Source organism: Corynebacterium sp. (genome assembly GCF_030532195.1).
In the GTDB taxonomy this organism is placed as follows: Bacteria; Actinomycetota; Actinomycetes; order Mycobacteriales; family Mycobacteriaceae; genus Corynebacterium.
This window is the reverse complement of the sequence record NZ_JAUNLP010000004.1, coordinates 1-57,292: the sequence shown is the minus strand read 5'-3', so window position 1 is coordinate 57,292 and position 57,292 is coordinate 1. Positions and strand designations below refer to the sequence as shown.

Below are 57,292 nucleotides of genomic sequence, written 5' to 3'. Positions count from 1 at the left end.
GTTGACCTTCAGCGGAAGGTAGGTAGAGGAACCGCCGTACTGACGACGGCCAATCATGCGCTTGGCGTACTGCACCGGAATACGACGCTGACCCTGCTCGATGAAAATAACGCCGATGACCAGAATCAGAACCGCAACAAGCACAGTTGCAAAGACCACGCCACTGGTGGAGCGCAGGATGTTGGCCCCCTGCGCCGGCATGCCTGCGGCAATACCAGCGAAAATCAGCAGGGACATACCGTTACCGACACCGCGGTCAGTAATCAGCTCGCCCATCCACATGACCAGCACCGCACCAGCGGTCATGACAACCACCATCACGACCAGGTCAAAGACACCTGTACCTTCGACGAGCAGCGACTGCGAACCACCGAGCAGAGCGCCTCGGTCAGCCATTGCCACAATGCCGGCCGACTGCAGCAGCGCCAACGCCACTGTCAGATAACGCGTGTACTGTGTCATCTTTGTCTGGCCCGACTGGCCTTCCTTCTTCAACTGCTCGAAGTGTGGAATCACCACAGTCAGCAGCTGAACGATAATTGAGGCCGTAATGTACGGCATGATACCGATGCCGAAAATCGCCATCTGCAGCAGAGCGCCACCAGAAAACAGGTTAATCAGCGAATAAACGTTCGACTGATCCTTCGAAATCTGCTCGAGCTGCGCATTGACCAGCTGGTAGTCGATACCAGGGGTCGGAATCTGCGAACCGATTCGGTACAGAATAATCATCATCAAGGTGAAGAAGATCTTCTTACGCAAATCGGGATCGCGCAACGCCGCAATGAGACCGGAAGCCACGTGCATCCTCCCGCGGCCTAAGAATCCTGCAGTTTTCCCATTTTCGGGCATGTGAAAATTCTTAGACCAAATATTGACAGTATTTGACGTAGTGAGTCTACCAGCGTTGCACTCCCCTGGCGCAATACCGTCGCTTCTTACGTCGCAGCTCACACAAATCACCGCCGTCAATTTTCGCTTTACGACGTACCCAAGGTCACAAAACTTGAACAGTGTTAAAGTTTTTCGCTGTGACTACCTACAGCATTCGCATGCGTTCAAGCGCTGACGGCTCCCATATCTCCGGCGCGGAGCGCCTGGCCTCAGCTCCCGAGCTGCCGCAGTTGGCCGCTGCGATGACGAATCGCGCTTTGCGCCACGACAAGGGCTCAGCCGATACCATTCACATCACCGCGGACTGCATTGATGAGGACTCTGTAACCACAGTGCCCGCACTGACACCGCGGCTGCACACCAGTGAAACGCCCGAACAAGCTCGCGCAGTGATCACCAATCTGCTCAGAAGCGCCGGAATCACCGCAGCCGAGAAAGCGGTAAAACTTGCCTATTCGCTCACCGGCTTGCGCGGGGCCGCTCTCATAGATGCCGATACCGGTAGTCGCCTCGACCTCAACGAGGCCCGTGGCGTTCGCGTCTCCACCTTCGATGCCGTTTCCCATCCAGCTCAAAACTGCGCGAAGAATCACTTTCACGAAGCTCGTATTCTCGCCTCTAAAGTCCACAGTGCACCCGGCATTATCGCCGAAATCTGCCTTTCCGATGACCCCTTTTACACCCGTGGCTACGTCGCACTTAACGGGGTCTTCCACCGAATTCCCAATATCAAGGACTACGGCAGCACTCTCGGCACGCGTATTTTCGTCGTCAAGCCTGGGACGGATATCCCCGCGCTCATTGACTATCTGGAAAACGCGCCCGTGTATGTGGACCTCGCTGCTGCTGCCAATGCACCAGATACCCAGCTTGAACCCAAGCCCGAGCCAATAAGCCTCGCCAGCGTGGCGACTCACCGAAACGAAGCCTGGGCGAACCAGGGCTTGGCGCGCACACTGCGCACGTTCGAGACTGCGCAGTTGCCACATAGCCGCATCGACGGGACGGACTACCTCCTCTTTTCGTCCTCCGATTACCTCGGCCTTTCCACGCACCCTGCGCTTAGGAAAGCCGCCACCCAGGCAATCGACACGTTCGGCACGGGCTCGGGTGGCTCGCGACTGACCACCGGCACCAGCATCCATCAGGCGCTCGAAACCGAGCTGGCAGAATTCTTCGGCTACGATGACGCGGTCCTATTCTCAACCGGCTACCAGGCAAATCACTCGACTATCGCCGCCATCGCAACGGCGGATGTCGAAATCTTCTCCGACTCCGCCAACCACGCCTCCATCATCGACGGCTGCCGCGCCGCACGAGGTGCGGTCACCGTGTTCCCGCACGCGGATTACGACGAACTGAACCGTCTCCTCGCCGCTTCGGCCGCGCGCCACAAACTTGTCATTTCCGATGCCGTCTTCTCCATGTCCGGCGAGGTCATCGACGCACACGCCCTAGATCGCGTGTGTCGCCGCAATGGCGCATGGCTGATGCTTGACGACGCTCACGGCGTCGGCGTTATCGGTGAAAATGGTCGCGGTACAGCGCACTACTTCGGCATTCGCCCCGATATCTTGATTGGCACGGCAAGTAAGGCACTCGGAGTCGAAGGCGGATTTGTGCTGTGCGCACAGCCGGTCGCTACCCTGCTACGCAATCAAGCACGCAGTTTTGTCTATTCGACATCTATGAATCCGGGGTCGGTGGCCGCTATCCGTGCTGCGGTGACGCAGCTGGAGGCTTCGGACGTCGTAAAGCAATTGCAGCGAAACATCCGGCGGGTACGCGATCTTGTCGGCGCAAAAAGTGAGCCCGCGTCGGCGATTATCCCCTTGCAGGTAGGAGACGAGTCCGCGGCATTGGCTGCGTCAGCGCAGTTGGCGGACGCGGGCATTTTCATTCCCGCGATGCGCTACCCGACGGTGCCACGGGGCGAGGCGATGCTGCGACTGACTGTGACGGCGCGGCATACCGATGATGACATTGCGCGTTTGGCGCAGGCGCTGCACGCTATCAAACTGCAGTAGGATTCGCGTGAAGAAGATACAAAAAATCCCCAAAACCATTGGTTTCGGGGATTTTTCTAGCAGCTATGAACAGCTATGAAAGCTTAGGCCTCGGTAACCGAGCCGCCTGCAGCCTCGATCTTGGACTTTGCGGAGCCCGAGAACTTGGTTGCGGTGACGTTGACGGAGACATTGATGTCACCGTCGCCCAGAACCTTCACCGGCTGGTTAGCGCGGACAGCGCCCTTTGCAACCAGGTCGGCGATGGTGACGTCGCCACCGTTCGGGAACAGACGCTCCAAATCCGACACGTTGACCACCTGGAAGGTGACCTTTGCCGGGTTCTTGAAGCCCTTCAACTTCGGCAGGCGCATGTGGATTGGCATCTGGCCACCCTCGAATGCTGCCGAAACCTGCTTGCGGGCCTTGGTGCCCTTGGTGCCGCGACCAGCGGTCTTACCCTTGGAAGCCTCACCACGGCCGACGCGAGTCTTGTCCTTCTTAGCGCCCGGAGCCGGGGCCAAGTCATGGAGCTTAATTGGTTCGCTCATGGTTTACCTACTCCCCCGCTACTTCTTCAACCTCGACCATGTGGCGCACGACGTTGACGAGACCGCGAACTTCCGGGGTATCCGGACGAACGACGGACTGGTGACGGCGCTTCAGGCCAAGAGTACGCAGCGAATCCTTCTGATTCTGCTTGGTACCAGCGGTACCACGGACCTGGGTAATCTTCAGTGCCATGAAAATCACGCTCCCTGACCTGCGCGGGCGCGCAGCATACGTGCCGGGGTGACCTCTTCGAGGGACTTGCCACGGCGTGCGGCAACCTCTTCAGGGCGAACCAGCTGCTTGAGAGCATCAACGGTTGCGTGGACAACGTTGATGGAGTTGTTCGTACCCAGCGACTTGGACAGGACGTCCTGAACACCGGCGCACTCAAGAACCGGGCGGACAGCGCCGCCGGCGATGAGACCGGTACCAGGTGCGGCCGGACGCAGCAGCACAATGCCAGCAGCGGTCTCACCCTGGACCGGGTGAGTAATGGTGCCAGCAATCATCGGGACGCGGAAGAAGTTCTTACGAGCCTCTTCTGCACCCTTCTGAATAGCTGCCGGAACTTCCTTAGCCTTGCCGTAGCCGACGCCGACCATACCCTGGCCGTCACCGACGATGACAAGTGCGGTGAAGCTGAAGCGACGACCGCCCTTGACGACCTTGGAAACTCGGTTGATGGTAACTACGCGCTCGATGTACTGCGAACGCTCGTCCTGCTGGCGACGGTCGTTACCGCGGCCACCACGACGGTTGTTGTTCTTGTTGTCAGCGGAGTCACGTCCGCCTTCGCGCTTATCGCGTTCCGACATCACGCATTCCTTCCGTTGGACTTGTAAGTGCGCATTAGAACTTCAGACCACCTTCACGGGCAGCCTCGGCCAGAGCAGCAACGCGGCCATGGTACTGGTAACCACCGCGGTCGAAGACGACCTTCTCGATGCCAGCTTCCTTGGCGCGAGCAGCAATCAGCTCGCCGACCTTGGCGCTCTTAGCCTTCTTGTCGCCTTCAAAGCCACGAAGGTCTGCGTCCAGAGTGGAAGCAGCAGCCAGGGTGCGACCGACGGTGTCGTCGATGACCTGAGCAGTGATGTGGCGAGAAGAGCGGTGCACGACGAGGCGCGGTGCCTCGGAGGTGCCGCGGACGTTCTTGCGCAGACGTGCGTGACGGCGGGCGCGGGCGACGCGACGACGAGTCGAGATGTCCTTGCCTACCGGGAGGCGCTTTTCGTTGGTGTTGCTCATTACTTACCCGTCTTTCCGATCTTGCGACGGATCTGCTCGCCCTCGTAACGAATACCCTTGCCCTTGTAAGGATCATCCTTACGCAGACGACGGATATTTGCAGCGAGCTGTCCGACCTGCTGCTTATCAATACCAGTGATCGAAAGCTTGTTGTTGCCGTCGACGTCGAAGGTGACGCCTTCCGGAGCCTCGACCAGGATTGGGTGCGAGTAGCCCAGGGAGAACTCGAGATTCTTGCCCTTCTTGGCGACGCGGTAGCCAACACCGAAGATTTCCATCTTGATGGTGTAGCCCTCGGTAACACCGACAACCATGTTGTTAATCAGCGAACGGGACAGGCCGTGCAGGGAGCGGTTCTTGCGGTTGTCATCCGGACGGTTGACAACAATCTCATTGTCCTTCAGCTCAACGGTGATTGGAGCCGGGATGGACACGGACAGCTCACCCTTCGGGCCCTTGACGGAAACGTCCTGGCCGTTGACAGCAGCGGTAACGTTTGCTGGCACAACGACAGGGTTCTTACCAATACGAGACATTGTGTAGTTCCCCCTTTACCAGACGTAAGCGAGGACTTCCCCGCCAACCTTCTTCTCGTAAGCCTGACGGTCAGTCAGCAGACCCTGAGACGTGGAGATGATAGCCACGCCCAGGCCACCGAGGACCTTCGGCAGGTTAGTGGACTTAGCGTAGACGCGCAGACCCGGCTTGGAGACACGGCGGACGCCAGCGATAGAACGCTCGCGAGACGGGCCGTACTTCAGGTTCAGGGTCAGAGTCTTGCCGACCTTGGCATCCTCGACAGCGTAGTCCGAAATGTAACCCTCAGACTTGAGGATCTCGGCAATATTAGCCTTCAGCTTGGACGACGGCATCGAGACAGTGTCGTGGTACGCGTTGTTTGCGTTACGCACGCGCGACAGCATGTCGGCGATTGGGTCAGTCATGGTCATGGTTAGTGACCGTATCCTTTCTCGCCGCGGTTCCTTCCCACCTCGTGGCAAACCATCCGCTCAACCACAGCAAACAACAACAGTCGCTCACTGCGTGAGATCAAAAAAGCTTTGTGCCAATATCGTGATTCCAGCGATTTAAGGGCTACTGTTCGCCAATTCGGTTCAGTAGCCGAATCAGCTCGCCACCCAGGTGACACCAGAGACGATGCGAGGCGAGGGGCCTACAGCAAAGTTCTTACAATTACACCTGACCTCCCTCGGAGGGCAGACCACGCGATACTACCAAATGCCCACGTTAAAGACAAAATCCTTTTATTTATGCGATTGCTTTTCCGACTGCTTCACTTGCGGGGACCCCATAGCCAACGTACCGGGAACGCACCGCGACGGGCTCCAATTTTGATATCGGCATCCTCATGGGTTCACTTAAATGTGGCAGCATCAATACAACATCCGTGCGAAAGGGTTTGGCATGTTAACGGTTGAGGTCAGCGTGCTGGCCGCTCGGCTCGCATTAGCATTAGTACTGGGCACTCTCATCGGAGCTGAGCGCCAATTGCGCGCCAGCACAGCCGGACTTCGCACAACCACACTCATTACTGTCGGCGCGGCCCTCTTTACTCTCTTTGGTGCGACCGCTTTCCCGGGCTCCGACCCCTTACGAGTTTCCGCACAAATTGTCACCGGCATAGGCTTTATCGGCGCCGGCGTGATCATTAAGCATGGAAGCACCATTTCAGGATTGAACACGGCCGCAACCATCTGGGTCTCTGGCGCGATTGGAGCGTTTGCCGGTGCCGGTATCTGGCAGGCCGCGCTCCTTGGCTCGGCCGCAGTTATTCTCATCAACTCTGCGCTACGCCCATTGTCGCGGCTGCTCGCTAGCACTTCCCGCGCCGGGGCTCATGCCGAAGACACCAATTACACCATCTCAGTTACATGCCGTACCGACAATGAGGTGGAAATTCGCAACGCCCTTTTCGACACCATCAATAAGTCGCCCCTCACTATGATGAGCTTTTCCGCCCGTGATTCAGAAGATGGCGCCTACGCCACCATGCGAATTTTGGTTCACGCCCTCCAGCGCAACGATGCCTCCTTGGAGGACACTCTCCGAGCCGTCGTCAAGCACCCAGCCGTAACGGACATTAGCTGGAGCGCCTCCGAGACGTAGTGCCGCTGTCCGCCCTACCCAACACACGCAAAAATCGCTCTGGAGAAGTCTCCCCAGAGCGATTCATGCAAATCTCGCTTTACGACGCGGCGAACCCGCTAGCTTTTTAGAGCTGGTCGGCGATGATGTTGCCCATTGCCTTTTCACCAGCGATGGTCGGGTGGTTGGTCATCGGACCCATCACCGGATCCATGAAGCCAGCGACGTAGCGCTCGTCCTCATTCGGCTGGCAGGTGCCGTGGCCGATGGTTGCCTGGTAGACGTCAATGAAGTCGGCGCCGACGAACTCAGCAGCGTGCTTCAGGGAGTCGCGCAGACCGGCCTGAACCTGTGTTGCACCCGGAGCAGGAATTGGGTTGACGCGGCCCGGGGTGTTGACCAGGCAGAGCTTGTCGTCGGTAGCGTACTCCGGGTAGGAAGCCAGAACGATCTTGGCCTTCGGGGCAACCTGGTGGACACGGTCCGAGAACAGCTTAATCTGCTGCTTGAAGATGGTCGGAGCGTTTGGCGCCGGCTTTGCGACGAGTTCACCTGCAACGTCGACCCACTGGATGAAGTCCATACCGCCGTACATCAGGACAACGTTCTCGGTGCCCTCTCCAATGTCGCCGTACTGGATAGCCATCTCGAGGTATGCCAGCAGCTGCCCCGGTGCACCGCCGAGGCCGTTGCAGGACCAATCGCCCAGAGACTTGTTCAGCTTGTGAGCGGCAACCTTTGGCCAGTTCTCCATGTCGGTTGCGCAGTTTGCAACCAGCGGAGTCTGACCCGGCTCCAGGCCACGCGGGCCACCCTTGCCAGCGTTTGCAGTGAAGGAGTCACCGAAAGTGACAAGCTGCTTAACGCCCTTGGCCGGGTTGGTACCGATGCCCGGAATCGGGATGTTCGGCAGCTGCGGCTGAGCGGTGGCAGCGCCCGCGCCCATGCTGAGCCCCAGTGCGGCGACCATTGCAACGGCAGCCGAACGAGCTGCTACTGAGAATTTCTTCATAGATAAGTCCCTTGCGTTTCTGAACTTGCGTGTCTGGACATGAGATTGATATTGCGGGAAACTGATACGCGCGTTACTACTACTCATGTTTCGATTGCGTTCATTTCGCCAACAGATTTCGTCAGCCGAAACAATAACAGATGAGAGTCTATAACGGCCGGGTCACGAATGCCTAACTAATTTTCAAAATGAACTGTGATTTTCTTGGTCTTTTTCCGCAATAACGCCCCCTACCAGTCGCGACGGGGTTAAAAAATTTTATAAGACAAAGCGCTTTGCCAGCCCTGGTCGCCCCAGTTCGAGCTACGTCTCCCCGCGCACCCCGTTTAGGCCAAGTTATAAAGGTAAGCCACAGGGACAAGACAAAACAGACCCTAGATACGAAAAACCCCGAGAAACCAAGTTTCTCGGGGTCTATTCGAGTTCTTATGCGTCGTCGCTATTGCGACTACTGACTACTTCTTGAACGGGAAGCCCAGCTCGCGCAGCAGCACGCGGCCTTCCTCGTTGTTGGTAGCAGTGGTGACGACGGTGATGTCCATACCGCGCGGGCGGTCAATCTTATCAACGTCGATCTCGTAGAACATGGTCTGCTCGGACAGGCCGAAGGTGTAGTTACCGTGACCATCGAACTGCTGATCAGACAGGCCGCGGAAGTCACGGATTCGTGGCAGAGCCACGGTCAGCAGACGGTCCAGGAACTCCCACATGCGGTCGCCACGCAGGGTGACGCGAGCGCCGATGGCGTCGCCTTCACGCAGCTTGAAGTTAGCGATCGACTTGCGGGCACGACGGGTCTCCGGCTTCTGACCAGTGATCAGAGTCAGGTCGTTGATTGCGCCGTTAATCTGCTTCTTGTCCTGAGCAGCGGCACCAACGCCCATGTTGACGACGACCTTGGTGATACCCGGAACCTGCATGACGTTCTCGTAGGAGAACTGATCCTGCAGCTTGCCGCGAATTTCCTCGCGGTAACGAGTCTTCAGACGAGGGGTGTAATTTTCGCTCATGCTTAGATGTCCTTCCCGGTACGGCGGGAGATGCGAACCTTCTTGCCGTCCTCATCGAAGCGGTAGCCGACGCGAGTCGGGGTACCGTCTTCGTCGACCAGCATGACGTTCGACACGTGAATCGGAGCTTCCTGGGTGACAATGCCGCCCGAGGATGCGCCGCGCTCCGCAGCGGAGTTTGCAACGTGCTTCTTGATACGGTTAACGCCCTCGACCAGAACCTTGTCGCGCTTCGGGTAGGCCTCGATGACCTTGCCCTGAGCACCCTTGTCCGGACCGGAGATAACCAGCACGGTATCGCCCTTACGGATCTTCACTTAAATCACCTCCGGTGCGAGCGAGACAATCTTCATGAACTTCTTGTCACGCAGCTCACGCGCGACCGGGCCGAAGATACGAGTACCCTTCGGCTCACCATCAGCCTTGATGATCACAGCAGCGTTCTCATCGAAGGAGATGTAGGAACCGTCCGGACGACGGGTCTCCTTCTTTGCACGAACGATGACTGCCTTAACGATTTCGCCTGCCTTGACGTTGCCGCCCGGAGCAGCTTCCTTGACAGAAGCGACGATGGTGTCGCCAATGCCAGCGAAGCGTCGGGTCGAGCCGCCGAGAACGCGGATGCACAGAAGTTCACGTGCACCGGTGTTGTCGGCAACGCGCAGACGGGATTCCTGCTGAATCACTGCGGTTCTCCTGACCTGGTTGCATTGTGCGTCAGATTTCCGTCCTAAACGCACGCGGTCTTTATGTCTTGCGTTTGCGCTTTACGACGAAAACACCGATAAGCGGTATCTTTCATATCGTTTGGCCTCCCACTCCCAACAGTCGAAACCGTCGGGGCAGTTTGAGGCCACTTCGCGCAACCTGTGTATTATGGCACGTTCCAGCGGGACAACAAAATCCCTCTGTTTTGCGCTCTCATTGCACTGATCTCCGTATTGATCTCCGTATTGACACTGCCCCGCAAGAATCTCAGCCACGCGCCTAGCGTTACGGCATAGACAACTAAACCCAGAACCAACTCCGAAGGTCGGTTGGGAGGGGGTAACGACTTACGAATTCAACGTACCCATCAGTACATAGACAGGGGGTAGTGCAATGTAGCCCCTGTTGAAGAGAAACTACGCAGAATTCTCATACCCGACCAGTTTCCACCCCATTTGTACTGGTCTTATTAGGCAAAGCACAGTGATTTATCGCAGCAGATGCTCTTATATATAAGAGGGGGAAACCGCAGTTACTGCGGTTGAGGAATGCCCGTAAGGAACATTAAATCGATGGTGCTGGCTTGTTGCTATTTCGTCGCTTTTTCTTCGGCAATTTCGCAATGAGCACTCATAATCAAACAGCCGCACCTGTCACGGTCTGAGGTAGATGGCCACCAGGTGCGGTGCTCAAAGATGGGGAAGGTCCTGTCATGTCATCACATGCACATCCACATGAACCGCACAAGGCCTCCGAGACTTCGAAACTGAATTGGCTCCGCGCAGGCGTTCTCGGCGCTAACGACGGCATTGTTTCCACGGCCTTGATTCTGCTGAGCGTTATTGCAGCAGGTTCCTCACGCGAGGCAATTCTCACCGCCGGTGCAGCAGCAGTGATTGCCGGTGCAATCTCAATGGCTCTGGGTGAGTACGTTTCGGTGTCGACTCAGCGCGATACTGAACGCGCTCTGATCGCCAAGGAAAAGGCAGAGCTGAAGGAGTTCCCCGAGGAGGAGCACAAGGAGCTGGTCGGTATTCTCGCCGGCTATGGCATCCCGGCACACATCGCTGAAGACGCCGCCTCCGGCATCGAACAGAACGATCCGCTCGCGGCACACCTCAAGCTGGAGTTGGGTATTGATGGCGAAGAGCTGACCAATCCATGGGCAGCCGCGGGTTCCTCGGCCCTATCGTTCCTGCTCGGCGCAATTCTGCCGATGATTGCGGCCATGATCTTTACTGGCCCAACCGCCGGTGCAATTGCAGTCACCGTTGTCACGATTGTGACACTGGCACTGACCGGTTTCATCAGCGCCAAGCTCAGTGCTACGCACTCCGGCAAGGCTGCACTCCGACTGGTTATCGGTGGTGCACTCGGTTTGGTCGTGTCCTACCTGGTCGGTCTACTCTTCGGTCAGGCCGTCGGCTAAACCGTCTACTGCGCAGGGATCACAAAAAATTAATCAACGTAGCTGGTCCTCGTCTTATTCAACCAGGCGTAGACCGCACCGATTCCCAGTCCGCCGCCGACGAAGTTGCCCACCCACACGGCAACCCAGTTTCCGGTGACGTGCAGACTATCGAAGCTGGCGGGCTGTGGGTCTGCGAAAAAGGCCAAGGAAAACAGCGAGAAGTTCGCAATCACGTGCTCGAGCCCGAGCCCGACAAACACTGCAATAATCGGCAGAATCACCACGAACTTCGAGACAATTTCCTTGGCCTTTAGTGCACCTACCACAGCCATGTTGACCACGAAGTTCGCGCCCATCGCCTCAATGAATGCGCCGAAGAATGGCTTGGCCAGCTTACCTTCCGTCAACGTCGAGATCAGATGTGTGTCATCAACGCCGCCGAGCTTTGCACTTTGGCTCAATACCAGCGCCACAATCGCCGCGCCAATGAAGTTATAGAACGTCGCAACAACGACCATTCTGAGTGCCAGTCCCCACGGCATACGACCGCGAGTTGCCGACCAGGACACAAACATCATGCTGCCAGTCGCCAGCTCCGCGCCGAGCACTACGATGGCAAACAGTCCCAGCCCAAACAGGCAGGCGAAGACAAGACCACCAGTCCCCGGCACCACGCTCTCCGCAACCTGGCCGGCCACCGCGGCAAATGCCGTGCCGAGCGTCAGGTACATGCCCGCCAGGACCGCGCGCACCGCAAATCGCGCATAGTCCTTCGTCAGCAATTCCTGCTTCTTATCCCCCGCCGTATCCAGCGTTTCCTGTAGCGCCACCGCCGCTGCCTTCCCACATGCCGATTAATGCAGTTATTCGTGTAGAATAATAATGACTACGCGGCGCTTAAGCACATACGCTTTACGACGGTACGACGTGCCCTACCCCCGCTCAAGCACTGCGACCAAGAATTGTGATTCACCGTCGAAGGGACGCAAATCCCAAGTCGAGTAGCGCTGGGTGACCTTCAGTCCCGCCTCCTGCGCGGTGGTTTCAAAGTCAGCGAAGTCCCAGCCTCGGCCGGCACCGAAACCGACAACGGCGCGGCCGCCCTCCGGATTCAGTACCTCTGCAAAGCCTTTCAGCACCTTCACACGGTCTTCAGTTGCCACAAAGGTCAGCACGTTACCGGGACAAATGATGACATCGAAGCCGGTTGCGGTGTCACCTTCGGGTGTGTTCTCCAGGCCGTCGTCAAGCCCCTGCAGCACCTGCGGCAGCTGTGCTAAGTCCCCTACCAACCACGTTGCGTCGGCGAACTGGCGCTTGGCCTCGTCGATGAGGTAGGCGTCGACGTCGACACCGACGACGCGGTGGCCTGCCTTGGCTAGATAGCCGCCCACGCGCCCCTGACCGCAGCCGGCGTCGAGAATCCGCGCGTGACGAGGTGCCATCGCGTCCGCCAACCGCGCCTCGCCGTCGATGTCGCGGCCTTCGCGCACGAAACCCCGCCAGCGGTTGGCGTAGCGACGCGAGTGCTGCGGGTCGGCGGCGATGATTTCTTTCCAGGTGCGATGACTATTGCTCATGGTCACCATTATGGCGCAGTCTCGCTATTCGCTAGTTCGAGGGCTTGTAGCCTTGCTGTGCCATGAAGTCGCGTAAGGGGTTATCCCCCTGGCATTCCGGAACTTTGCCACTTCGGACTCGCTTCATCACCGCCCTGCGACCGCGGGTTATGCCGATTGCTCGAATCCACGAATTTACTATTCTGCGCCATGGCAGGTCCGTAGTCTCCCGTACGAGTGTCCCGGAGGGTGATGAATCGGCCTAAATACCCAAGACTGCCTTGGCAATCAGGAAGTAGATAATCAGACCCGATGCATCGACCAGCGTGGTGATGAACGGGTTTGCAAACACAGCTGGGTCAATACCGAGCTTCTTACCAATCAGTGGCATGATGCCACCAACTGTTGCTGCAAGCGTGCAGATGCCCAGGAGCGTCAGACCGATAACCGCGCCGATATTCCAGCCATAGAAGACGCCAGCCAAAAGGAAACCAAGCAGGCCAAGCAACAATCCCAAGAACGCGCCGACGCGAATCTCCCGGAAGATTACCTTGAGGATGTCACGGGGCTGAACATCGCCAAGTGCCACCGCACGGGTAATTGTGGTTGCCGCCTGGTTGCCGGTATTACCACCGGTACCAATCAGCAGTGGCACAAAGATCGAGAGCACAACCATCTGCGATAGTGTTTCCTCGAACCGCTCCAGCACCTGCACAGTCAACGTCGCACCGATGGCCAGCACCAACAGCCACACCACGCGGGAGCGGACGATTTCGAAAATTGGAGTTGCCAAGTACGGCAGACGCAGTGGCTCAGAACCGGAGATACGAGCTTGATCCTCAGAGTCCGCCTCTTCAAGAATTTGTAGCGCATCGTCCACTGTCAGCAGACCGATGACGCGCTGTTCGCTATCCACGATGGGCAGCGCAAGTCGCTTTCGGTCCGCGCACATGCGAGCGACGAGCTCTTCATTCTCAGTGGCTTCAGCGTAGTCGGCCTTCTTTACCAGCGTAGACACCAACGCCTCTGAGTCCGCCCGCATCAGATCTCGCAGGCTCACAACACCCACCAGGCGTCGGCCCTTAGTCGACACCGGCAGGGTGTAGATGGACTCGGCATCATCCAAGTGCTGATGCACAGTCTCCAGGGCCTTGCCCACCGTCATATCGTCGTGAAGCGAGACCAGCTCCGGGCTCATGCGACGACCAATAGAACCGTCAGGGTAGCCGAGAACGATGTTGGTGAGCTCGCGTTCATCCTCAGGAAGACCAGCCAGCAGCTTGGCAGCAACCGAAGCCGGCAGTTCATCGAGCAGCTCAGCTCGGTCATCCGGTTCCATTTCCGCAAAGACAGCGGTAACTTCCGGGTCACGAAGGCTCTCAATCAGGTGTGCCTGCAGCGCTGGGTCGAGCTCGTCAAACGTCTCAACGGCTGTGTCCTTTGGCAGCGTGCGGTAGAACAGCGCACGCTCTTCATGCCCCAAGCGGCGCATCAGCTTCGCAGCGGCCCGGGGCTCAATATCACTCAACAGCCGTGAAAGCTCAGGCAAGTCATGAGAACGAAGTGCCGAATTAAGTTCTCTGTCATCAATTTTGGTTACGGACTTCGTCATCGTAATTCTCCCCTCACCTGGCTCAAATCCTCCGCTATGCTATCAGAGCCAAACCCGCTGGGAGAGCCACTTCATTTAGCAAACGTTAAGAATTCACCCAATGACAATGTTGCGGATAATCGGGTGCCGATACCGCGACTGAGGTGCCGATGACTCACTAGAAAGAACAAAACCCCGCCACAGAAAACACTCTTGGTGTTTCCCGCGGCGGGGTTTCGTCGTAAAGCATAAGCTGCGAGGGCAGCTAGCGGGCTTTACTTAGCCTTCTCGACGATTTCGAGCAGACGGAAGTGCTTGTCCTTGGAAAGCGGACGGCACTCTTCGATCAGGACGCGGTCGCCCACGCCTGCCTCTTCGTTCTCGTCATGCGCCTTGACCTTGGAGTTGGTGCGCATGATCTTGCCGTACAGGGCGTGCTGCTTGCGGTCCTCGAGCTCGACAACGATGGTCTTCTGCATCTTGTCGGACACGACGTAACCGGTGCGCACCTTACGTGCGCCAGCCTCGGTGGTGTTCATGTTTTCCTCACTCATGCTGCATCACCATCATTATCGGCTGGTGCAGCGGAAAGGCCGAGCTCGCGCTCACGCATAATGGTGTAAATGCGAGCAATATCCTTACGGACAGTGCGGAGACGGCGGTTGTTGGTCAGCTGACCGGTAGCGCTCTGGAAACGGAGGTTGAACAGCTCCTCCTTAGACTCCTTGAGCTTGGCAACCAGGTCATCGTTATCCAGCGAGCGAAGCTCGTGGGCGGGAATGCCGTTCGACATCAGTACTGATCCTCCTTCCGAACGATTCGGGTCTTAATCGGCAGCTTAGCGCCTGCGCGCTTGAGAGCCTCAATGGCAACTGCCTCGTCCGGGTAGGACATCTCGAACAGGATGCGACCCGGCTTGACGTTTGCAACCCACTTCTCGACCGGGCCCTTACCGGAACCCATACGAACACCCAGTGGCTTCTGGGTCAGCGGGCGGTCCGGGAAAATCTGAATCCAGACCTTGCCACCACGCTTGACGTGGCGGTTAATAGCAATACGAGCTGCCTCAATCTGACGGTTGGTGATGTAGGACGGCTCGAGAGCCTGAAGACCGAAGTCACCGAAGGTCACCTTGTTGCCACCCTTGGACATGCCAGAGCGGGTCGGGCGGTGCTGACGACGGAACTTAACGCGCTTCGGGATGAGCATGAATTAGCCCTCCTTCTTCTCAGACGCACGCTGACGACGCTTGCCGCCACGACGCGGGCGATCATTGCGACGCGGGCGATCGTTACGAGCGTTGATCTCGGACTCGCGACGGCCACCGATGACGTCACCCTTGTAGATCCACACCTTCACGCCGATGCGGCCGAAGGTGGTGTGAGCCTCGTGGGTGCCGTAGTCGATTTCCGCACGCAGGGTGTGCAGCGGAACGCGACCCTCGTGGTAACGCTCGGTGCGGCCCATTTCGGCACCGCCCAGACGACCGGAGCAGACAACCTTGATGCCCTTGACGTGCGGCTGACGCATTGCAGACTGGATAGCCTTGCGCATTGCACGACGGAAGGCGACACGGTTGGCCAGCTGTTCAGCGATGGACTGAGCAACGAGCTTCGCATCAGCGTCGATGTTCTTAACTTCAAGGATGTTCAGCTGAACCTGCTTGCCCGTCAGCTTCTCCAGCTCACCGCGGATGCGGTCAGCCTCGGAGCCACGACGGCCAATGACGATACCCGGGCGAGCGGTGTGGATGTCCACACGCACGCGGTCACGGGTGCGCTCGATGACGACATCGGAGATGCCGGCGCGCTCGAGGCCGGTGGACAGCAGATCGCGGATCTTGATGTCCTCGGCCAGGTAGTCAGCGTACTGCTTGTCGGCGTACCAGCGGGACTTCCAGTCGCTGGAAATACCGAGGCGAAGACCGTGTGGATGGATCTTCTGTCCCACTATCGGTCACCTTCCTTCTGGCTCTCGACGACCACGGTGATGTGGCTGGTGCGCTTGCGGACGTGGAAAGCACGGCCCTGCGCACGCGGGCGGAAGCGCTTCATGGTCGGTCCCTCGTTGGCGAAAGCCTCGGAGATGACCAGAGTACGACGGTCCAGGCCGAAGTTGTTCTCAGCGTTTGCAGCTGCAGAAGCAACAACCTTTGCGACCGGCTCAGCAGCACCCTGCGGAGCGTACTCCAGGATGTTCAGCGCCTCGTCGACGGACTTACCGCGAACGGTGTCCAGGACGCGACGTGCCTTCATCGGGGTGACGCGGACGAAGCGCGCAGTTGCGCGTGCAGAAGTAATGTCGTTGCTCATGGCTTATCGACGTCCCTTCTTGTCATCCTTGACGTGACCCTTAAAGGTCTTGGTCGGGGCGAATTCGCCCAGCTTGTGGCCGACCATAGAGTCATCCACGAAAACCGGCACGTGCTTGCGACCGTCGTGAACGGCGAAGGTGTGGCCGATGAAATCGGGGAGAATCGTGGAGCGGCGAGACCAGGTCTTGATGACCTGCTTGGTGCCCTTCTCGTTCTGTGCATCGACCTTCGCGAGGAGGTGCTCATCGACGAACGGGCCCTTCTTAAGGCTGCGTGGCATTCTCAGTTCCCTCCTTAGCGCTTCTTATTCTTGTTGGTACGACGGCGGCGAACGATCAACGGATCGGACGGACGGTTCGGCTTACGGGTGCGGCCTTCCTTCTGGCCCCACGGGGAAACCGGGTGGCGACCACCGGAGGTCTTACCCTCACCACCACCGTGCGGGTGGTCAACCGGGTTCATGACAACACCGCGGACGGTCGGGCGCCAGCCCTTCCAACGCATACGACCAGCCTTACCCCAACGGATGTTGATCTGGTCCTGGTTGCCGACCTCACCGATGGATGCACGGCAACGTGCGTCGACACGGCGGATCTCAGAAGACGGCATACGCAAAACTGCGTACTTGCCTTCCTTACCCAGCAGCTGGATCGAAGCACCAGCAGAACGAGCCATCTTGGCACCAGCGCCCGGCTTCAGTTCCACGCAGTGAATGGTGGTACCGGTCGGGATGTTGCGCAGCGGCAAGTTGTTACCAACCTTGATGTCGGCGTTCGGGCCGGACTCAACGATGGCACCCTGCTTCAGGTTCTTCGGGGCGATGATGTAGCGCTTCTCACCGTCTGCGTAGTGCAGCAGAGCGATGTTAGCGGTGCGGTTCGGGTCGTACTCGATGTGAGCGACCTTTGCCGGAATGCCGTCCTTGTCATTACGACGGAAGTCGATGACACGGTACTGGCGCTTGTGCCCGCCACCCTTGTGGCGAGTGGTGATGTGACCGTGAACGTTACGGCCACCAGTCTTCGACAGCGGGCGCAGCAGAGACTTCTCAGGAGTCGAGCGAGTAACCTCGCTGAACTCGGAGACGGAGCTCTGGCGGCGACCCGGCGTAGTCGGCTTGTACTTACGAATAGCCATACTTTTGCTCTTCCTTAACTTCCTCGTCGGCTAGCGGCTACGCTGCCGAACCGCCGAAGATGTCGATGGGATCGCTGCCGGCCGCGAGAGTCACGTAGGCGCGCTTGGTGTTCTTGCGCTTGCCGTAGCCGGTGCGGGAACGCTTGCGCTTGCCCTCACGGTTGAGGGTGTTGACGGAAGCGACCTTGACACCGAAAATCTCCTGGACCGCGATCTTGATCTGGGTCTTGTTAGCGTCAGGGTGAACCAGGAACGTGTAAACGCCCTGCTCCATGAGTCCGTAGGACTTCTCAGACACAACCGGTGCAACGATTACGTCGCGGGGATCTGCGATGGTAGCCATTACTTCTCCTCCTTACCGGCAGTACGAGCGATGAAGTCATTCAGAGCCTGGACGGCGAAGATGACGTCATCGGCCTTCAGAACGTCGTAGGTGTTCAGCTGGTCCTGTGGAAGGATGTGCACGCCCGGCAGGTTGCGGACGGACTTCCACGAGTTAACATCCTCGCGCGGCAGAACGACGAGAACGCTGCGGCGCTCGGTCAGACGCTCAACGAAGGAGCGTGCAGCCTTGGTGGACGGGGTCTGGCCCGGGACCAGTTCCTCGACAACGTGGATACGGTCGTGGCGAGCACGGTCAGACAGTGCGCCGCGCAGAGCAGCTGCAACCATCTTCTTCGGGGTGCGCTGAGAGTAGTCACGCGGCACCGGACCGTGGACAATGCCACCGCCGGTCCAGTGAGGAGCGCGAATCGAGCCCTGACGAGCGCGACCGGTGCCCTTCTGGCGCCATGGCTTACGGCCACCACCGCGAACCTCGCCGCGAGTCTTGACCTTGTGAGTACCCTGGCGAGCTGCTGCACGCTGTGCGACAACAACCTGGTGCATCAGGGCGATGGACACCTCCGCGTCGAACACGGAAGCAGGAAGCTCAACCGAACCGTTCACGCCGCCGTCAGCGGTGTGTACGTCTAGCTTGAGGTTGGTCATGCGTGAGCACCACCCTTCGTGGCAGTCTTAACAACCAGCAGGCCGCCGCGTGCACCCGGAACTGCGCCCTTTATGAGCAGCAGGTTCGCGTCAGCGTCAACCTTCTGGATCTTCAGGTTCTGGGTTGTGACCCGGTCGTTACCCATACGGCCTGCCATGCGCTTGCCCTTGAAAATACGTCCAGGGGTGGCGCAGGCGCCAATGCCACCGACGCGGCGGTGAGCGGCCTGGTTACCGTGAGCAGCGCCCTGACCAGCAAAGCCGTGGCGCTTCATACCACCGGCGAAGCCGTGGCCCTTGGTGGTGCCAGTGACGTCGACGTACTCGATATCGCCGAAGATGTCGACACCAACGGTCTGGCCAACCTCGTAAGAGGAAGCGTCCGGGGTGCGAATCTCAACGCTGTGACGACGCGGGGTCACGCCGGCCTTCTTGAAGTGGCCGGCCTGCGGCTTGTTGACCTTGCGCGGGTCAATTTCGCCGAATGCGATCTGGACGGCGTCGTAGCCGTCGGTTTCCTTAGTGCGCACCTGAGTCACAACGCACGGCCCAGCCTCAACGACGGTAACCGGAACAACGCGGTTATCCTCGTCGAAGATCTGAGTCATACCGAGCTTCGTGCCCAGGATGCCCTTGATCTCGTTTTCACTCATTTATCTTGTCTCCGCTACCAAAAGTCCAGGATCACTGAATGTTCACATCGACACTTGCCGGAAGGTCAATGCGCATGAGCGCATCAACAGTCTTCGGCGTTGGATCGAGAATGTCGATCAGACGCTTGTGAGTGCGCATCTCGAAGTGCTCGCGCGAGTCCTTGTACTTGTGCGGCGAACGGATGACACAGTAAACGTTCTTTTCGGTTGGCAACGGCACTGGGCCAACGACGCGTGCACCCGTACGGGTAACGGTCTCCACGATCTTTCGCGCAGAAGCGTCGATAGCCTCGTGGTCGTAGGCCTTGAGCCTGATGCGGATCTTCTGTCCGGCCACGCTTGTCCTCTCCTCGGTCGGCGCGCCCCAATCAAAGGGGCGTCGACCCTGTCAATGTTTCTCGACGCCGTCGGTTAACTATGGCCAGCGCCAGAAACTAAAACTGGGTTGTGCATTACTTCAAAGCGATTGCATCTTCGATAGCCATGGCAAACTCACATTGGCCATGACCCGAGCGGACGCATAACGCCTTTACACTCAAATCCCAGTGGAGAACAAGTCCCCCTCGTGGGGCCCTTGAATTCACCTACTGCCGCTGTTTATTTGCCATGCCACCTCCGACCCCCGCGGTCGGGCGTGTCGCCCGATTTTTCCGTGAGGCACGATTGGGAACTTCACTTCCTTACGTGGTCATGCTCGCCTTACCATCGACGCCCAACCAATTTCGTACCGGTTCCCACTGGGCCTCGTACAACAACTGGCTTCAAACGCCTTTGTTAAAGCAACCTCCGTATTTAAACACGTCAACCACATAAATGTAAAGTCGCTCCCCCAAAGTGATAGCCACATCACAAAAGTTGTGTATACCTATGCTTTACGATGTCCAGGAGAACCGCTCCCCCAGGAGTTAGATGTAGTTCATCTAAACGATAACCCCCGTCCCCCACCGCCCACGAATGACTAAAACACAGCGACGGCATTTACCAAGCGCCCACTTGGTGTGTGGCTCCCCCTCTGCGAGCACAATCAGCCCGACAACCCGAGAGGCTAATAATTCGATTGCGCAAAGCGCCGAATTACTACAAAGTTCTGAGAATACAAAAATCCCGACTCCGCATGAGCGGGGTCGGGATTCTTATGACCTATAAGAGGCTATTCCCTACCGTGGGAAAACTCTCTTACTTAACGATCTTGGTGACGCGGCCAGCGCCGACGGTGCGGCCACCCTCGCGGATAGCGAAGCGCAGGCCCTCGTCCATAGCGACCGGCTGGATCAGCTTGACAGCCATGTCAACGTTGTCGCCCGGCATGACCATCTCGGTACCCTCCGGCAGGGTCACAACACCGGTAACGTCGGTGGTGCGGAAGTAGAACTGCGGACGGTAGTTGTTGAAGAACGGGGTGTGACGGCCGCCCTCATCCTTGGACAGGATGTAGACGGAGCCCTCGAACTCGGTGTGCGGGGTGTAAGCGCCCGGCTTAGCAACGATCTGACCGCGCTCGATGTCCTCACGCTTGATACCGCGCAGCAGCAGACCGCAGTTGTCGCCAGCCTCAGCGGAATCCAGCAGCTTACGGAACATCTCGATACCGGTAACGGTGGTCTTCTGGGACTTCTCCTTGATGCCCAGAATCTCGACCTCGTCGTTAACGTTCAGGGTACCGCGCTCAACACGACCGGTAGCAACGGTGCCGCGACCGGTAATGGTGAAGATGTCCTCAATCGGCATCAGGAACGGCTTGTCGGTCTCGCGGACCGGATCCGGGATGTTCTCGTCGCAGGCGTCCATCAGCTCGAGGATGGAGTTGACCCACTTCTCTTCGCCCTCAAGAGCCTTCAGAGCGGAGATGTGAACAATCGGAGCTTCCTCGTCGTAGTCCTGCTCAGCCAGAAGCTCGCGGACCTCCATCTCGACGAGCTCGATGATCTCTTCGTCGTCGACCATGTCGCACTTGTTCAGAGCAACGAGGATGTACGGAACGCCGACCTGGCGAGCCAGCAGAACGTGCTCGCGAGTCTGCGGCATCGGGCCATCAGTAGCAGCAACAACCAGGATTGCGCCGTCCATCTGAGCAGCACCAGTGATCATGTTCTTGATGTAGTCGGCGTGGCCCGGGGCATCGACGTGAGCGTAGTGGCGCTTCTCCGTCTGGTACTCAACGTGGGAAACGTTGATGGTAATGCCACGTTCCTTCTCTTCCGGTGCCTTATCGATGGCATCGTAAGCGAACGACTCGTTCAGTTCCGGGTACTTGTCAGCCAGAACCTTGGTGATAGCGGCGGTGGTGGTGGTCTTACCGTGGTCAACGTGACCAATGGTACCGATGTTGACGTGCGGCTTCGTACGCTCGAACTTCGCCTTTGCCACTTTTAGTCCTCCTGGAGGTCTAGGTGGCCACGACTCTCGCAGCCACAATTTTGTGGGCACTCTATTCGCCTTCGCTCCGCGTTAGCCAATCAGCTGTTTGCCTATGGCCAAAAGCAGCGCGCGCGCAAGAGAGCACTGTTCTTTCACTGTGCCAGTTACTCGATACTAGGGCAGGATACTGGAGTTTTCCAAACCAGACCAACCCCCTAGTCAAGGGTGGGTAACGGCCAGCAACTCATATCGTCTTCTACCTGCGTATATAGCGCTTCGCTGAACAACAATTCAGCAATGGCGGACGATATAAATTGCGAGCAGTTACCCCCGATGGCTTTGCTGTGCTAATGCCGAAGCTCTAGCACAGCTCAAGCTACTGGGGTATTCACTGCGCAATGCAGTATGCATCGGCGGGCGAGGCAGCGCCTAGAGGGCACCTCCTCGCCCGGTTGCCGCGTCGTTAAGCGGTTATTAAGCGCCGGTACGAGCAGCGATAATCTCTTCAGCCACGGAGGACGGAACCTCAGCGTAGGAGTCGAAGATCATGGTGTAGTTTGCACGGCCCTGAGTCTTGGAACGCAGGTCGCCAACGTAACCGAACATCTCGGACAGCGGAACCAGAGCCTTGACAGCCTTGACACCGGTGCGGTCTTCCATGGAGTTGACCTGGCCACGGCGAGAGTTGATGTCACCGATGACCTCACCCATGTACTCTTCCGGAGTAATGACCTCAACGGCCATCATCGGCTCGAGCAGGACCGGCTTTGCCTTCTGGACAGCTTCCTTCAGAGCCTGCTGACCAGCAATCTTGAAGGCCATTTCGGAGGAGTCAACCTCGTGGTAAGCACCATCAAGCAGGGTTGCCTTGATGTTCACCAGCGGGTAGCCAGCGACGGTACCGTACTGCATTGCGTCCTGAATACCAGCGTCGACGGACGGGATGTATTCCTTCGGAACGCGGCCACCGGTGACCTCGTTGACGAACTTGTAAGTGGTGGACTCGCCCTCTTCAACCTCGTCAGCAGACGGGCTGTACGGCTCAAGAGCAATGATGACGCGGGCGAACTGACCCGAACCACCGGTCTGCTTCTTGTGGGTGTACTCGAACTTCTCGACCGGCTTGCGGATGGTCTCGCGGTAGGCAACCTGCGGGTTACCAATATTTGCTTCGACCTTGAACTCGCGCTTCATGCGGTCAACCAGGACGTCGAGGTGGAGCTCGCCCATACCGCCGATGACGGTCTGGCCGGTTTCCTCATCCAGGTGGACGGTGAAGGTCGGGTCCTCTTCAGCCAGACGCTGAATTGCGGTACCCAGCTTCTCCTGGTCAGCCTTGGACTTCGGCTCGATAGCAACGGAGATAACCGGATCCGGGAAGCTCATGGACTCAAGCACAACCGGGGCGTCCTGTGCACACAGGGTGTCACCGGTGGTGGTGTCCTTCAGACCGATGAATGCGTAGATGTTACCAGCCACTGCCTCGTCAACAGGGTTCTCCTTGTTGGCGTGCATCTGGAACAGCTTACCGATGCGCTCCTTCTTGTCCTTGGTGGAGTTCAGGACCTGCTGGCCCGGCTCCACACGACCGGAGTAAACGCGGACGAAGGTCAGCTTACCGAAGAACGGGTGAGCAGCGATCTTGAATGCGAGAGCGGAGAACGGCTCATCCTTGGACGGCTTACGAACCATCTCGACTTCCTCGTCACCCATCTGGTGACCGTGAACCTCGCCGATGTCCAGCGGGGTCGGCAGGAAGTCAATAACAGCATCGAGCAGTGGCTCAATGCCCTTGTTCTTGTAGGCAGAACCACAGTAGACCGGGTAGATCTCGGAGTTGATAACCATCTTGCGGATGGCACCCTTGATCTCGTCCATGGTCAGCTCTTCGCCACCGAAGTACTTGTCCATGAGCGCTTCGTCGGACTCAGCGACGGTCTCAATGAGCTTCTCACGGTACTCAGCTGCCTTGTCAGCCAGCTCAGCCGGAATCTCCTGAACCTGCGGCGGGGTGCCAATCTCGACCTTGCCCGGCCAGACCAGAGCCTTCATTTCCAGCAGGTCGACAACGCCATCAAAGTCATCCTCAGCGCCGATCGGCAGCTGCATAACCAATGGCTTTGCACCCAGGCGGTCAACGATGGTGCCAACGGTGTACTCGAAGTTAGCGCCCAGCTTGTCCATCTTGTTGACGAAGCAAATACGCGGGACATCGTACTTCTGAGCCTGACGCCAAACCTGCTCGGACTGCGGCTCGACACCCTCCTTACCGTCGAAGACTGCGACGGCACCGTCGAGAACACGCAGGGAACGCTCAACCTCAACGGTGAAGTCGACGTGACCCGGGGTATCGATGATGTTGATCTGGTTGTCGTTCCAGAAACAGGTCACAGCAGCGGAGGTAATGGTAATACCGCGCTCCTTCTCCTGCTCCATCCAGTCGGTGGTAGCGCCACCATCGTGAGTCTCGCCAACCTTGCGGTTGATACCCGTGTAGTACAGGATGCGCTCGGTCGTAGTCGTCTTACCAGCATCGATGTGCGCCATGATGCCGATGTTGCGGACCTTGTGGAGGTCCTTCTTAACGGGAAGTGCACCTTCAGCCACTTGATTCCCCACTCGTTTCAAATCGGTTTGGCGGCGAGATTCAATCGCGGGATTGCGATTGACCTTCTATTCCGCCGTCGGTCGGGTTTGCTTTATCTATAATGCCACCGTCTTGGCGTTAAGTCGCGCCATGACGTACACCCTTGGCGTAAATTTTACGCAAGATATCGGGTGTTAGCGCCGGGCTGGCCCTTAATTTACGTGACCCGTAACAGATCTGTGGACCGCGACCGACGCGCGCCGATGACATACCGGCGGTACGTTGACGACGGTGACCATCCGCGGCCCCCGTCGACAAGCGATTACCAGCGGTAGTGAGCGAATGCGCGGTTTGCTTCCGCCATCTTGTGAGTGTCCTCGCGACGCTTCACGGATGCACCCAGGCCGTTGGATGCATCGAGAATCTCGTTTGCGAGACGCTCGGTCATGGTGTTCTCACGACGCTGACGGGAGAACATCAGCAGCCAGCGCAGTGCCAGGGTGGTACCGCGGCCCGGACGAACCTCGACCGGAACCTGGTAGGTGGCGCCACCGACACGGCGGGAACGAACCTCGAGTGCCGGCTTGACGTTCTCGATTGCGCGCTTGAGAGTCAGCACCGGGTCGGTGCCGGTCTTCTCTTCGCACATCTTGAGTGCACCGTAGACGATGCGCTCAGCGGTCGACTTCTTACCGTCGATGAGAACCTTGTTGATCAGCTGCGACACCAGCGGGGAGCCGTAGACCGGGTCATTGACGACAGGACGCTTCTGAACTGGGCCCTTACGTGGCATGGTTTACTTCTCCTTCTTTGCGCCGTAGCGGGAACGAGCCTGCTTGCGGTCCTTGACACCCTGGGTGTCGAGGGAACCACGGACGATCTTGTAGCGGACACCCGGGAGGTCCTTCACACGACCACCGCGCACGAGCACCATGGAGTGCTCCTGCAGGTTGTGGCCCTCACCCGGAATGTATGCGGAAACTTCCATGCCGGAAGTCAGACGCACACGGGCAACCTTACGAAGAGCCGAGTTCGGCTTCTTCGGGGTGGTGGTGTACACGCGGGTGCAAACGCCGCGGCGCTGAGGGGAACCCTTCAGAGCTGCGGTTGCAACCTTTGCCTTCTTGTCATGGCGGCCCTTGCGGACCAGCTGCTGAATAGTGGGCATGAAGCCTCTTTCTTCTATTTCTCGCCGCTAGAGAATCTCGCGCCCGATGCCAACCGCAGCGGAGTAACCACCTTCCATGTGAACGCTCCTATAGAACGCTTCACAGGAAAAGTTATTACTCATCCAGTGGTGAGCCCATCGGTCAAACGCGGGAAAAGCGGAGGGATTTTGAACGTGCGAAACCCAGTCAGCCGCTCTCGCTGGCCTACTGGGTAATGTCTCAAGTTCCCAATTCTTTTCTGGGATCGTTGTATAACAGTACGCGAGCAGGGGCTTTACTCCAAACACCCTGGTAACAGCGTAAAAATTTTGGCCACTTTCGTAACAATCTAGGTTCGCACGCAAATTTTCGTCGAAAAGCACGGCGCGCCTCACCGCGCCGTCTCTCCCACCACTGGCGTCACATACGTTTCACTCGCTGCGAGCGGGACTGCGCGGGCATGACATGCCGGCCTTCACGGTCCATTGTCAGCGCGAGTGAGGAGATATATTGCGTCGAGCCATCCTCAGCCAGCTCCGCCGAGCGGATGACATCCGGGCGCTCAACCGACTCACCAGTAACAACACAGGTGAAGGCCTCAGCCGAGGGATTACCGTGCTCATCAAAGAGCGGCACCTCGATGCCGTCGTCATAGCGGCGCCTGTAGTAACGACCGCGAGTAAGAATAGCCACCTCAGGCGTGACGACGAAAGCAATGACTGCTGCGGCCAACGCCGAATACGGAGCAAGGTTTTCCCCGAATGCACCGAAGTACATTGCAATCGAGATTACCGCCGAGGCCGTCAGCGAGGTAATGCCGACGGGGTTGAAGTCATGAATCATACCGCGGCGGTAGTCCGGGTAAATCGGCGAAATCTTCAGCACCCATTTATTAATGGCAATATCTGTCGCCACTGTGAAAATCCACGCAATTGCAAGGTTTGAGTAGAAGCCCAGAACGGCGTTGAGCATGGAGAACATGTCAAACTCCATAAGCGCAAGCGAAATACCAAGGTTGACGAAGACGAAAATTACGCGCCCCGGATAAGTCTTTGCCACACGCGTATAGGCGTTCGTCCACGCCAGCGAGCCGGAGTAGGCATTGGTGGCGTTGATCTTAATCTGACTCATCACCACCAGTACGACCGCCAGCGCGACTGCCAACCAAGTTGGCACCATTTCGCGATACACCGTCATGAACTGATGAACTGGCTCCACCGCTTCCGTCGCACTTCCGCCCACCGTGGCCAGCATGTAGACAGCTAGGAAGACTCCGAGTATCTGCTTCGTCGCACCGAAAATTACCCAGCCTGGCCCTGCCAAAACAACTGACGCCCACCACGACTTCGCATTTTCACCGGTCTTCGGAGGCATGAAACGAATGTAGTCAATATCCTCTGCAATCTGCGCCGCCAGCGCCAAACACACACCAACTGAAGCCATCATCGCCGCAAAACTAGGGCCATCGGATTGCCCCTGATAGGACAGAAAATTATCAATCGAATCAGGGTGCTTTACGACGAGATAGACCAGCGGTAGCACCATCATCACTAACCAGAGCGGATTGGTAAGCGTTTGCATTTTTTGCAGTGTCTTCATGCCAAACACCACCACTGGGATGATGATGAGCACGCTGACCAAGTACCCCAACCACAGCGGCACACCTAGCCCGAGCCTGAGACCTTGGGCCATGATTGCACCTTCGGTGGCGAAGAAGATGAACGTGAAGCTGGCGAAGATGACGTTGGTAATAACGGAACCGTAGTACCCGAAGCCGGAGCCGCGGGTGATGAGATCCAAATCCAGGTTGAACTTTGCAGCGTAGATCGCCAGTGGCGCGCTGGAGACGAAGATCAACACGGCGGCAATCAGGATGCCACCAATTGCATTTGTTGTTCCGTGTGCGATGCCAATTCCGGCACCGATAGAAAAGTCAGCTAGGTAGGCCATGCCACCTAGGGCAGAGCCCGCGACTGCCGCCGGTGTCCACGTTCGGTAATGCCTCGGTGCAAACCGGAGTGGATAGTCGTCACCCAGCTTTGATGACGACCCATGATTTTCTGCCTGCCGTTTTCCCTGCTGTGTATCGGCCATTGTGGTCGTCATGAAATACCCCTGAGGTCGGTTCGCGGTGATGGCTTCACCACGATTGGTAAGTCAGCACTTGATTGCTGTAAAACCAGATATAGTCCGCCTCATTTTTCAGCACAAGGTATTTATTTACCTATTTCCGTATATAGGGGTAGACGGTGTTATCTATTTACCCATGAAGAAGCATTGTCTTTTCGCTGGTAAACAGCACAAATACTCGGCTGGCTAGCTATACCAATATCACAATCGTGAATTGCCCCCGCCCCGGCTAATTGCCCCCGCCCCGGCTTCAGCCCTAATTCACAACAATGACGCAGTGCCCGGCACGCCCCACTCGGCCATCTGCTTCAACATCGATGTGCGCGGTCGGCTTTTCATGTTCAATTGCGATAACGCTCTCATCGCAGGTGCCATCTGCACCTACTGCACCCAGAATCGGCTCGTCGGGTTTTCTGCCGTTTGTATCCACCGTGTCCGACGTCGATGCCGATGCCGGCACCGACGCTGCAGTATCGCCAGGCTGCGTATGAGCAATGCCACTATCGGCCTGCTGGTTTGCCTGTCCCCGTCCCCCACAGCCACCAAGCGCAACTAACCCAACAGTCGCCGATAGTGCCGATAGTGCAATTACCCTTAGTTTTCGCTCACCCATATCCCATTAGGCCAACTGACAAGCCTAGAGTTCGTACCTAGTCCTGCCACCACTGGCGCTCTGGGACATCGCCGCGGGAGCCGTCGGGAAGCGGCTTGACGCCGAGGACCTGGTGGAGCTGAATTGCGTTGTGGCGGAAGTTGTACTCCGAGCCCGCCATGTACATGCCCCACAGCTTTGCGGTTTGCTCACCAACCAGTTCGACGGCCTTACCCCAGTCGCCCTCCAGGTTTTCACACCAGTCGTAGAGCGTACGAGCGTAGTCAAAGCGCAGGTTCTGCTGGTCAATCATTTCAAAGCCCTGATCCTGCATTGCATGCATGATTGTGCCGACGCCTGTCAGCTCACCATCCGGGAAGATGTAGCGGTCGATGAACGTGCCCTTGCGAGTGCGGTGGTTATCCCAGTAGGTGATGCAGTGGTTCAGCATCAGACCGCCCTCCTTCAGCTTGCCGTAGAGGAATCCGAAGAAGCTCGGGTAATTCTGGACACCAATGTGCTCGAGCAGGCCAATTGCGGAAATGGCGTCGAAGCCCTCCTCGGCGACATCGCGGTAGTCCTGGAAACGAACTTCAGCGAGGCCATCCAGGCCATCTTCTTTAATCTTGGCCTGCGCCCACTGCGCCTGCTGCTCCGACAGCGTGACGCCAATGGCCTTGACACCGCGCTTTGCGGCATAGCGGACCATGCCGCCCCAGCCGCAACCGACGTCGAGAAGCCTGTCACCCTCCTTGAGGCGCAGCTTGTCAAAGATCAAGCGGTACTTGTTCTCCTGCGCCTCTTCCAACGTGGCATCTTCATGCGGGTAGTAAGCGCAGGTGTACGTCATCGAAGGGCCGAGGAGAAACTCGTAGAATTCGTTACTGACGTCGTAATGCGATGAAATCGAATCGGCGTCGCGCTCCTTCGAGTGCCGTGCCAGACCGTTTTGGAGGCGCTTCTTCCACCACGCGGTGCGCTCAATCTCTGGAATCTCCGGGACGTACGGCAGCCCCATTGCGCGCAGGGAACGGACCACCTTGGCCAGGGTGGTTGGGGATGGAATGACAAATTGGTCATGCAACTTCATCAAAGCCTCGAATGCTTCGATGGGGTGCCCCAGGCGGACCCGGGTCAGTTCCATTTCACCGGTAACAAATGCGCGACCGAAGCCGACGTCGTCACGCAAGTGCGTCACGATGTAATTCAGCGCATCGCGCGAGCGAACGTTAATGCCGACCTTCGCATCCTCAGGACCGGCAGCGGAGCCGTCGAAGGCCGTCAGACGCAGTGGCAGTGGATTCTCCGACGTATCGATGAAGGTTTCGAAAATCTCCGCAACGGTCATTGGAGTAAATGCCATGGTGATTCCTTTACGTATTTAAAAGTTGAAGTTGTTATTAGGCACCGATGACAGTCTTGTCATAGAGCCGCGGAAACCGCGAGTTGGGGTCATAAATGGCCTTGAGCTCATCGGGCAAACTTCCGCCATAGAGCTCCGCGAACTGCTCTGGGGAATAGAAGGCCTCGGAGTACAGCGACTTGTGCCCACCCAAGTCACTGACTTTCTCTTCAATGACTCGGTTAAATGCCCCGGGGCGCGTATCACCGGGGACATGGTTAATGGGCACCGCCGACCAGAACCCGACATTGACCCAGGTCGTATCGGGTTCCAGTGGGTAAAGCGGCCAAGGGCTGTCGCTGTCGGCCAGCTTGTCGCCGGTGCCAATCAATTCCTCGGAGCCTTCGCGCAGGCGAATTGGGCACATCCACACCGGCTGAATATCGCTGGCCTGGAAGAACCACTCCAAGAATTCAGCGAGGTGATCGACAGTGACCTCAATATCCTGGACGACACGCTCATTTCGCGGCAGCCCCTTGCGAGCCTTCATCCTGTTTTCAATGTCGTATTTTTTGTCCAGCCCAACGAGCTTCCAATAGAAGGAAGAACGCTTCAGCTCGCGTGGCCACATAGCGCGAACAGTTGGGTTTTGCGTGCCGAATGCGCGGGAGCACCAGAACCAATCGACGTCCCAGCGCCAGATGTAATCGCGAATCTTCAGACGATCGCGAGTAACTCCCGATGGGTGCTGCAGCGATCGGTAGTAAATCCTGTCACGCGTGTAGTCCGAAACGGGCCCCTCTTCGTCCGTCTTTCGCCCCAGCACAAGGTAGATTTCATCGGGCGAAAACGCAACGCCGTCAAGAAAGTGAACAGGTTCGCCTTGGTACTGCTTTTCGACGGCGATACTCGCCAGCGCGTTAGCCGCGTCAGCGGCAGAGTGATACCGAATATGCCGCAACTCCACGTACGGGAGCACTTCTTCAAGTTCAATTTTCAGCCGGACAACATATCCGAGCGAACCGTAGGAGTTGGGAAAGCCACGGAAGAGATCCACGTTTTGGGTGCGCGAGCAGGTAACTACCTCACCAGTGCCGGTGAGAACATCCATCTCGATAACGGACTCATGTGGCAAGCCGTTGCGGAAGGCCGTGGATTCGACGCCCATGCCGGTGACCGCGCCACCAAGCGTAATGGTCTTCAACTCCGGCACGACGAAAGGCATCAGGTCATAAGGCAGGGTGGCATCTACCAGATCTTCATAGGTACACATACCCTGCACATCCGCAGTCTTTGCCACCGGATCGACAGCCACTACCCCACCGAGACCGCTGACGTCGAGGCCGGGGACATCGGTGTGGCTTCGAGTGCGAAACAGGTTAGACGTGCTCTTTGCCAATCGGACTCGCTGGTCAACAGGAATAGCAGGGAAGCTGTCGACTAGTCGCTGCACGCCTTGCTCGTGCACAAACCAACCGACGGGCTCCACTGGCACCGGGTCAATTCCTCGTCCCGGTGCAATTTGCGCCGCCGCGGAAGCTACTTTTCCAACTAGACGTGGAACACTGCCAACCCCAGGAGTCTGTTGATGAGCCATGAGGAATACCGTAACCGCATGTCTCAGGGAATTTCTATGCGAATTGATGGGACTTTTGACTCCCGTTTACAACTAACCGAGCCCCGCGCCGACTTACGACGGCGAAATACACGGACTGATAAGGGGATTTACGTCTAGATATATAACTGGGTATGGGTACCCTTAGCAGCCCACTCAGCCACCCCTTAAAAGGGGCGCGAATATGGTTTTCATTACGGTTTTTCGTTTTTTTCGTCGTAAAGGTCCACTCAAATTTGTTTGGCAGAACGCATTTATGCTAATTCCGCTACACACAGCTGCTGAACAAAAGCAGAGATCAATGCGCGCCCATTGGCATCAATACGACTGTCGACGGCCCTCGTTCTGGCGGCAATTGCAGCTGAATCTGTACCGTTCGTTTTTGACCACTGCTCCACTAGCTCCGGCGTAGCTTCGGGATGAAACTGCACGCCTACAATGCTCCCCAGCCGAAATGCCTGAACAGGACACCGCTCACCAGTGGCTAACAGCTGCGCATCCGGCGGCAGCGAGGTCACGGCATCAAAGTGCGATTCCGCCACGTCAAAGCACCGAGGCAGCACTCCAAGGAGCGGGTCCTGCTCCCCTTCCGAGGTCAGCTGTACAATTGCTGCACCTTCTTGGCCCTGACCGGGGGCGGACACTGTCACAGTTCCGCCAAAGCAATCGGCAATGATTTGATGCCCGAGACAGATACCAATGACAGGGACATGGTTGGCGTGGGCGTCGTGAAGCAAAATGCGAAGAGCCGGAAGCCACGGTGCCGTCACTTCGCTAAGCGCGTCCATTGCACCACCGAGCACGATAATGCCATGCCCACAGTCGGTGAGTGCTGGTACGGATTCTTCGAATAGTCGGCACGTGCGGTACGTTGCACCGAGGTCATCGAGCCAGGTTGCAATGCGGGCGATGGGGACTGTCGGATCGGGTTGAATGACGGTGATATCAGTCATGCGAGGCACCTTCGATGGAGATTTCCGCTCGGATACAGTACGGGCGTACTGGCAACTTTACGCTCCTATTACGCATTTGCATAGCCGTTTATGTAGGTAAATATTTCCGATGTGCCATGCGTACAATTCGCTTCTGGCGAATGCGCTTTCATTGCCGCCTAACAGCTAGCTGGCGTATAGGTGGGGGCATGACTAAGAAAGTTATTGTTATCGGTGGCCACGGCAAGGTGGCCCAAATCGCTACTCCCCTGCTCATTGAGAAGGGCTACGAGGTAACTTCTGTTATTCGCAACCCAGATCAGGTCGCTGACATCGAAGCACTCGGCGCCACGCCGGCGGTGCACGATGTCACTGAGCTATCCACTGAACAGTTCGCTGACCTGCTGCGCGGCAACGACGCCGTTATCTGGTCTGCCGGTGCCGGCGGCGGTGCACCAGAGCGCACCTACGCCATCGACCGGGACGCTGCCATTAACTCCATGGCTGCTGCCAAGCTGGCGGGAGTCAAGCGTTATGTCATGGTTTCCTACTTCGGTGCAGGCCCGGGCCACGGTGTTCCGGAGGATCACAGCTTCTTTGCTTACGCAGAGTCCAAGGCTGCGGCCGATACCAAGTTGCGCGAGTCCGACCTGGACTGGACCATCCTCGGCCCAAGTACTCTGACCTTCGGCGATGCCAAGGACACCATTGATACCAAGGCGGAGAAGGCAACCGAGGTGGCACGCGCTACTGTCGCCAACGTGATTGCGGAGACCGTCTTCAATGACGAGACCATTCGCCGCACCATTGATTTCAACGATGGTGACACTCCCATTGCCGAGGCTTTGAAGGCTTAGAAGTCTTAAAAGACTAAAGCACCAGGCCTCATCGGTTGCCTGATTGGCCTGGCTAGTTAAAGCACAAAAATCCCCGGCTTCCAAAGGAAGTCGGGGATTTTTGCCGCTTAATTCAGCGGACCTTATTCAAAGGTTCCGATGTCATCCAGCGGAACAGCGGATCCAACCGGGTCAACACCGTAGGAATCCTCTGCACCGTAGAAGCCCTCACCGAAGGATGCGAACGGTGCAGCTGCCTGACGTGCAGCCTCCTCGGTCGGCTCAACCGTGATGTTGCGGTAACGGGAAATACCGGTACCGGCCGGGATGAGCTTACCGATGATCACGTTCTCCTTCAGGCCGATGAGCTTATCCGAACGCTTGTTGATAGCAGCGTCGGTAAGCACACGCGTCGTCTCTTGGAAGGATGCGGCGGAGAGCCAGGACTCGGTGGCCAGCGATGCCTTGGTGATACCCATCAGGACACGGCGACCCTCGATGACGTTGCCACCAGCGGCGACAATCTCGCGGTTCTTGGCCATGACCGTGGAGCGCTCAACCAGTGCACCCGGCAGCAAATCAGAGTCACCTGGCTTGGACACAATCACGCGGCGCAGCATCTGGCTGACAATAACCTCGATGTGCTTGTCGTGAATGGCCACACCCTGGTCACGGTAGACCGACTGGACTTCCTCAATGAGGTGGCGCTGTACACCGCGGCGGCCGAGAACCTCGAGAACCTCATGCGGATCGGCAGCACCCTTGAGCAGCTGCTGGCCCTTGACCAAGTGGTCACCATCGCGGATGGCGCGGCGACGGCCATCGACGGTGATCTCTGCCAGACCCTGACGCTTGGAGAGCTTGTCGTAGACAACCTCATCCTCGCTGTTGGCGTCCGGAATGAGGGTGAGCGTGTAGAAGTGCTCGTCCTCTTCCAGGCGAACGCGGCCGTTTTCGCGAACCAGCGGAGCCTTGTTCTTCGGCACACGGGCCTCGAACAGCTCCTGGACTCGCGGCAGACCACCGGTAATGTCGCCACCGACACCACCCTGGTGGAACGTACGCATGGTCAGCTGGGTACCCGGCTCACCAATGGACTGTGCAGCGACAATACCGACTGCCTCGCCGATGTCGACCAGCTTGCCGGTAGCCATCGAGCGGCCGTAGCACTTCGCGCAGACACCGGTAGCGGTGGAACAGGTCAGAACCGAGCGAACCTTGACTTCCTTCACACCGTGGCTGAGAGCCAGGGTGATGTGGGAGTCGTTCAGGTCCGTGTCGGCCTCGATGATGACGTTGCCGTCAGCGTCGGTGACATCGGCAGCGAGCACACGTGCAATCGCAGCGGTCTCGACATACTTGGCACGACGAATCTCACCGGTCGGCTGGCCAGCAGCATCCAGCACATCCTCGCCGATTTCGACAACGACGCCGTCGTGAGTGCCACAGTCCTCTTCGCGGACGATGACGTCCTGTGCGACGTCGACCAGACGACGGGTCAGGTAACCCGAGTCAGCGGTACGCAGTGCGGTATCGGCCAGGCCCTTACGGGAACCGTGGGAGTTGTTGAAGTACTCCAACACCGACAGGCCCTCGCGGAAGGAGGTCTTAATCGGGCGGGTGATGTACTCACCACGCGGGTTGGTGACCATGCCCTTCATGCCGGCCAGCGAGTGAATCTGGCCCATGTTACCGGCAGCACCCGACTTCACGATCATCGGAATCGGGTTGTCATCCGGGTACAGTGCCTCGACCTTTTCACCGACCTCAGCCGTTGCGGCCTTCCACAGGTTCACCAGCGACTCGTGACGCTCAGCAGCCGAGAGCTTACCGCGGCGGAACTTCTTCTCCACCGTTGCGGCCTTCTCTTCGTAGCCGTTGAGGATCTCGTGCTTGTTTGGCAGAACCAGCACGTCGGACATAGCAATGGTGACACCAGAACGAGTAGCCCAGTAGAAGCCAGCGTCCTTGAGCTTGTCGACGGTCTGAGCGACCGTGATCATCGGGTACTTGGCAGCCAAGTCGTTAATGATCGCAGCCTGCGGCTTCTTTGCCATGACACCCTCGACGTACGGGTAGTTCCACGGCAGCAGCTCGTTGAACATCACGCGACCAAGGGTGGTGGAAGCCAACCAGGTGTCGCCCTTGTTCCAGCCATCCGGGAACTGCTCGGACTCGATCTCGGCCGGCGGACGCAGGTGGTTGATGCGAACCTTAATCGGGCTCTGCAGGCCAATAGCGCCGCGGTCGTAGGCCATGATTGCCTCGGCCGGCGAGGTGTAAATACCCTGCTCCGGCGAGTCCTCCGACGGATCCTGGTGAGCACCCGGCAGCTCCGGCTTCTCCAGGGTCAGGAAGTACAGGCCGGTGACCATATCCAGACGCGGCATAGCCAGTGGCTTACCGGAAGCTGGCGACAGGATGTTGTTCGAGGACAGCATCAGGATGCGAGCCTCAGCCTGTGCCTCGGCGGACAGCGGCAGGTGGACTGCCATCTGGTCGCCGTCGAAGTCGGCGTTGAAGGCCTCACAGGCCAGCGGGTGCAGCTGAATAGCCTTACCCTCAACCAGGACCGGCTCGAATGCCTGAATACCCAGGCGGTGCAGCGTCGGTGCACGGTTCAGCAGAACTGGATGGCCGGTAATGACGTCTTCCAGAACGTCCCAGACCTCGGAGCGCTGACGCTCAACCATGCGCTTAGCGCTCTTGATGTTCTGCGCGTAGCTCTTGGCGACGAGCTCCTTCATCACGAACGGCTTGAACAGCTCGAGAGCCATCAGCTTCGGCAGACCACACTGGTGCAGCTTCAGCTGCGGACCGACGATAATCACCGAACGGCCAGAGTAGTCAACACGCTTACCCAGCAGGTTCTGACGGAAACGGCCCTGCTTACCCTTGAGCAGATCACTCAGGGACTTCAGCGGACGGTTACCCGGACCAGTAACTGGGCGACCACGACGACCGTTGTCGAACAGTGCGTCAACCGACTCCTGCAGCATGCGCTTCTCGTTGTTAACGATGATCTCCGGCGCGCCGAGATCGATCATGCGCTTCAGGCGGTTGTTGCGGTTGATGACACGACGGTAGAGGTCGTTCAGGTCGGAGGTTGCAAAGCGGCCACCGTCGAGCTGAACCATCGGGCGCAGCTCCGGCGGGATGACCGGAATGCAGTCGAGCACCATAGCGGCCGGGTCGTTGCCGGACTGCAGGAATGCAGTGACAACCTTCAGTCGCTTGAGTGCACGCATCTTCTTCTGACCCTTGCCGTCGCGAATGATCTCGCGCAGCTCCTCGGCCTCCTTCTCGAGGTCGAAGTTGCGGATCAGAGTCTGGATAGCCTCAGCACCCATACCGCCGGTGAAGTAATCCTCGTAGCGGTCGACGAGTTCGGTGTAAATACCCTCGTCGATAATCATCTGCTTCGGCTCGAGCTTGATGAAGGTATTCCAAATCTCGTCGAGACGGTCCAGCTCACGCTGGGCGCGCTCGCGGATGTGGCGCATCTCGCGCTCTGCTGCGGACTGAACCTTCTTGCGGGCATCAGCCTTGGCACCAGCGGCCTCCAGCTCAGCCAAATCCTCTTCCAGGGTCTGAGCACGCTCAGCCAGCTCCTGGTCGCGGTCGTCCTCAACCAGCTTCTTGTCCACGAGCATGTCAGCTTCGAGGGTTTCCTGGTCGTTGTGGCGAGCCTCTTCATCAACGGAGGTGATGATGTTGGCAGCGAAGTAGATGATCTTTTCCAGATCCTTCGGAGCCAAGTCCAGCAGGTAGCCGAGGCGGGACGGCACACCCTTGAAGTACCAGATGTGAGTGACCGGAGCAGCCAGCTCAATGTGGCCCATGCGCTCACGGCGAACCTTCGACTTGGTCACCTCAACGCCACAGCGTTCACAGATGATGCCCTTGAAGCGGACGCGCTTGTACTTACCACAAGCACACTCCCAGTCACGGGTCGGGCCGAAGATACGCTCACAGAAAAGGCCGTCCTTTTCCGGCTTCAGCGTACGGTAATTAATCGTCTCGGGCTTCTTGACCTCACCGCGAGACCAGCGGCGAATGTCGTCGGCGGTAGCGAGCCCAATCCGGAGCTCGTCAAAGTTGTTGACGTCGAGCACCTGTTTTCCCTTTCCCTCCGCATTGAACTAATGCGGAAACCATATTCTCTGCGGAGGTTTTTGTACGTTTTCGTCTTGTTGGGTTAATCGCGAGTTGAGGCTGTTCCGACCTCGGTTACTCACGCAATGTTTCGTCGTAAAGCGTCGAAACTATGCGGAGTCAGCGTCGGAACGCTCATCGCGGGACAGGTTAATGCCGAGGGAAGCCGTCGCGTGGTCGAGTTCCTCGTCATCAGTGGAGCCCAGCTCCACCGGAACGCCGTCGGCCGAGAGGACCTCGACGTTCAAGCACAGCGACTGCAATTCCTTCAGAAGCACCTTGAACGACTCCGGAATACCCGGATCCGGAATGTTGTCGCCCTTCACGATTGCCTCGTAGACCTTGACGCGGCCAACCACGTCATCGGACTTGATGGTGAGCAGCTCCTGCAGGGTGTAGGCAGCGCCGTAAGCCTGCATTGCCCACACCTCCATCTCACCGAAGCGCTGACCACCGAACTGAGCCTTACCACCCAGCGGCTGCTGGGTAATCATGGAGTATGGACCGGTGGAACGAGCGTGAATCTTCTCGTCGACCAGGTGGTGCAGCTTCAGCATGTACATGTAGCCAACCGACACTGGGAACGGGAACTTCTCGCCGGAGCGGCCGTCGAACAGCGTGGCCTTACCGTCAGCGTTGACCAGGACCTCACCGTCGCGGTTCGGGCGGGAAGAAGCCAACAGACCTGCGAGCTCCTCGTTTTCAGCACCGTCGAACACCGGGGTGGCAACCAGGGAGTCGGACGGAACGTCGTGCAGCTCAGCCGGCAGACGCTTCGCCCAATCCGGATCACCCTCGATGGTCCAACCGGCCTTGGCCAGCCAGCCGAGGTGAACCTCCAGGACCTGGCCGATGTTCATACGACGCGGCACACCGTGGGTGTTCAGGATGATGTCGACCGGAGTGCCGTCCGGCAGGAACGGCATGTCCTCCTGCGGCAGAATCTTGCCGATAACACCCTTGTTACCGTGGCGACCTGCCATCTTGTCGCCGTCCTGAATCTTGCGCTTCTGGGCAACATAGACACGGACCATCTCGTTGACGCCTGGGGCCAGGTCATCATCGTCGTCACGCGAGAAGACGCGCACACCGATGACCTTGCCGGACTCACCGTGCGGAACGCGCATGGAGGTGTCACGGACCTCGCGGGACTTCTCACCGAAGATGGCGCGCAGCAGGCGCTCTTCCGGAGTCAGCTCGGTCTCGCCCTTCGGGGTGGTCTTAGCGACCAGGATGTCGCCGTCGCGGACGTCGGCACCGATGCGAACGATGCCGCGCTCATCCAGATCCTTCAGCATCTCCTCGGATGCGTTCGGGATGTCACGGGTGATCTCCTCCGGCCCCAGCTTGGTGTCGCGGGCGTCGATCTCGTGCTCCTCGATGTGGATCGAGGTCAGGATGTCCTCTTCAACCATGCGCTGGTTGAGGATGATGGCGTCCTCGTAGTTGTGGCCTTCCCACGGCATGAATGCCACGAGCAGGTTCTTACCGAGAGCCATTTCACCGTTGTCGGTACCCGGACCGTCGGCGATGACCTGACCGGCCTCCACACGCTGGCCCTCATCAACCAGCGGCTTCTGGTTGTAGCAGGTGCCCTGGTTGGTGCGCTCGAACTTGCGCAGCAGGAAGGTGTGACGCTGGCCCTCATCGTCCATGATGGTGATGAAGTCTGCGGACACGGTTTCGACGACACCGGACGCCGGGGCGACGATGACATCGCCGGCGTCGTACGCAGCACGCTGCTCCATACCGGTGCCGACAAACGGAGCCTCCGAGCGCAGCAGCGGCACAGCCTGGCGCTGCATGTTCGCGCCCATCAGTGCACGGTTCGCGTCATCGTGCTCGAGGAACGGAATCATGGCAGTAGCCACGGAGACCATCTGACGCGGGGAAACCTCGAGGTAGTCGACCTCATCGGCGCGGACGGACTCGACGTCACCACCCTTCTTACGAACAGACAGGGTCTCCTGGACGAAGTGCCCATTCTCGTCGATCGGGGTGTTTGCCTGCGCGACGACGTAACGGTCTTCTTCATCAGCGGTGAGGTAGTCGACCTCGTCGGTGATGACACCATCGCGGACGCGACGGTACGGAGTCTCAATGAAGCCGAATGGGTTGACTCGTGCGTAGCAGGACAACGAGCCAATCAGACCAATGTTCGGCCCCTCAGGAGTCTCAATCGGGCACATGCGGCCGTAGTGCGACGGGTGAACGTCTCGGACCTCAAGGCCTGCGCGGTCACGGGTCAGACCACCCGGGCCCAGTGCGGACAGGCGGCGCTTGTGAGTCAGACCAGACAGCGAGTTGTTCTGGTCCATGAACTGCGACAGCTGCGAGGTACCGAAGAACTCGCGGATAGCTGCGGAGACCGGGCGCACGTTAATCAGGGTGGTCGGCTGGATCGACTCGACATCCTGAGTGGTCATGCGCTCACGAACAACGCGCTCCATGCGGGACAGACCGACACGGACCTGGTTCTGAATCAGCTCACCGACGGTGCGCAGACGACGGTTGCCAAAGTGGTCAATATCGTCGGTCTCAACCGGAATCTCCACACCCTCCGGAGAGGTCATGGTCTTCTCACCGTCGTGCAGGCGCACGAGGTATTCGATGGTGGTGGCGATGTCCTGCTCGGTCAGAACCATCTCGCCGGAGGCGTCAGTGCCCAGACCCAGCTTGCGATTGACCTTGTAACGACCGACCTTTGCCAGGTCGTAGCGCTTCGGCTTGAAGAAGTTGTTCTCCAGCAGAGCCAGCGCGGACTCGCGCGTCGGCGGCTCACCCGGGCGCTGCTTACGGTAAATCTCCAGCAGTGCCTCGTCGGTGTTAGCGACACCGTCCTTTTCCAAGGTCGCCATCATGATCTCGGAGAAGCCGAAGCGCTCCTTGATCTCCTCAGTGGTCCAGCCGAACGCCTTCAGCAGGACGGTCACCGGCTGGCGACGCTTACGGTCAATACGAACGCCGACGGTGTCCCGCTTGTCGACGTCGAACTCCAGCCACGCACCGCGCGACGGGATAATCTTCACAGAGTGCAGCGGACGCTCAGTGGACTTATCGATGGTCTCATCGAAGTACACGCCCGGAGAGCGAACCAGCTGAGAAACAACGACACGCTCAGTACCGTTGACAATGAACGTACCCTTGTCCGTCATCATCGGGAAGTCACCGATGAACACGGTCTGGCTCTTGATCTCACCAGTCTCGCGGTTAGTGAACTCCGCGGTGACGTAGAGGGGAGCCGAGTAGTTGATGTCCTTGTCCTTGGACTCATCCACAGTGTTCTTGACAGCGTCGAACCACGGGTCCGACAGTGTCAGGGACATCTTCTGGGAGTAGTCCTCAATCGGAGAGAGCTCTTCTAGAATATCTTCGAGACCGCTGGTAACCCGAGCGTCTTCACCGAGCTCCTCCTGACGACGAGCACGCCACTCAGGCGTACCAATCAGCCATGCAAAAGACTCACGCTGCAGGTCGAGCAGACCAGGAACCGCAATCGGCTCCTGAATCTTTGCAAACGAGTACCTCTTCGAAGCTCCGGGAATACCGGTTACTGCCTTGGTCTGGCGGGAGACTGCCAAGATGCGTCCTTCCAGCACCTCACGCGGTGGAGCACACCGGCAACCGGTGGTGCGCTCCGCCCGCTTGGTTTATACGCGATTCAAGTTGCAGGAATTTTTCTGTTGCGCACCGAGATACTTTGCGTCTAACCTTTGGTCACACGCGAAAGTGATTCCCCTCCTGCCCAGCCGAAGAACGGCTACGCAGCAGCGCCGTTAAGGCTCCATTAACAGCCACGAACAGGGTAAAACGGTGCTACATAATAGCTCCGTGCCCCGCGCGCAAACCGTAAAAGAGTTGACGGCAGATACACTAATTCCAGCGCAACGAAATAGCCTATATCAAAAACATCGAGTTGTCTAGTAAAACTTGACAAATCGGGCGTGTCGTATTCCACATTTGGCCACCGACTGTCGTAAGTGGACGCGGGCGCAATGGCCGTCGTAAAGCGTTATGCGTCTTGCGCTTTACGACGGGTCGAGGGGCGAACGACACCCACGATTGCGATGAACACCAAAATCGAACCGGAGGCGATGAGGCCAATGGACCAAGGTCGCAGCGTTGGAGGCTCGAAGTTTGTCAAGGCGCCGCCGAGCAGCTGGTTCGAAGCGACCTCATCCATCTTGCCATTGAAGCGCAGGTAATCCATGATCGGTTCGCCCTCACGGGTCTCCCACCACATGTGGATGTCTTCTGCCATGTCGATGACAGACCCGGACTTCGGCTCGACCCACATGTCGCGCGTGCCTTCGTACTGCATGAAGCCCGACTTATCGTCCTGGGTCAGCTGCGAGACGTAGGAGCGGTACTTCTCTGCCAGATTGGTCTTGTCAATGGTCTGGCGGAAGTGCAGCACACGGTTGCCGCCACGGTCTTCTTCCCCAACGTAGGCTGCGGGCACGGTGTCGTGCATGATGTCATCGAATACCGGGTACTCCTTGGTCTCGGTATTGGCCGGGAACTTCACCCAGTTGCCCTCGAACTTCACCGAGCGCGGCACGCCGGCCATACGGTCGACCAGGTTGGCAGGGGCCAGCGCTTCACCGGTGAGACGGTCGATGGTCACGGTCCAAATATTGGCATCAATGAGCTCGGTCAGCGGGTTGGTACCCATGACCTCGGGTGGGAGCTCTCGCATCTCAGTGACACCAATGCGCAGCGAGACCTTCTTTTCATGTGCGGGCTCAATGAGCACACCGTGCAGCTGTCGGCGCAGCGGAGAGCGCACTTCCTCGCGCTTGCCCTCGTCATTGATCTTGGTGGAGACGCCATCTTCCGCACGCAGCGTGTACGTGACTGGAGGGAGGTCTAGAGGCATCTTGGGTTCCTCATTGAGCACCTTGGGCAGCAGAATGCCCGCTGCCAGAAGTGCGGTACCTAATCCCAACAGAAGGATAGACAAAATTCTCGACCGTGAGAGCATGCACAATACATTACAGGCAGGGGCAGTCTATAGAGTTATTCAGCCCGACCAGTTTGGCAGAAGTTTCTGTATAAATAAAAAAACCGCCCACCCTGGGAAACCCAGGATTGGCGGTTTATACAATGCGGTAGCTTTGGGCCGCTACCGAGGCCGAAAGTAATGAAATTACTTGAGGGAGACCTTTGCGCCAGCCTCTTCCAGCTTGGTCTTAGCAGCCTCAGCGTCGTCCTTGGAAGCGCCCTCCAGGATAGCCTTCGGAGCGGACTCAACCATTTCCTTAGCTTCCTTCAGACCCAGGCCGGAGACAATCTCGCGGACAGCCTTAATAACGCCAATCTTCTTAGCGCCAGCGTCCTCGAGGACGACGTCGAACTCGTCCTTCTCCTCAGCAGCAGCCTCGCCGCCAGCGGCGCCTGCAGCAGCAACTGCAACCGGAGCAGCAGCGGTGACGTCGAACTCTTCCTCGAAAGCCTTCTTGAACTCGGTGAGCTCAACGAGGGTCATTTCCTTGAAAGCCTCGAGCAGTTCCTCAGTGGTGTACTTAGCCATGGATATTCTCCTATGAGTGTGGTGCGGCCGCTCCCCTCAGAGATCCCTGGGGTCGAAGCCGTCAAAGTGATTTTTAAAGTTTTCGCGTTAAATGTTTCGCGAGTGTGTCGCGAGCCGCTCGGGCTTACTTCTTCTCCTCGAGAGCCGCAGTGAGGCGGGCAACCGAGGAGGTCGGAGCGTCGAGCAGGCCAGCGACGTTCGCCAGAACGCCGTTGAAGGCACCAGCCAGCTTTGCCAGCGTGGTCTCGCGGTTGTCCATATCCGCAAGAGCCTCGAACTGTGCTGCGTCGATTGCAGCACCGTCCATGTAGCCGCCCTTGACCACGAGGTTCTTGTTGTCACCGGCGAACTTCTTGATCGCCTTAGCCGCATCCACAGCCTCGCCCTTGATGAAGGCGACTGCAGTCGGGCCGTTCAGGTGCTCATCAAGACCCTCGATCCCTGCCTCGTCGGCAGCGATCTTGATCATGGTGTTCTTGGCGACGGAGTACTTAACATCAGCACCGAGGGCGCGACGCAGTTCGGTGATTTCCGTGACGGTCAGGCCGCGGTACTCAGTCAGCACGATAGCGTTGGACTCTTCAACGTCCTGCTTCAGCGCTGCAACAGCTGCAATCTTCTCAGCGTTTGCTGTCATGTGTACTCTCGCCTCCTTCCTGGTCTTTGCAATTTTCCGCCAGGTCATAAGAAGGCCCCACCGCGCACATACCACAAACGCCCCAATCCTTGCAGAAAGGATGGGGCGCAACAATTCTTCATACAGTCCCTACTCCGCCGCACCAAGCCCCTGCTTGGCCAGTGAAGTAAGCACCGCATGCGCTTCCAAGTCCTCCTGCGTGGGCCGCCTGTCGCACAAGTGACGCAACAGAAACCTTCAATCCGCTTCTTTCAAAGCGAATGACCGACGGTCTTCGGTGAAACTTGAGTACCAACTTCTTTTAGAAGCCGGTCAAACTTCGTGTAAAGACTTTATACGACCACCCCGTCAATAGCCAAATCCCCTGGTCGCAACGGCACCTAGGGCCAGTCAAAGCCCCCACAAAATCCCTATAGAAACCTCGCCGCTCCCGGCTCCCCAAAACGGCCAAACTGCAGGTCCTTTTCCCGTTGCTGCACGATTGCCTCAAGCTCGGAGAAGTAGGCGTTCAAGTCATCGTCGGCAAGCCAAAGCACCTGATCCGCGTAGTCGAGTACCACGCGCACCATATCGTCCGGATGTGCGTCGAGGCTCGCGGCGGCGAGGATGTCCACGGTAAGCGACAGTGCCACGCGGACCACCGACGGAATGTCTGGCAGCTGGCACTGCTCAGCGACGACATCTCGAAGCTCTACGGCCTCCATCCGCGCAATGATGCGCAGCAGCCGCACCACGACCACCTGCGCCGCACGGGCATGCAGCGCGTCCTCTTCAGTCATCCCCGGGCGCACAATGGAGTCTTCAATATTGCGCCGGAGCACCGCGGCGACGCGATCATCCTCCCCCAAGCCCGTGAGCACCTCACCCAAGAGCGTCTGCCCGGCAATCCGCAGGCAGGGCATGTCATAGGCATCATCGCCCAACGAATCCAAATAGGAAATCAGCTGGGTTTCGATAATTCCGGAACCGTCGTCGAGCTGCGCTAGGCGTTCAATTTCACCCAGCGCCTCCAACCCGTCGTCAGTTGCGGAAGTCATTGTCATAGTCGCGATTCTAGGCAACAAACTTTGCCCGTGAACCCATTTTTGCTCGATTAGTTTCTACTCATTATGAATTCGCTTTACGACGTTTACCGCGACACTTCCCCACCCCGCAGGTCGTGTCTTTTGGAAATGCAAAAACCGCCGCTTACCACACTCAAGCGGTGACTTAAGTGATGGAGGCGACGGTTAAAAGAGCTCTACAGAGCCGTAAGCCAGCTAGCTAGCTTTAGGCGGTGTAGTCCTTGATCACAGAGGTGTCAACCGGGATGCCCGGGCCATTGGTGGCGGAGACGGTGATCTTCTTCAGGTACTTACCCTTAGCAGCGGACGGCTTCAGACGCATCAGCTCGTCGATCAGCGCGCCGTAGTTCTCGGCCAGCTTCTCGGCGTCGAAGGAAGCCTTACCGATGATGGCCTGCAGGTTTGCAGCCTTGTCAACGCGGAAGGAAATCTTACCGCCCTTGATCTCGGTGACAGCCTTAGCAACATCCGGGGTAACGGTGCCGGTCTTCGGGTTCGGCATCAGACCACGCGGGCCGAGGATACGAGCCACGCGACCAACCTTGGCCATCTGGTCCGGGGTAGCGATAGCAGCGTCGAAGTCGGTCCAGCCGCCCTGAATCTTCTCGATCAGTTCCTCGGAACCAACGAAGTCAGCGCCGGCTTCCTCAGCCTTGGTTGCGTTCTCGCCAGCGGCGAAGACAACGACGCGGACGGTCTTACCGGTGCCGTTCGGCAGGGAGACGGTGCCGCGAACCAGCTGGTCAGCCTTGCGCGGGTCAACGCCCAGGCGGATGGCGACGTCAATGGTGGCGTCGTAGTTCTTGGAGGAGGTCTCCTTGACCAGCTTTGCAGCCTCAAGCGGAGAGTAGATGCGGCCTTCGTCGATCTTCTCGGCGGCGGCGCGGTATGCCTTAGAGTTCTTGCTCATGAAAAGTCCAATCTCAAATGAGTAAAGGGTTGGATTGTGGTGTGTAGCGGGCCGAAGCTGGCCCTACCACGGTTGATGACGACGTCGTAAAGCGTCTTACTTAGCGCCCTCGACGGTGATGCCCATGGAGCGAGCGGTACCGGCGATGATGCGTGCGCCCATCTCGATGTCGTTAGCGTTCAGGTCCGGCTTCTTCTGCTCAGCGATTTCCTTGCACTGCTCCCAGGTCACGGAACCGACCTTGTTGGTGTGCGGAACGCCCGAGCCCTTCTGAATACCAGCGGCCTTCAGCAGTAGCTTAGCTGCCGGCGGGGTCTTCAGAACGAAGGTGAAGGAGCGGTCTTCGTAGACGGAGATCTCAACCGGAACGACGTTGCCACGCTGGTTCTCGGTTGCAGCGTTGTAAGCCTTGCAGAACTCCATGATGTTGACACCATGGGCACCCAGTGCCGGACCAACCGGCGGAGCCGGGTTAGCCTGACCAGCCTGGATCTGCAGCTTAATAATCGCAGAAAGCTTCTTCTTCGGAGCCATCGGATTAACCTACTTCCTAGTTACCGGGAAGCGCCGCCCCGATGAAAAGGCGACTCTCCCGTCCGGATGCCGACGCTTTACGACGATCACCTGCGCATTCGGCGCGTGTTGCGCCAGCGCGGTGCCGCCGAAGTGGAGCCAGCCACCGGGGATACGATTCTTTGGTGCACACTTCGTGTTAAAGACACAAAAATGCACGCCTGGCTACGTTACCGCAGCTAAGGCGTGCATCAAAATCCCCTTGGGGTTGGAGCTCGGGTTTGAGCTCAGATTGAAGCTCGGGGCTTAGTTGAGCTTCTCGACCTCGTCGATACCCAGCTCAACCGGGGTTTCACGGCCGAAGATGGAAACCAGAGCCTTCATGCGGCCGGTGTCCGGGTCGATCTCGGAGATGGTCGCAGCGACGGAAGCAAACGGGCCGGACAGGATGGTGACGGACTCGCCAACCTCGTAGTCGATGGCAACGGTCTTCTTCTCGTGCTTCGGAGCAGCGGCCACTGCCAGCTCGCCGTCGGCATTGGCAGCGTCCTCTGGGGACTCTGCAGTGATGGTCTCCTTCGGCATGAGGAACTTGGCGACCTCGCGGATCTTCACCTTGGACGGCTGGCCCTCGCTGCCAACGAAGGAGGTAACACCCGGGGTGTCACGGACAACCGACCAGGACGGGTCATCCAGGCTCATGCGGACCAGAACGTAGCCCGGCAGCAGCTTGCGCTTGACGATCTTCTTCTTGCCGTCGTCCTTGCGCTCTTCGACCTCTTCGACAGGAACGATGACCTCGTGGATCTGCTCGTCGACGCCCATGGTCTGAGCGCGCATCTCCAGGTTGGTCTTCACCTTGTTCTCGTAGCCGGAGTAGCACTGGATGATGTACCAGTCACCCGGGCGGCGCTTCAGCTCACGCTGGAACTCACGCAGGCGCTTGCGGTATTCAGCATCGGCATCGGCAACGGCCTTGGCCTCAGCATCGGCCGGCGAGGTGGCCTCAGCAGCGGTTGCTTCAGCAGCAGTTGCTTCAGTGCTCTCCGCTGCTGCTGCAGCAGTCTGCTCTGCCTGTGCACTCTGGGAAGCCTGCTCCGCATCCGTGGACTGCGCATCGGAGAAAATGTTCTGACCATCGTTCATGGCGTTGTTAACCCCTTATTGTTTGTACGACTCACTTTAATTGGCGACTTAACTTCTCGACGACCTGCTGCATGGACCTGCTGCTTGCGGCACTTCGAACCGTCGCCCCGCCAATCGCCCTAACGAATAATCCCGCCTGCCGGAACTCGGAGGCGGGATGAAAAGCATCACTGATAGGACATTATAGCCGATTACTTACCCAACACCGACCGGACACCCAGACCAGCCAGCGTGTCCACGCCCCACACGAGCGCAATCATGACAATCAGAAAGGCAATCACGATAACGCTGTAGGTGACCATCTGACGGCCAGTTGGCCAGATGACTTTGCGCATCTCATCCGCAACCTGCTTGATGAAGACAATCGGGTTACGAGTCGACAGCTCGTTGGTCTCCTTCGTCCGCGCAGGCTTCTTCGCCACAGATGTTTCTGCGCCCGTTGCCTGGCGCTTACCGGACGGGCGAGCAGCCGCCTGGAAAGTCGGGTTTTCCTCAGCCACGATGCTCCTTCGCTACTTCGTGCATATGAGACCTAAAAATACTGGACAGTGAACACCACAGTGAAACGCCACTATAAAATCCACCGCACAGCGCAAGTCTGATTCAGTGCGTAAATTCTAGCCGACTATCTACCCTACCGAAAGAATCGCCTACCGTGCGAAACCTTGAGCGGCGTCACAGTCGCAGAAACTGCGGATATAAAGAAACCCGCCACCCGAAGCCTTGTTTATGCATCCGAATGACGGGAACTTGCAGGGGCGACAGGACTCGAACCTGCAACCTGCGGTTTTGGAGACCGCTGCTCTACCAATTGAGCCACGCCCCTTCACCACCAGCGATAAGGACTGTGTCCCTAGCTGACAATGTCCCACCTTAATGCATTACTGCACTGCAAGGCGGGGTAAAACGAACATTCCTGCTCGTAGTAGCGATGGGGGGGATCGAACCCCCGACCTCACGATTATGAGTCGTGCGCTCTCACCATCTGAGCTACATCGCCCCTATTCTCTACCCGGACATAATGTCCGTATAAAAGAACAGAGCCCCCTGACAGAATCGAACTGTCGACCTTTTCCTTACCATGGAAACGCTCTGCCGACTGAGCTAAGGGGGCATCAGCATCCTTCAAACTCAGAACTTAACTTCTGTGGCCTTTAACTGACCGCTTCGGTTTCGCTCTGTGCTCTCCGTGAAGCCTTGCAAAGATTAACCCGAAATGACCATCAAGCACAAATCAGCAGGTAGCAGAAGGTTTTTATTGTCGCTTTTATGTACCCTTTGATGCATGCTTGTGCCAAGGCTTGCACGCACGCCAGGAAATCCTCCCATACCCCTGCCGCACCCCACTACCCCACCAAATAAAAAAATCACCGCGAGAGACAATCTCTCGCGGTGATTACTTTGTGCCAGATGATGGATTCGAACCAACGAAGGCAATGCCGACGGATTTACAATCCGCTCCCTTTGGCCGCTCGGGCAATCTGGCGTGCACTCTTAAACGGTGCGAATGGAATGCTACACACTGCTTCAACATTTACACAAATCGGCAGGTCAGCAAAGTATTTTATTGGGCGGTCAACTACCCCACACGCTCAATGGTGTAACGAGCAACGTGGCGCAGGGACTCCTTAGCCGCGCACTCCGGAAGCTCGGCAATCACGCGATCGGACTCTTCCAGCAGTTCTTTAACCTTGTCCATCGCACGGTCAACTCCGGCAGTTTGGGCCAGGAGCTCGAGAGCTTCGTCGACAAGCGCATCATCGGAGACTGGGCCGACCAGAATCTCGCGGAGTCGTTCGGCGGCGGGGCTCTCCTCCTGCAGCGCGTAGAGCACTGGGAGCGTGAAGACGCCCTCGCGCAGGTCGGTGCCTGGTGTCTTGCCGGACTGGTCGGTGTTGGAGGAGATGTCGATGATGTCGTCGACAATCTGGAAGATGATGCCGATAAGTTCGCCGTAGCGGCGTAGCGCGCTGGCAATCTCCGCTGGCGCACCGGCGTGGTAGGCACCGAGGTAGCCGGCAGACGCGATGAGCACACCGGTCTTTTCCGCGATGACTGTCAGGTAGCGCTCAATGCGCTCCTCAATGGGCAGGTCGAGGTCATTGAGACACTCACGCATCTGCCCCGTCACCAGCACACCAAAGGTCTCCGCGAAGTGCGATACCGTGTGCGAACCCAACTCCGCCAGCAGGCGCGAAGCGGTTGCGAAGAGGTAATCACCCGCCAGAATAGCCACCGTGTTGTCCCACCGGGCGTTGGCGGACGCGACACCGCGACGCTTATCGGCCTCATCCATCACATCATCGTGATAGAGCGTTGCCAGATGCGTCATCTCCAGCACAGTCGCTGCGGTAACAACCTTGCTATCCTGCGGGTTTTGCCCGAATTGCGCTGAGAGCATGGTGAACATTGGACGGAAGCGCTTACCACCGGCCTGAGCTAGGTGCGAAACCCGCTCCACCAGGAAATCTTCACCCTTGCCCAACTCGGAGAGTAAGAGATCCTCGCTTTTGCGCATTCCCTCGGTGATTGTTGCTTCCAGCGCCTCATCAACGAAGTAGGAACCGGCGGTCTTCTCACCAGTGCCCTGAGCACTTCCGGAACTGAGTCCGGAGTAGTCTCCAGTTCGCATTCGAGTCCTGCCTAACTGACGATTAAAGATAAGAAACTGCTAAATAAACTACCTTACGAGCATAGTTGCTAGCAGACCAGTTCCCATATTTCTGTCAACGTCGTTATACGCTGGGGCAATGACCTCAAGCCCGATTTCGCGAGTATCCCCCACGTTCGACGGCTCCACCGCCTTGCCAACCAGTACCGATGTGTTAATCATCGGCGGTGGCCCCACTGGATCTGCCGCAGCAATTCACGCCGCCCGCGCGGGCTACGACGTTACGGTCGTGGACTCCCAACGCTTCCCACGCGACAAAACGTGTGGCGACGGGCTGACTCCGCGCGCCATCGCAGAGCTGCGGCGCATAGGGCTTGACGACGATCTGTTGCGCCGCAACCGCAACCGTGGACTCAAGCTCCACGGCTTCGGCGGCTCCATCACGGCACCCTGGCCAGAAGGCAATGAATCGGTATTCCCCGCAGCTGGTTCGGCCATGCCACGCACCGAGCTGGATACGTTCTTGCTCAATGCCGCTGCCGATGCCGGTGCCAAGGTTTTTGATGGGGTGCCTGCTCTGCGAGTTATTCAGGGCGCGCTGGGTGGCTCGGGCGGCACACGTGGCTATGGCGTTCGCGCTGTTGAGGTGCGTGACCGCGATGGTAAGGTCCAGCGCATTTCCACGCGTTGGTTGCTCGTGGCCGATGGCGTCCGAAGTGTCGTCGGCAAGCAGCTGGGGCGTGCGTGGCATCGCGAGCATGTCTTTGGCGTGGCGGCGCGGTCGTATGTGGACTTTGCCTCCGAGGACGTGGCGGACGATTGGATTCACTCGCACTTGGAGTTGCGCGGCTCGGATGGGCATGCTCATCCCGGTTATGGCTGGATCTTCCCGCTGGGTGATGGCCGTGCGAACGTGGGATGTGGGGCGCTGGCGACGTCGTCACGCCCTGCGCGTACCAACGTGAAGAAGCTGCTGCGCGAGTACCACGGACAGGTGCGCGATGAGTGGCAGATGAGCGAGCCGAAGCACGTGACGTCGGCGCTGCTGCCGATGGGTGGCGCGGTGTCGAATGTGGCGGGGCCGAATTGGGCGTTGCTCGGCGATGCGGCGTGCCTGGTCAATCCGCTCAATGGTGAGGGGATTGATTATGGGATGGAGTCGGCACGCCTGGCCGTGGAGCTGATTGGTGCGGTAGGTGCAGGCCGCGATGGGCTGACGCATGCCTGGCCTGCGATGTTGCGGGAACATTACGGCACGGGTTTCTCGCTGGCTCGCAAATTGGCGCTGACGCTGACCTACCCGAGCTTCCTGCCGACTGTGGGACCACTGACCATTGGTGCGCCGTGGGGCAGCCAGATTATGGCGGTGGCGGCGCGACTCATGGGCAACTTGATCACCGAGGAAGACCGCGATGTGGTAGCGCGACTGTGGCGCGCTGCTGGGCGCACGGCGCTGCGTAGCGACGCGCTGTTTGGCCGGGGGCCCTGGCAGTAGGTGCCTGTGCTGGTGCGCGGGCGTTGAGCGTGCTGGCGCTCAGTGCTGAGCCCTACTGCGCCGGCTTCGTAGCCGAGTGCAGCGCTGCGATGCCGAAGGTGAGGTTCTGCCAGCCGGCATCCTCCCAACCCGAGGCGTTGATGTCGGCGGCGAGCTGTGGCTGATCGGGCCACGCGCGAATGGATTCGGCCAGGTAAACGTAGGCCTCCGGGTTGGAGGAGACGACCTTGGCAATCTGCGGCAGCGCACGCATCAGGTATTCCTTGTAGAACGTGCGGAATACCGGCACGACCGGAGTGGAGAACTCACACACGGTGAGCTGACCGCCTGGCTTGGTCACGCGGGCCATCTCAGCGAGACCGGCCTTGTAATCCACGATATTGCGCAGACCAAAGCTGATGGTCACGGCATCGAAGGTGTTGTCCGCGAACGGCAGTTTCATGCCATCGCCGCAGACCTTCGGGACATCGCGGTGACCGCCGGCCTTGAGCATGCCGCGGGAGAAATCACAGGCGACAACATAGGCCCCGGACTTGGCCAGCTCCACGGTCGAAACAGCGGTACCAGCGGCCAGGTCCAGCACTTTCTGACCGGGCTGCAAGTTCAAACGCTTGGCCGTACGAATGCGCCAATAGTGGTCAATACCGCCAGTGAGCACGGTATTCGTGATGTCGTAATTCTTCCCCACACCGTCGAACATGGTCGCGACATCGCTGGGATTCTTCGTTAAATCAGCCCTAGACACGACCTCTAGGTTACGCGACCGACCTGTGGTGTGAAGAAGCCGCTGCCGCATCGGCAGTTCCGGGTGCTGCGTCCCGGCCCGTCTTATCCTTGGCCACAGCCCTGGCCGTGTCCTTACCTGAGTCTTTCGCAGAGATACCCGTGATTTCTTCATAGTGGCGAACCAAGTCCGCGCACAACGCCTCCCATGTGCGCTCCGACACGGTGTCGCGGCAACGGTTGCGCAGCTGCTTGCGGGCCAGGACATCATCAACCAGCAGCAGCTTATCCACGGCCTCCGAGAGGTCACGCATAAATGTCTTCGGCTCCAGCAAGTAGCCATTGACACCGTTGGTCACCAGGTCGCGTGGACCGCCCGCGTTCGGGGCAATCGCCGGCACACCGGAGGCATGAGCTTCCTGGACGGCCTGGCAGAAGGTTTCAAAATCACCGGTGTGGACAAAGACATCCAGGCTGGCGAAGGCCTGTGCCAGGTCTTCACCGGTCAGCTGACCGGTGAAGACTGCCTGCGGCATCCTTTGCTTGAGCATTGGCATCTCTGGGCCGTCACCGACGATGACCACCTGAATATCATCCCGATGATTCAGTGCCGCCAGACGCTCAACTGACTTCTCCGCTGCCAGCCTGCCGACATAGCCGACAATTGGCTTGCCCTCCGGGCTCCACTGCCTACGCAGTTCGTTGCTGCGCTTTTCCGGAGAAAAACGCACCGCATCCACGCCGCGGCCCCAGCGGTAGATGTTGCGAATCTTGTGACTCCGCAGATCCTCAATAGTCGGCGAAGAAGGTGCCAGAGTTCGAGCGCACGAGTTGTGCATAATGCGCGTCCACGTCCAGGCAGCATGTGAAAGACCGGCCAACTTGTAGTTCTTGGCAAAACCTGCGACATCAGTTTGATAAATCGCCACTGCCGGAATCCCCAGCGCCTTGGCGGTCAGCGCGCCCGCGCCACCCAGCACAAATGGTGAGGCCAGGTGCACAATGTCCGGCTTAAATTTGGTCAGTGCTGCCGCCACCCTGCGGTTGGGCACACCAATCGGCAGCGAATCAATCAGGGGAACCATCACAGTGGGAACACGCTCAATGCGGAAGCCACAGTAGGACTCGGCTTCTTCCTGCCAATCACGTGCGCCCGGCGCGATAACGAGCGCCTCATGCCCCTCACGTTCTAAGTGCTCAAGCACCCGCAGCACTGAGTTTGTTACTCCATTGATGTTGGGCAAGAAGCTTTCGGCAATGATGGCAACGCGCATGGTGCTAGCTTTCCATCCCGTCGGAAAGCGAAGGTGACCCTTCGTTTACCTTTTGGGAATCTCTTTGTAAACGCCGGGTTGCGCGCACCGTGAGCCACCACAGCGGAGCTGCAACAATAAGCGCTACCACCGCAATACTCGCCGCCGGGATGATGGACAGCGTCCATTTGCGCCCGGCAACGCGCACCACATCGGGGTCCGTGCGGTCATATTCCACCCGGACACGCTGACCCTCTTCCAGGCCCACGGGATAGAGAAGACCGGTTGGCGGCGACTGGAAATCACCATTTTCATCGACAAAGTCGACCGTGGTGCGCAGCAGCTCCACCGAGCGCACATCGGCAACCGATTCGCCCATGTTCGACTCAATCGAGCGGTCATTGATAAAGCAGCCAGCCACTATGGCCATGCACGACAGCATCAGGCAAATCAGCACGAACAGCAGCACTTGGCGAGCAAGGCGCGGCCAATTGGCCAGGGCAGTCTTCCACTGCATGGCGGTCGCGACCTCCTTTAGCTATTCGTATCAATCTCCGCATTGTAGGCCAGTTTCTGATGCAGCTGCCTACGCGTGGTGCGCGTGGTAGTCACCTCAATGACGCGAATGCCGTCGACATCCGTGTCCGGGTGCAACTGGGCTAGCAAATCCGGCAGGCGATCGACCCGCAGGTACTCCACGCCATATGCCTGGCAGATTCCCTCGAAGTCCACATCCTGTGGCGTGCCAAAAATCCGCTCAAAACTGCCCCGCAGTGCCGGACTGCCGGCCTCCAGCGTCTCGAAAATTCCGCCGCCGGCATCATTGGCCACCACAATCGTGAGATTTTCCGGCCTCGGCTCCAGTGGGCCAATTGCCAGCGCTGCCGAGTCATGCTGGAACGTGAGGTCACCCATCAGCGCAGTCGTGCGCGGCGGACGGATTTCGTCGGCATGCGCACGATCCGATGCCAGCGCCACACCAATGGCCGTCGCCACCGTGCCGTCGATGCCCGCCGCACCGCGCCCCGCATACGTGTTCACACCTGGAAATGGCAGGCCAGTGTACGAAACGTCGCGTACCGGGTTCGACGCGCCCAGCACCACATTGTCACCCGTACGCAAGCTGTCAGTCAGCGCCGCAGCGACGTGAAAACCGGTCAACGGTTCGTTCGCCTCAATCGACTCTGTCAGCGTCTCCCGCACGGACTTCACCGCCAACTCACTGGCGGCCTCACAAATCTTCGCCCACTGCGGGTCCTGCTCCCCCACGGTCTGCACATGCTTTACGACGGCCCTTGCGTTCGCAGTAACATCCGGGAACTCGGCCCCAAAGCCGTGGTTGTGGGCCTCCGAGACCACCGTCAGCTCAATGTCTGGGTTGGCCAATAGCTTGGAAATTCCGCGGTGCAGCGTCGGCCTGCCAACTAGCACAATCTGCTCCGGCGGAATCTGCGCAAACGTGCCCGCCGCCAACGGATGGACGGGGTGCGCTGGGGCATATGCATTCGGCTCTGCGATAGTCGGCAGATCCTCCAGCTCCGGCAAGTGCGGCGCATTCGAGCCAGCAATCACGAGAGTGCGGCGACTGATGTCGATGGTGGCTGTCACTGCCTCCGATACTCCCGACGCCCCATTGCCGCTGGTACCAGTCGCAATCGTGGTCCACGGGCCGCCGCCTGAGCGGCCCGCGGGGATGTCGGCGACGGAGTCGTCGTCAGGCACAAGCGGCTCAATAAAGCGGACGTTGAGGTGGCCGGCACCCGTTGCCATGGCGGCGACAACTCGGTCGATGCGGGCGCGAATCTGCACGGCGGTGGCCGTGGTGACTGGCGCGGTGCCGTCGAGGTCGAATTCGACGACGGAGGCATCGGCAAATAGGCGATCCTGGACGATGGTCTGGTTCGCGCCGGTGCCGCGATAGTGCGCGGGGCGGTCGGCAGTGAGTGCGAGCAGCGGGATGCCCGACGCGGTTGCTTCCACCATGGCGGGCACGAGGTTGGCCACGGCCGTGCCGGAAGTTGTAATTACCGGTGTGACCTTGCGAGTTTGCGAAGCCAGGCCGAGTGCGAGGAAAGCTGCGGAGCGTTCATCGATACGTACGTGGAGGCGGACCTTCGCAGCGTCAGCGGCCTGGACCAGAGCGCGGGCCAGCGGGGCCGAGCGAGAGCCCGGGCAGACCACGGCATCGACCATGCCAAGGCGCAGGAGCTCATCGACAATCAAGCCCGCCACTACTGCGGATGGGGCTGGCGTGGACTGGGTGGACTGAGGGGTGGTGTCGGCCGCACCGGTGTCCCGGTTTTGAGGGGTGTCCTGGTTATCGTTCACACTCCATAGGCTACTTGCCGGAAGTTAGTGACCGAGTTTATGGCAGTTTGTGGCTGATTTTCGTGCTCAAAGTGCTATAAGCCTAGTCACTTTCTTGGGGTTATAGATGGGCATATGCCGCGCGGAGGCGGTCGAACCACCAATCGCGGCGCGGCCCCGGCGCTGCGAGCTCGGCTAGACGGGCAGGGTCGGGGGCTGGGTTAGTGACGGGCAGGCGACCATCAACAAGCGGCCGCGGCTCGATGACATCCTCGATAAACAGCGAAGACGTGGCCAACCCCGCAGCATTGGGCACCGGCTGCAGGTCAGTGGCCGGCAGGGCCGCCGCCGTGTACAAGCCGGCGGCCATGCCAATACCCGTGTCCAGGGCACTGGCCACGGTGACCTTCATCGCCAGTTCCTCGGCCAACCGGAGCAGGCGGCGCGGACCTCCAAGGGGCGCGACCTTCATCACGCCCACGTCCGCAGCCTGCTCGCGGGCAACCAGGTAAGGATCCTCGGCCCGGCGAATCGACTCATCAGCCGCAACGGGGCAAAACTCCCCCACCGCGTCACGAACCTGGCGGAGCTCAGCCACAGTCGCGACCGGCTGCTCCATATACTCCAGCGGCCCCAACTCACGGGCAGCAGCAATGGCCTGCTCCACCGACCAGCCTCGATTCGCATCCACGCGCACCACAGGTTCATAGCCATAGATCTCCGCCACAGCTGCGCGGACGGCGGATACGCGCGCAATGTCGTCGTCAAGCGATTGCCCGCGCTCTGCGACCTTGACCTTGAACGTACGGCACCCTGGGTAACGCTTGACGACGTCCGCCACTTGCCCGGGCGCGACTGCGGGAATGGTGGCGTTGACCTCGACAAACTCCCGCTTGGGCGTGGGCAGGCCGACGTATGCGCATTCGATGGCCGAGCGCAGCCATGCGGCGGCTTCGGGTGCGTCGTACTCCAGGAAGGGCGCGAATTCTCCCCAGGTGGCGGGGCCGTCGATGAGGAGCGCCTCGCGCGTGGTGACCCCGCGGAATTTCACCGCCATGGGAAGCGCGACGACGTGCGCGCGGTCGAGGATGTCATCGATGGGTGGGATGGGAAGGTCGGAAGCAGCGGGCACAGACATACCCCTCATGCTAGAGACCTTTATGCTTGAGGCCATGACTGATACCGCGAAGTACTCGACCGATAACCCGTTCCGCCCCGAGCAGTGGAAGACGGTTGCCGGTTTTGAGGATTTGACCGACATCACCTACCACCGCCACGTCGGCGAGGGCCGCGAGAACGGCATTGTGCGCATTGCGTTTGACCGCCCGGAGGTTCGCAACGCATTCCGCCCGCACACCGTCGATGAGCTCTACCGCGCGCTTGACCACGCGCGCCGCACTCCGGATGTCGGCGTGGTGCTGCTGACCGGCAACGGCCCGAGCACCAAGGACGGCGGCTGGGCGTTCTGCTCGGGCGGCGACCAGCGCATTCGCGGTCGTTCCGGCTACCAGTACGCCACCACGCACGAGCATGACGACGCCACCGCGGACGCATCCACCGTCGATACCGCGCGCGCCAAGGTCGAGGGAGGTCGCCTGCACATCCTGGAGGTGCAGCGCCTGATTCGCACCATGCCGAAGGTTGTCATTGCCGTGGTCAATGGTTGGGCCGCAGGTGGCGGACACTCCCTGCATGTGGTGTGTGACTTAACGCTGGCTTCTCGCCAGGAGGCCCGCTTCAAGCAGACCGATGCTGACGTGGGATCTTTCGATGCCGGCTACGGCTCGGCGTACCTGGCTAAGCAGGTGGGCCAGAAGTTTGCCCGCGAGATTTTCTTCCTCGGCCGCACCTACGACGCCGAGATCATGCAGCGCATGGGTGCCGTCAATGAGGTCGCCGACCACGGTGACTTGGAGGACACCGCTGTGCAGTGGGCTCGTGAGATTAACGGCAAGTCCCCAACGGCACAGCGCATGCTGAAGTTCGCTTTCAACCTGACTGATGACGGCCTGATGGGTCAGCAGGTCTTTGCCGGCGAGGCCACACGCCTGGCCTACATGACCGACGAGGCCGTCGAGGGCAAGGAAGCGTTCTTGGAAAAGCGCGACCCGAATTGGGAAGAGTTCCCGTTTTATTACTAGGGGGTGCGGAGGCCTGTCTGGGGGGTGTCCCTATGTTTTTGTCAAGTGTCAGGCCGATGTTGGCGAGTACAGT

At 58.6% G+C, this 57,292-nt stretch carries 56 protein-coding genes and 4 tRNA genes (1 of these 60 cut by a window edge); 6 read left to right on the top strand and 54 right to left on the bottom strand.

Going from position 1 to position 57,292, the window contains the following annotated elements:
- Window positions 1–807, bottom strand: partial view of a preprotein translocase subunit SecY gene (gene secY, locus Q4E11_RS05675; RefSeq protein WP_303164333.1) — the 5' portion only. 531 nt of this gene lie to the left of the window's left edge; the window shows 807 of its 1,338 coding nt (coding positions 1–807); the start codon lies at window positions 805–807; its stop codon lies beyond the left edge, outside the window.
- A 224-nt stretch (window positions 808–1,031) separates the two neighbouring features.
- On the opposite strand from secY, the gene Q4E11_RS05670 reads away from it, so the two are divergent.
- Window positions 1,032–2,921 carry a 6-carboxyhexanoate--CoA ligase gene (locus tag Q4E11_RS05670; RefSeq protein WP_303164332.1) on the top strand — a complete coding sequence of 630 codons (1,890 nt, stop codon included), beginning with the start codon at window positions 1,032–1,034 and terminating at the stop codon, window positions 2,919–2,921.
- 83 nt (window positions 2,922–3,004) lie between these two features.
- On the opposite strand, the gene rplO is transcribed toward Q4E11_RS05670, so the two are convergent.
- From rplO to rpsH, 6 genes are read right to left on the bottom strand one after another with little or no spacing between them, the layout of a single operon-like run.
- Window positions 3,005–3,451 carry a 50S ribosomal protein L15 gene (gene rplO / locus Q4E11_RS05665; RefSeq protein WP_303164331.1) on the bottom strand — a complete coding sequence of 149 codons (447 nt, stop codon included), beginning with the start codon at window positions 3,449–3,451 and terminating at the stop codon, window positions 3,005–3,007.
- Between the two features lie 7 nt (window positions 3,452–3,458).
- Window positions 3,459–3,644: a 50S ribosomal protein L30 gene (gene rpmD / locus Q4E11_RS05660; protein WP_303164330.1), complete on the bottom strand. Its 186-nt coding sequence runs from the start codon at window positions 3,642–3,644 to the stop codon at window positions 3,459–3,461.
- Window positions 3,645–3,649: 5 nt separating this feature from the next.
- Window positions 3,650–4,267 (bottom strand): 30S ribosomal protein S5, encoded by a 618-nt coding sequence (gene rpsE, locus Q4E11_RS05655; protein ID WP_303164329.1) that lies wholly within the window; start codon window positions 4,265–4,267, stop codon window positions 3,650–3,652.
- Window positions 4,268–4,301: 34 nt separating this feature from the next.
- Window positions 4,302–4,700, bottom strand: coding sequence for a 50S ribosomal protein L18 (gene rplR, locus Q4E11_RS05650; protein WP_303164328.1), 399 nt, complete (start codon window positions 4,698–4,700; stop codon window positions 4,302–4,304).
- Window positions 4,700–5,236: a 50S ribosomal protein L6 gene (gene rplF / locus Q4E11_RS05645; protein WP_303164327.1), complete on the bottom strand. Its 537-nt coding sequence runs from the start codon at window positions 5,234–5,236 to the stop codon at window positions 4,700–4,702. Before rplF ends, rplR begins: the two co-directional genes overlap by 1 nt.
- A gap of 15 nt (window positions 5,237–5,251) precedes the next feature.
- Window positions 5,252–5,650, bottom strand: a complete 399-nt coding sequence (gene rpsH, locus Q4E11_RS05640) for a 30S ribosomal protein S8 (RefSeq protein ID WP_303164326.1) — start codon at window positions 5,648–5,650, stop codon at window positions 5,252–5,254.
- Between the two features lie 475 nt (window positions 5,651–6,125).
- Between rpsH and Q4E11_RS05635 the strand changes: the two genes are divergently transcribed.
- Window positions 6,126–6,827 carry an MgtC/SapB family protein gene (locus Q4E11_RS05635; protein ID WP_303164325.1) on the top strand — a complete coding sequence of 234 codons (702 nt, stop codon included), beginning with the start codon at window positions 6,126–6,128 and terminating at the stop codon, window positions 6,825–6,827.
- A gap of 106 nt (window positions 6,828–6,933) precedes the next feature.
- Here Q4E11_RS05635 and Q4E11_RS05630 read toward each other — a convergent pair whose 3' ends face one another.
- From Q4E11_RS05630 to rplN, 4 genes are all read right to left on the bottom strand, one after another.
- The gene (locus Q4E11_RS05630; protein ID WP_303164324.1) at window positions 6,934–7,818 is read right to left on the bottom strand and encodes a GDSL-type esterase/lipase family protein; all 885 of its coding nucleotides are present in this window, start codon (window positions 7,816–7,818) and stop codon (window positions 6,934–6,936) included.
- 455 nt (window positions 7,819–8,273) lie between these two features.
- Complete coding sequence (rplE, locus tag Q4E11_RS05625; RefSeq protein WP_303164323.1) at window positions 8,274–8,828, bottom strand: 50S ribosomal protein L5; 555 nt, start codon at window positions 8,826–8,828, stop codon at window positions 8,274–8,276.
- A 2-nt stretch (window positions 8,829–8,830) separates the two neighbouring features.
- Window positions 8,831–9,145 carry a 50S ribosomal protein L24 gene (gene rplX / locus Q4E11_RS05620; RefSeq protein WP_005509963.1) on the bottom strand — a complete coding sequence of 105 codons (315 nt, stop codon included), beginning with the start codon at window positions 9,143–9,145 and terminating at the stop codon, window positions 8,831–8,833.
- Entirely contained in the window at window positions 9,146–9,514 is a 369-nt protein-coding gene (rplN, locus tag Q4E11_RS05615; protein ID WP_303164321.1) for a 50S ribosomal protein L14, read from the bottom strand.
- A gap of 734 nt (window positions 9,515–10,248) precedes the next feature.
- Here rplN and Q4E11_RS05610 point away from each other — a divergent pair.
- Window positions 10,249–10,965, top strand: a complete 717-nt coding sequence (locus tag Q4E11_RS05610) for a VIT family protein (RefSeq protein ID WP_303164320.1) — start codon at window positions 10,249–10,251, stop codon at window positions 10,963–10,965.
- 29 nt (window positions 10,966–10,994) lie between these two features.
- Here Q4E11_RS05610 and Q4E11_RS05605 read toward each other — a convergent pair whose 3' ends face one another.
- The 23 genes from Q4E11_RS05605 to Q4E11_RS05495 all read right to left on the bottom strand — a co-directional run bounded on the left by Q4E11_RS05605 (window position 10,995) and on the right by Q4E11_RS05495 (window position 31,916).
- Window positions 10,995–11,777: a formate/nitrite transporter family protein gene (locus Q4E11_RS05605; RefSeq protein WP_303164318.1), complete on the bottom strand. Its 783-nt coding sequence runs from the start codon at window positions 11,775–11,777 to the stop codon at window positions 10,995–10,997.
- A gap of 102 nt (window positions 11,778–11,879) precedes the next feature.
- On the bottom strand, window positions 11,880–12,536 hold the full coding sequence (locus tag Q4E11_RS05600; RefSeq protein WP_303164317.1) for a bifunctional 2-polyprenyl-6-hydroxyphenol methylase/3-demethylubiquinol 3-O-methyltransferase UbiG: 657 nt from the start codon (window positions 12,534–12,536) through the stop codon (window positions 11,880–11,882).
- A gap of 232 nt (window positions 12,537–12,768) precedes the next feature.
- Window positions 12,769–14,118: a magnesium transporter gene (gene mgtE / locus Q4E11_RS05595; RefSeq protein ID WP_303164316.1), complete on the bottom strand. Its 1,350-nt coding sequence runs from the start codon at window positions 14,116–14,118 to the stop codon at window positions 12,769–12,771.
- 254 nt (window positions 14,119–14,372) lie between these two features.
- On the bottom strand, window positions 14,373–14,651 hold the full coding sequence (gene rpsQ, locus Q4E11_RS05590; protein ID WP_303164315.1) for a 30S ribosomal protein S17: 279 nt from the start codon (window positions 14,649–14,651) through the stop codon (window positions 14,373–14,375).
- Window positions 14,648–14,890, bottom strand: a complete 243-nt coding sequence (rpmC, locus tag Q4E11_RS05585; RefSeq protein ID WP_303164313.1) for a 50S ribosomal protein L29 — start codon at window positions 14,888–14,890, stop codon at window positions 14,648–14,650. Before rpmC ends, rpsQ begins: the two co-directional genes overlap by 4 nt.
- A complete protein-coding gene (gene rplP / locus Q4E11_RS05580; RefSeq protein ID WP_303164312.1) occupies window positions 14,890–15,306 on the bottom strand; it encodes a 50S ribosomal protein L16 in 417 nt (138 codons plus the stop codon). Before rplP ends, rpmC begins: the two co-directional genes overlap by 1 nt.
- A gap of 3 nt (window positions 15,307–15,309) precedes the next feature.
- Entirely contained in the window at window positions 15,310–16,047 is a 738-nt protein-coding gene (gene rpsC / locus Q4E11_RS05575; protein ID WP_303164311.1) for a 30S ribosomal protein S3, read from the bottom strand.
- Entirely contained in the window at window positions 16,047–16,409 is a 363-nt protein-coding gene (gene rplV / locus Q4E11_RS05570; protein WP_303164309.1) for a 50S ribosomal protein L22, read from the bottom strand. Before rplV ends, rpsC begins: the two co-directional genes overlap by 1 nt.
- Window positions 16,410–16,412: 3 nt before the next feature.
- Complete coding sequence (gene rpsS / locus Q4E11_RS05565) at window positions 16,413–16,691, bottom strand: 30S ribosomal protein S19 (protein WP_005509882.1); 279 nt, start codon at window positions 16,689–16,691, stop codon at window positions 16,413–16,415.
- A 14-nt stretch (window positions 16,692–16,705) separates the two neighbouring features.
- A complete protein-coding gene (rplB, locus tag Q4E11_RS05560; protein WP_303164307.1) occupies window positions 16,706–17,548 on the bottom strand; it encodes a 50S ribosomal protein L2 in 843 nt (280 codons plus the stop codon).
- Between the two features lie 37 nt (window positions 17,549–17,585).
- The gene (gene rplW, locus Q4E11_RS05555) at window positions 17,586–17,891 is read right to left on the bottom strand and encodes a 50S ribosomal protein L23 (RefSeq protein WP_303164306.1); all 306 of its coding nucleotides are present in this window, start codon (window positions 17,889–17,891) and stop codon (window positions 17,586–17,588) included.
- Window positions 17,891–18,538 carry a 50S ribosomal protein L4 gene (gene rplD / locus Q4E11_RS05550; RefSeq protein ID WP_303164305.1) on the bottom strand — a complete coding sequence of 216 codons (648 nt, stop codon included), beginning with the start codon at window positions 18,536–18,538 and terminating at the stop codon, window positions 17,891–17,893. The genes rplW and rplD overlap by 1 nt, the downstream gene beginning before the upstream one ends.
- Window positions 18,535–19,191 carry a 50S ribosomal protein L3 gene (gene rplC, locus Q4E11_RS05545; RefSeq protein WP_303164304.1) on the bottom strand — a complete coding sequence of 219 codons (657 nt, stop codon included), beginning with the start codon at window positions 19,189–19,191 and terminating at the stop codon, window positions 18,535–18,537. Before rplC ends, rplD begins: the two co-directional genes overlap by 4 nt.
- A gap of 31 nt (window positions 19,192–19,222) precedes the next feature.
- Window positions 19,223–19,528 (bottom strand): 30S ribosomal protein S10, encoded by a 306-nt coding sequence (gene rpsJ, locus Q4E11_RS05540; RefSeq protein WP_003938093.1) that lies wholly within the window; start codon window positions 19,526–19,528, stop codon window positions 19,223–19,225.
- Between the two features lie 839 nt (window positions 19,529–20,367).
- Entirely contained in the window at window positions 20,368–21,558 is a 1,191-nt protein-coding gene (tuf, locus tag Q4E11_RS05535; RefSeq protein WP_303164297.1) for an elongation factor Tu, read from the bottom strand.
- A 465-nt stretch (window positions 21,559–22,023) separates the two neighbouring features.
- Entirely contained in the window at window positions 22,024–24,156 is a 2,133-nt protein-coding gene (fusA, locus tag Q4E11_RS05530; RefSeq protein WP_303164295.1) for an elongation factor G, read from the bottom strand.
- A 302-nt stretch (window positions 24,157–24,458) separates the two neighbouring features.
- Complete coding sequence (rpsG, locus tag Q4E11_RS05525; RefSeq protein WP_303164294.1) at window positions 24,459–24,929, bottom strand: 30S ribosomal protein S7; 471 nt, start codon at window positions 24,927–24,929, stop codon at window positions 24,459–24,461.
- Window positions 24,930–24,932: 3 nt separating this feature from the next.
- A complete protein-coding gene (gene rpsL, locus Q4E11_RS05520; protein WP_303164292.1) occupies window positions 24,933–25,304 on the bottom strand; it encodes a 30S ribosomal protein S12 in 372 nt (123 codons plus the stop codon).
- 400 nt (window positions 25,305–25,704) lie between these two features.
- The gene (locus Q4E11_RS05515; RefSeq protein ID WP_303164291.1) at window positions 25,705–27,390 is read right to left on the bottom strand and encodes a cytosine permease; all 1,686 of its coding nucleotides are present in this window, start codon (window positions 27,388–27,390) and stop codon (window positions 25,705–25,707) included.
- A gap of 280 nt (window positions 27,391–27,670) precedes the next feature.
- Complete coding sequence (locus Q4E11_RS05510) at window positions 27,671–28,027, bottom strand: hypothetical protein (RefSeq protein WP_303164290.1); 357 nt, start codon at window positions 28,025–28,027, stop codon at window positions 27,671–27,673.
- A 37-nt stretch (window positions 28,028–28,064) separates the two neighbouring features.
- On the bottom strand, window positions 28,065–29,369 hold the full coding sequence (locus Q4E11_RS05505; RefSeq protein ID WP_303164288.1) for a cyclopropane-fatty-acyl-phospholipid synthase family protein: 1,305 nt from the start codon (window positions 29,367–29,369) through the stop codon (window positions 28,065–28,067).
- 37 nt (window positions 29,370–29,406) lie between these two features.
- Window positions 29,407–30,945: an FAD-binding protein gene (locus Q4E11_RS05500; RefSeq protein ID WP_303164286.1), complete on the bottom strand. Its 1,539-nt coding sequence runs from the start codon at window positions 30,943–30,945 to the stop codon at window positions 29,407–29,409.
- A 272-nt stretch (window positions 30,946–31,217) separates the two neighbouring features.
- Window positions 31,218–31,916 (bottom strand): type 1 glutamine amidotransferase, encoded by a 699-nt coding sequence (locus Q4E11_RS05495; protein WP_303164284.1) that lies wholly within the window; start codon window positions 31,914–31,916, stop codon window positions 31,218–31,220.
- Window positions 31,917–32,104: 188 nt separating this feature from the next.
- Between Q4E11_RS05495 and Q4E11_RS05490 the strand changes: the two genes are divergently transcribed.
- Window positions 32,105–32,752, top strand: a complete 648-nt coding sequence (locus tag Q4E11_RS05490) for an SDR family oxidoreductase (RefSeq protein ID WP_303164283.1) — start codon at window positions 32,105–32,107, stop codon at window positions 32,750–32,752.
- 122 nt (window positions 32,753–32,874) lie between these two features.
- On the opposite strand, the gene Q4E11_RS05485 is transcribed toward Q4E11_RS05490, so the two are convergent.
- From Q4E11_RS05485 to Q4E11_RS05415, 15 genes are all read right to left on the bottom strand, one after another.
- Window positions 32,875–36,846 (bottom strand): DNA-directed RNA polymerase subunit beta', encoded by a 3,972-nt coding sequence (locus Q4E11_RS05485; protein ID WP_303164282.1) that lies wholly within the window; start codon window positions 36,844–36,846, stop codon window positions 32,875–32,877.
- Window positions 36,847–36,996: 150 nt separating this feature from the next.
- Window positions 36,997–40,485 (bottom strand): DNA-directed RNA polymerase subunit beta, encoded by a 3,489-nt coding sequence (locus Q4E11_RS05480; RefSeq protein WP_303164281.1) that lies wholly within the window; start codon window positions 40,483–40,485, stop codon window positions 36,997–36,999.
- Between the two features lie 413 nt (window positions 40,486–40,898).
- Window positions 40,899–41,849 carry a DUF3068 domain-containing protein gene (locus Q4E11_RS05475; protein WP_303164280.1) on the bottom strand — a complete coding sequence of 317 codons (951 nt, stop codon included), beginning with the start codon at window positions 41,847–41,849 and terminating at the stop codon, window positions 40,899–40,901.
- Between the two features lie 186 nt (window positions 41,850–42,035).
- Window positions 42,036–42,419 (bottom strand): 50S ribosomal protein L7/L12, encoded by a 384-nt coding sequence (gene rplL / locus Q4E11_RS05470; protein WP_303164279.1) that lies wholly within the window; start codon window positions 42,417–42,419, stop codon window positions 42,036–42,038.
- Between the two features lie 124 nt (window positions 42,420–42,543).
- Window positions 42,544–43,056 carry a 50S ribosomal protein L10 gene (rplJ, locus tag Q4E11_RS05465; protein WP_303164278.1) on the bottom strand — a complete coding sequence of 171 codons (513 nt, stop codon included), beginning with the start codon at window positions 43,054–43,056 and terminating at the stop codon, window positions 42,544–42,546.
- Window positions 43,057–43,466: 410 nt separating this feature from the next.
- Entirely contained in the window at window positions 43,467–44,099 is a 633-nt protein-coding gene (locus tag Q4E11_RS05460) for a hypothetical protein (protein ID WP_303164276.1), read from the bottom strand.
- Window positions 44,100–44,325: 226 nt separating this feature from the next.
- The gene (gene rplA, locus Q4E11_RS05455) at window positions 44,326–45,030 is read right to left on the bottom strand and encodes a 50S ribosomal protein L1 (protein ID WP_303164274.1); all 705 of its coding nucleotides are present in this window, start codon (window positions 45,028–45,030) and stop codon (window positions 44,326–44,328) included.
- Between the two features lie 96 nt (window positions 45,031–45,126).
- Complete coding sequence (rplK, locus tag Q4E11_RS05450) at window positions 45,127–45,564, bottom strand: 50S ribosomal protein L11 (protein ID WP_303164272.1); 438 nt, start codon at window positions 45,562–45,564, stop codon at window positions 45,127–45,129.
- A 285-nt stretch (window positions 45,565–45,849) separates the two neighbouring features.
- Window positions 45,850–46,689, bottom strand: coding sequence for a transcription termination/antitermination protein NusG (gene nusG, locus Q4E11_RS05445; protein ID WP_303164271.1), 840 nt, complete (start codon window positions 46,687–46,689; stop codon window positions 45,850–45,852).
- Window positions 46,690–46,880: 191 nt separating this feature from the next.
- Complete coding sequence (secE, locus tag Q4E11_RS05440; protein WP_303164269.1) at window positions 46,881–47,189, bottom strand: preprotein translocase subunit SecE; 309 nt, start codon at window positions 47,187–47,189, stop codon at window positions 46,881–46,883.
- Window positions 47,190–47,442: 253 nt separating this feature from the next.
- Window positions 47,443–47,515 (bottom strand) — tRNA-Trp (locus Q4E11_RS05435).
- 100 nt (window positions 47,516–47,615) lie between these two features.
- Window positions 47,616–47,689: transfer RNA gene (locus tag Q4E11_RS05430), tRNA-Met, on the bottom strand.
- 41 nt (window positions 47,690–47,730) lie between these two features.
- Window positions 47,731–47,803: transfer RNA gene (locus tag Q4E11_RS05425), tRNA-Thr, on the bottom strand.
- Between the two features lie 290 nt (window positions 47,804–48,093).
- Window positions 48,094–48,175 (bottom strand) — tRNA-Tyr (locus tag Q4E11_RS05420).
- Window positions 48,176–48,268: 93 nt separating this feature from the next.
- Entirely contained in the window at window positions 48,269–49,321 is a 1,053-nt protein-coding gene (locus Q4E11_RS05415; RefSeq protein WP_303164268.1) for a polyprenyl synthetase family protein, read from the bottom strand.
- Between the two features lie 118 nt (window positions 49,322–49,439).
- On the opposite strand from Q4E11_RS05415, the gene Q4E11_RS05410 reads away from it, so the two are divergent.
- Entirely contained in the window at window positions 49,440–50,795 is a 1,356-nt protein-coding gene (locus Q4E11_RS05410) for a geranylgeranyl reductase family protein (RefSeq protein ID WP_303164267.1), read from the top strand.
- Between the two features lie 52 nt (window positions 50,796–50,847).
- Here the strand turns inward: Q4E11_RS05410 and Q4E11_RS05405 are convergent, their stop codons facing one another.
- The 5 genes from Q4E11_RS05405 to Q4E11_RS05385 all read right to left on the bottom strand — a co-directional run bounded on the left by Q4E11_RS05405 (window position 50,848) and on the right by Q4E11_RS05385 (window position 56,225).
- Entirely contained in the window at window positions 50,848–51,540 is a 693-nt protein-coding gene (locus Q4E11_RS05405; protein WP_303164265.1) for a demethylmenaquinone methyltransferase, read from the bottom strand.
- Between the two features lie 10 nt (window positions 51,541–51,550).
- The gene (locus tag Q4E11_RS05400; protein WP_303164263.1) at window positions 51,551–52,792 is read right to left on the bottom strand and encodes a glycosyltransferase family 1 protein; all 1,242 of its coding nucleotides are present in this window, start codon (window positions 52,790–52,792) and stop codon (window positions 51,551–51,553) included.
- Between the two features lie 4 nt (window positions 52,793–52,796).
- The gene (locus tag Q4E11_RS05395; RefSeq protein WP_303164261.1) at window positions 52,797–53,288 is read right to left on the bottom strand and encodes a DUF3592 domain-containing protein; all 492 of its coding nucleotides are present in this window, start codon (window positions 53,286–53,288) and stop codon (window positions 52,797–52,799) included.
- A gap of 17 nt (window positions 53,289–53,305) precedes the next feature.
- Window positions 53,306–55,003 carry a 2-succinyl-5-enolpyruvyl-6-hydroxy-3-cyclohexene-1-carboxylic-acid synthase gene (gene menD, locus Q4E11_RS05390; RefSeq protein ID WP_303164563.1) on the bottom strand — a complete coding sequence of 566 codons (1,698 nt, stop codon included), beginning with the start codon at window positions 55,001–55,003 and terminating at the stop codon, window positions 53,306–53,308.
- Window positions 55,004–55,199: 196 nt separating this feature from the next.
- Window positions 55,200–56,225 (bottom strand): o-succinylbenzoate synthase, encoded by a 1,026-nt coding sequence (locus Q4E11_RS05385; RefSeq protein WP_303164259.1) that lies wholly within the window; start codon window positions 56,223–56,225, stop codon window positions 55,200–55,202.
- A 25-nt stretch (window positions 56,226–56,250) separates the two neighbouring features.
- Here Q4E11_RS05385 and Q4E11_RS05380 point away from each other — a divergent pair, with 25 nt between their 5' ends.
- Complete coding sequence (locus Q4E11_RS05380; RefSeq protein ID WP_303164257.1) at window positions 56,251–57,219, top strand: 1,4-dihydroxy-2-naphthoyl-CoA synthase; 969 nt, start codon at window positions 56,251–56,253, stop codon at window positions 57,217–57,219.
- Window positions 57,220–57,292: the final 73 nt, after the last annotated feature.

Coding starts and splice junctions, on each gene's coding strand:
- rplO (WP_303164331.1), bottom strand. CDS start 3,451: ATGAGCGAACCAATTAAGCTCCATGACTTGGCCCCGGCTCCGGGCGCT.
- rpmD (WP_303164330.1), bottom strand. CDS start 3,644: ATGGCACTGAAGATTACCCAGGTCCGTGGTACCGCTGGTACCAAGCAG.
- rpsE (WP_303164329.1), bottom strand. CDS start 4,267: ATGTCGGAACGCGATAAGCGCGAAGGCGGACGTGACTCCGCTGACAAC.
- rplR (WP_303164328.1), bottom strand. CDS start 4,700: ATGAGCAACACCAACGAAAAGCGCCTCCCGGTAGGCAAGGACATCTCG.
- rplF (WP_303164327.1), bottom strand. CDS start 5,236: ATGTCTCGTATTGGTAAGAACCCTGTCGTTGTGCCAGCAAACGTTACC.
- rpsH (WP_303164326.1), bottom strand. CDS start 5,650: ATGACCATGACTGACCCAATCGCCGACATGCTGTCGCGCGTGCGTAAC.
- Q4E11_RS05635 (WP_303164325.1), top strand. CDS start 6,126: ATGTTAACGGTTGAGGTCAGCGTGCTGGCCGCTCGGCTCGCATTAGCA.
- Q4E11_RS05630 (WP_303164324.1), bottom strand. CDS start 7,818: ATGAAGAAATTCTCAGTAGCAGCTCGTTCGGCTGCCGTTGCAATGGTC.
- rplE (WP_303164323.1), bottom strand. CDS start 8,828: ATGAGCGAAAATTACACCCCTCGTCTGAAGACTCGTTACCGCGAGGAA.
- Q4E11_RS05610 (WP_303164320.1), top strand. CDS start 10,249: ATGTCATCACATGCACATCCACATGAACCGCACAAGGCCTCCGAGACT.
- Q4E11_RS05600 (WP_303164317.1), bottom strand. CDS start 12,536: ATGGTGACCATGAGCAATAGTCATCGCACCTGGAAAGAAATCATCGCC.
- mgtE (WP_303164316.1), bottom strand. CDS start 14,118: ATGACGAAGTCCGTAACCAAAATTGATGACAGAGAACTTAATTCGGCA.
- rpsQ (WP_303164315.1), bottom strand. CDS start 14,651: ATGAGTGAGGAAAACATGAACACCACCGAGGCTGGCGCACGTAAGGTG.
- rpmC (WP_303164313.1), bottom strand. CDS start 14,890: ATGTCGAACGGCATTCCCGCCCACGAGCTTCGCTCGCTGGATAACGAT.
- rplP (WP_303164312.1), bottom strand. CDS start 15,306: ATGCTCATCCCGAAGCGCGTTAAGTTCCGTCGTCAGCACCGCCCGACC.
- rplV (WP_303164309.1), bottom strand. CDS start 16,409: ATGAGCAACGACATTACTTCTGCACGCGCAACTGCGCGCTTCGTCCGC.
- rpsS (WP_005509882.1), bottom strand. CDS start 16,691: ATGCCACGCAGCCTTAAGAAGGGCCCGTTCGTCGATGAGCACCTCCTC.
- rplB (WP_303164307.1), bottom strand. CDS start 17,548: ATGGCTATTCGTAAGTACAAGCCGACTACGCCGGGTCGCCGCCAGAGC.
- rplW (WP_303164306.1), bottom strand. CDS start 17,891: ATGGCTACCATCGCAGATCCCCGCGACGTAATCGTTGCACCGGTTGTG.
- rplD (WP_303164305.1), bottom strand. CDS start 18,538: ATGACCAACCTCAAGCTAGACGTACACACCGCTGACGGCGGCGTGAAC.
- rplC (WP_303164304.1), bottom strand. CDS start 19,191: ATGAGTGAAAACGAGATCAAGGGCATCCTGGGCACGAAGCTCGGTATG.
- rpsG (WP_303164294.1), bottom strand. CDS start 24,929: ATGCCACGTAAGGGCCCAGTTCAGAAGCGTCCTGTCGTCAATGACCCG.
- rpsL (WP_303164292.1), bottom strand. CDS start 25,304: ATGCCCACTATTCAGCAGCTGGTCCGCAAGGGCCGCCATGACAAGAAG.
- Q4E11_RS05515 (WP_303164291.1), bottom strand. CDS start 27,390: ATGACGACCACAATGGCCGATACACAGCAGGGAAAACGGCAGGCAGAA.
- Q4E11_RS05510 (WP_303164290.1), bottom strand. CDS start 28,027: ATGGGTGAGCGAAAACTAAGGGTAATTGCACTATCGGCACTATCGGCG.
- Q4E11_RS05505 (WP_303164288.1), bottom strand. CDS start 29,369: ATGGCATTTACTCCAATGACCGTTGCGGAGATTTTCGAAACCTTCATC.
- Q4E11_RS05500 (WP_303164286.1), bottom strand. CDS start 30,945: ATGGCTCATCAACAGACTCCTGGGGTTGGCAGTGTTCCACGTCTAGTT.
- Q4E11_RS05495 (WP_303164284.1), bottom strand. CDS start 31,916: ATGACTGATATCACCGTCATTCAACCCGATCCGACAGTCCCCATCGCC.
- Q4E11_RS05490 (WP_303164283.1), top strand. CDS start 32,105: ATGACTAAGAAAGTTATTGTTATCGGTGGCCACGGCAAGGTGGCCCAA.
- rplL (WP_303164279.1), bottom strand. CDS start 42,419: ATGGCTAAGTACACCACTGAGGAACTGCTCGAGGCTTTCAAGGAAATG.
- rplJ (WP_303164278.1), bottom strand. CDS start 43,056: ATGACAGCAAACGCTGAGAAGATTGCAGCTGTTGCAGCGCTGAAGCAG.
- Q4E11_RS05460 (WP_303164276.1), bottom strand. CDS start 44,099: ATGACAATGACTTCCGCAACTGACGACGGGTTGGAGGCGCTGGGTGAA.
- rplA (WP_303164274.1), bottom strand. CDS start 45,030: ATGAGCAAGAACTCTAAGGCATACCGCGCCGCCGCCGAGAAGATCGAC.
- rplK (WP_303164272.1), bottom strand. CDS start 45,564: ATGGCTCCGAAGAAGAAGCTTTCTGCGATTATTAAGCTGCAGATCCAG.
- nusG (WP_303164271.1), bottom strand. CDS start 46,689: ATGAACGATGGTCAGAACATTTTCTCCGATGCGCAGTCCACGGATGCG.
- Q4E11_RS05415 (WP_303164268.1), bottom strand. CDS start 49,321: ATGCGAACTGGAGACTACTCCGGACTCAGTTCCGGAAGTGCTCAGGGC.
- Q4E11_RS05410 (WP_303164267.1), top strand. CDS start 49,440: ATGACCTCAAGCCCGATTTCGCGAGTATCCCCCACGTTCGACGGCTCC.
- Q4E11_RS05400 (WP_303164263.1), bottom strand. CDS start 52,792: ATGCGCGTTGCCATCATTGCCGAAAGCTTCTTGCCCAACATCAATGGA.
- Q4E11_RS05395 (WP_303164261.1), bottom strand. CDS start 53,288: ATGCAGTGGAAGACTGCCCTGGCCAATTGGCCGCGCCTTGCTCGCCAA.
- Q4E11_RS05385 (WP_303164259.1), bottom strand. CDS start 56,225: ATGAGGGGTATGTCTGTGCCCGCTGCTTCCGACCTTCCCATCCCACCC.
- Q4E11_RS05380 (WP_303164257.1), top strand. CDS start 56,251: ATGACTGATACCGCGAAGTACTCGACCGATAACCCGTTCCGCCCCGAG.